Annotated in this window: 47 protein-coding genes (2 of these 47 cut by a window edge); 29 read left to right on the top strand and 18 right to left on the bottom strand. The window is 72.5% G+C overall.

Annotated elements, in window-relative coordinates; all coding sequences use genetic code 11:
* On the top strand, positions 1 to 84 hold the final stretch of the coding sequence (locus tag J3S20_RS05315) for an SDR family NAD(P)-dependent oxidoreductase (RefSeq protein ID WP_216835215.1). 690 nt of this gene lie to the left of the window's left edge; 84 of the gene's 774 nt are visible here — the last part of the coding sequence; the start codon falls outside the window, past its left edge; the stop codon is at positions 82 to 84.
* Here J3S20_RS05315 and J3S20_RS05310 read toward each other — a convergent pair.
* Both J3S20_RS05310 and J3S20_RS05305 read right to left on the bottom strand, forming a co-directional pair.
* Positions 78 to 989, bottom strand: coding sequence for a DUF6282 family protein (locus tag J3S20_RS05310; protein WP_216835214.1), 912 nt, complete (start codon positions 987 to 989; stop codon positions 78 to 80). The two genes, J3S20_RS05315 and J3S20_RS05310, sit on opposite strands and share 7 nt — an antisense overlap.
* A 15-nt stretch (positions 990 to 1,004) precedes the next feature.
* On the bottom strand, positions 1,005 to 1,772 hold the full coding sequence (locus J3S20_RS05305; RefSeq protein WP_216835213.1) for an HpcH/HpaI aldolase family protein: 768 nt from the start codon (positions 1,770 to 1,772) through the stop codon (positions 1,005 to 1,007).
* A gap of 121 nt (positions 1,773 to 1,893) precedes the next feature.
* On the opposite strand from J3S20_RS05305, the gene J3S20_RS05300 reads away from it, so the two are divergent.
* A complete protein-coding gene (locus J3S20_RS05300; RefSeq protein ID WP_216835212.1) occupies positions 1,894 to 2,685 on the top strand; it encodes an IclR family transcriptional regulator in 792 nt (263 codons plus the stop codon).
* Between the two features lie 69 nt (positions 2,686 to 2,754).
* Positions 2,755 to 3,657 carry a cupin domain-containing protein gene (locus J3S20_RS05295; RefSeq protein ID WP_216835211.1) on the top strand — a complete coding sequence of 301 codons (903 nt, stop codon included), beginning with the start codon at positions 2,755 to 2,757 and terminating at the stop codon, positions 3,655 to 3,657.
* Between the two features lie 11 nt (positions 3,658 to 3,668).
* Here the strand turns inward: J3S20_RS05295 and J3S20_RS05290 are convergent, their stop codons facing one another.
* From J3S20_RS05290 to J3S20_RS05275, 4 genes are read right to left on the bottom strand one after another with little or no spacing between them, the layout of a single operon-like run.
* A complete protein-coding gene (locus J3S20_RS05290) occupies positions 3,669 to 4,106 on the bottom strand; it encodes a nuclear transport factor 2 family protein (RefSeq protein ID WP_216835210.1) in 438 nt (145 codons plus the stop codon).
* Between the two features lie 28 nt (positions 4,107 to 4,134).
* A complete protein-coding gene (locus tag J3S20_RS05285; protein ID WP_216835209.1) occupies positions 4,135 to 5,118 on the bottom strand; it encodes a Bug family tripartite tricarboxylate transporter substrate binding protein in 984 nt (327 codons plus the stop codon).
* A gap of 29 nt (positions 5,119 to 5,147) precedes the next feature.
* Positions 5,148 to 5,939, bottom strand: a complete 792-nt coding sequence (locus J3S20_RS05280; RefSeq protein ID WP_216835208.1) for an amidohydrolase family protein — start codon at positions 5,937 to 5,939, stop codon at positions 5,148 to 5,150.
* Complete coding sequence (locus J3S20_RS05275; protein WP_216835207.1) at positions 5,936 to 6,940, bottom strand: Bug family tripartite tricarboxylate transporter substrate binding protein; 1,005 nt, start codon at positions 6,938 to 6,940, stop codon at positions 5,936 to 5,938. The genes J3S20_RS05280 and J3S20_RS05275 overlap by 4 nt, the downstream gene beginning before the upstream one ends.
* Before the next feature lie 170 nt (positions 6,941 to 7,110).
* Here J3S20_RS05275 and J3S20_RS05270 point away from each other — a divergent pair, with 170 nt between their 5' ends.
* The 7 genes from J3S20_RS05270 to J3S20_RS05240 all read left to right on the top strand — a co-directional run bounded on the left by J3S20_RS05270 (position 7,111) and on the right by J3S20_RS05240 (position 13,424).
* Complete coding sequence (locus J3S20_RS05270; RefSeq protein ID WP_216835206.1) at positions 7,111 to 8,142, top strand: NAD(P)H-quinone oxidoreductase; 1,032 nt, start codon at positions 7,111 to 7,113, stop codon at positions 8,140 to 8,142.
* A gap of 20 nt (positions 8,143 to 8,162) precedes the next feature.
* The gene (locus J3S20_RS05265; protein ID WP_216835205.1) at positions 8,163 to 8,930 is read left to right on the top strand and encodes a helix-turn-helix domain-containing protein; all 768 of its coding nucleotides are present in this window, start codon (positions 8,163 to 8,165) and stop codon (positions 8,928 to 8,930) included.
* 111 nt (positions 8,931 to 9,041) lie between these two features.
* Positions 9,042 to 9,878: an amidohydrolase family protein gene (locus tag J3S20_RS05260; RefSeq protein WP_246602267.1), complete on the top strand. Its 837-nt coding sequence runs from the start codon at positions 9,042 to 9,044 to the stop codon at positions 9,876 to 9,878.
* Between the two features lie 10 nt (positions 9,879 to 9,888).
* Complete coding sequence (locus tag J3S20_RS05255; RefSeq protein ID WP_216835204.1) at positions 9,889 to 10,710, top strand: amidohydrolase family protein; 822 nt, start codon at positions 9,889 to 9,891, stop codon at positions 10,708 to 10,710.
* On the top strand, positions 10,707 to 11,663 hold the full coding sequence (locus J3S20_RS05250; protein WP_216835203.1) for a Bug family tripartite tricarboxylate transporter substrate binding protein: 957 nt from the start codon (positions 10,707 to 10,709) through the stop codon (positions 11,661 to 11,663). Before J3S20_RS05255 ends, J3S20_RS05250 begins: the two co-directional genes overlap by 4 nt.
* Positions 11,664 to 11,684: 21 nt before the next feature.
* The gene (locus J3S20_RS05245; protein WP_216835202.1) at positions 11,685 to 12,458 is read left to right on the top strand and encodes an SDR family NAD(P)-dependent oxidoreductase; all 774 of its coding nucleotides are present in this window, start codon (positions 11,685 to 11,687) and stop codon (positions 12,456 to 12,458) included.
* Positions 12,459 to 12,470: 12 nt separating this feature from the next.
* Positions 12,471 to 13,424, top strand: coding sequence for a tripartite tricarboxylate transporter substrate binding protein (locus J3S20_RS05240; protein WP_216835201.1), 954 nt, complete (start codon positions 12,471 to 12,473; stop codon positions 13,422 to 13,424).
* Between the two features lie 6 nt (positions 13,425 to 13,430).
* Here J3S20_RS05240 and J3S20_RS05235 read toward each other — a convergent pair whose 3' ends face one another.
* Entirely contained in the window at positions 13,431 to 14,495 is a 1,065-nt protein-coding gene (locus tag J3S20_RS05235) for a mandelate racemase/muconate lactonizing enzyme family protein (protein WP_216835200.1), read from the bottom strand.
* A 178-nt stretch (positions 14,496 to 14,673) separates the two neighbouring features.
* On the opposite strand from J3S20_RS05235, the gene J3S20_RS05230 reads away from it, so the two are divergent.
* Entirely contained in the window at positions 14,674 to 15,660 is a 987-nt protein-coding gene (locus tag J3S20_RS05230) for a Bug family tripartite tricarboxylate transporter substrate binding protein (protein WP_216835199.1), read from the top strand.
* A complete protein-coding gene (locus J3S20_RS05225; protein ID WP_216835198.1) occupies positions 15,657 to 17,033 on the top strand; it encodes an MmgE/PrpD family protein in 1,377 nt (458 codons plus the stop codon). Before J3S20_RS05230 ends, J3S20_RS05225 begins: the two co-directional genes overlap by 4 nt.
* 1 nt (position 17,034) lies before the next feature.
* On the opposite strand, the gene J3S20_RS05220 is transcribed toward J3S20_RS05225, so the two are convergent.
* Complete coding sequence (locus J3S20_RS05220; protein WP_216835197.1) at positions 17,035 to 17,913, bottom strand: DNA-binding transcriptional regulator; 879 nt, start codon at positions 17,911 to 17,913, stop codon at positions 17,035 to 17,037.
* 127 nt (positions 17,914 to 18,040) lie between these two features.
* On the opposite strand from J3S20_RS05220, the gene J3S20_RS05215 reads away from it, so the two are divergent.
* The 4 genes from J3S20_RS05215 to J3S20_RS05200 all read left to right on the top strand — a co-directional run bounded on the left by J3S20_RS05215 (position 18,041) and on the right by J3S20_RS05200 (position 22,899).
* Positions 18,041 to 19,033, top strand: coding sequence for a Bug family tripartite tricarboxylate transporter substrate binding protein (locus J3S20_RS05215; RefSeq protein WP_216835196.1), 993 nt, complete (start codon positions 18,041 to 18,043; stop codon positions 19,031 to 19,033).
* Between the two features lie 14 nt (positions 19,034 to 19,047).
* Positions 19,048 to 20,028, top strand: coding sequence for a Bug family tripartite tricarboxylate transporter substrate binding protein (locus J3S20_RS05210; RefSeq protein ID WP_216835195.1), 981 nt, complete (start codon positions 19,048 to 19,050; stop codon positions 20,026 to 20,028).
* 11 nt (positions 20,029 to 20,039) lie between these two features.
* Positions 20,040 to 20,906, top strand: a complete 867-nt coding sequence (locus J3S20_RS05205) for an amidohydrolase family protein (protein ID WP_216835194.1) — start codon at positions 20,040 to 20,042, stop codon at positions 20,904 to 20,906.
* 136 nt (positions 20,907 to 21,042) lie between these two features.
* Positions 21,043 to 22,899 (top strand): hybrid sensor histidine kinase/response regulator, encoded by a 1,857-nt coding sequence (locus tag J3S20_RS05200; RefSeq protein WP_216835193.1) that lies wholly within the window; start codon positions 21,043 to 21,045, stop codon positions 22,897 to 22,899.
* Between the two features lie 31 nt (positions 22,900 to 22,930).
* Here J3S20_RS05200 and J3S20_RS05195 read toward each other — a convergent pair whose 3' ends face one another.
* Both J3S20_RS05195 and J3S20_RS05190 read right to left on the bottom strand, forming a co-directional pair.
* The gene (locus J3S20_RS05195; protein ID WP_343215160.1) at positions 22,931 to 24,166 is read right to left on the bottom strand and encodes an MFS transporter; all 1,236 of its coding nucleotides are present in this window, start codon (positions 24,164 to 24,166) and stop codon (positions 22,931 to 22,933) included.
* Positions 24,163 to 24,834 (bottom strand): nitroreductase, encoded by a 672-nt coding sequence (locus tag J3S20_RS05190; RefSeq protein WP_216835192.1) that lies wholly within the window; start codon positions 24,832 to 24,834, stop codon positions 24,163 to 24,165. Before J3S20_RS05190 ends, J3S20_RS05195 begins: the two co-directional genes overlap by 4 nt.
* Before the next feature lie 144 nt (positions 24,835 to 24,978).
* Between J3S20_RS05190 and J3S20_RS05185 the strand changes: the two genes are divergently transcribed.
* Entirely contained in the window at positions 24,979 to 30,129 is a 5,151-nt protein-coding gene (locus tag J3S20_RS05185; RefSeq protein ID WP_216835191.1) for a two-partner secretion domain-containing protein, read from the top strand.
* Positions 30,130 to 30,147: 18 nt separating this feature from the next.
* Here J3S20_RS05185 and J3S20_RS05180 read toward each other — a convergent pair whose 3' ends face one another.
* The 3 genes from J3S20_RS05180 to J3S20_RS05170 form a co-directional block, all read right to left on the bottom strand.
* Entirely contained in the window at positions 30,148 to 31,017 is an 870-nt protein-coding gene (locus tag J3S20_RS05180; RefSeq protein WP_216835190.1) for an EF-hand domain-containing protein, read from the bottom strand.
* Complete coding sequence (locus J3S20_RS05175; RefSeq protein ID WP_216835189.1) at positions 31,014 to 32,258, bottom strand: hypothetical protein; 1,245 nt, start codon at positions 32,256 to 32,258, stop codon at positions 31,014 to 31,016. Before J3S20_RS05175 ends, J3S20_RS05180 begins: the two co-directional genes overlap by 4 nt.
* A gap of 90 nt (positions 32,259 to 32,348) precedes the next feature.
* Positions 32,349 to 33,704 (bottom strand): APC family permease, encoded by a 1,356-nt coding sequence (locus J3S20_RS05170; RefSeq protein WP_216835188.1) that lies wholly within the window; start codon positions 33,702 to 33,704, stop codon positions 32,349 to 32,351.
* 157 nt (positions 33,705 to 33,861) lie between these two features.
* Here J3S20_RS05170 and J3S20_RS05165 point away from each other — a divergent pair, with 157 nt between their 5' ends.
* The 3 genes from J3S20_RS05165 to J3S20_RS05155 are packed head-to-tail and all read left to right on the top strand — an operon-like array spanning position 33,862 to position 36,858.
* Positions 33,862 to 34,845, top strand: coding sequence for a Bug family tripartite tricarboxylate transporter substrate binding protein (locus J3S20_RS05165; RefSeq protein ID WP_216835187.1), 984 nt, complete (start codon positions 33,862 to 33,864; stop codon positions 34,843 to 34,845).
* A gap of 1 nt (position 34,846) precedes the next feature.
* On the top strand, positions 34,847 to 35,362 hold the full coding sequence (locus J3S20_RS05160; protein WP_216835186.1) for a tripartite tricarboxylate transporter TctB family protein: 516 nt from the start codon (positions 34,847 to 34,849) through the stop codon (positions 35,360 to 35,362).
* The gene (locus tag J3S20_RS05155; RefSeq protein ID WP_216835185.1) at positions 35,362 to 36,858 is read left to right on the top strand and encodes a tripartite tricarboxylate transporter permease; all 1,497 of its coding nucleotides are present in this window, start codon (positions 35,362 to 35,364) and stop codon (positions 36,856 to 36,858) included. Before J3S20_RS05160 ends, J3S20_RS05155 begins: the two co-directional genes overlap by 1 nt.
* A gap of 246 nt (positions 36,859 to 37,104) precedes the next feature.
* Here the strand turns inward: J3S20_RS05155 and J3S20_RS05150 are convergent, their stop codons facing one another.
* Complete coding sequence (locus J3S20_RS05150; protein ID WP_216835184.1) at positions 37,105 to 39,558, bottom strand: membrane-bound PQQ-dependent dehydrogenase, glucose/quinate/shikimate family; 2,454 nt, start codon at positions 39,556 to 39,558, stop codon at positions 37,105 to 37,107.
* A gap of 54 nt (positions 39,559 to 39,612) precedes the next feature.
* On the bottom strand, positions 39,613 to 40,245 hold the full coding sequence (locus J3S20_RS05145) for a TetR/AcrR family transcriptional regulator (protein WP_216835183.1): 633 nt from the start codon (positions 40,243 to 40,245) through the stop codon (positions 39,613 to 39,615).
* Between the two features lie 87 nt (positions 40,246 to 40,332).
* On the opposite strand from J3S20_RS05145, the gene J3S20_RS05140 reads away from it, so the two are divergent.
* Genes J3S20_RS05140 through mdoH form a run of 3 tightly spaced genes read left to right on the top strand, consistent with a single transcriptional unit; the run spans position 40,333 to position 43,209 of the window.
* A complete protein-coding gene (locus J3S20_RS05140) occupies positions 40,333 to 40,743 on the top strand; it encodes an abscisic acid-deficient protein Aba4 family protein (protein WP_216835182.1) in 411 nt (136 codons plus the stop codon).
* Positions 40,740 to 41,513 (top strand): hypothetical protein, encoded by a 774-nt coding sequence (locus J3S20_RS05135; RefSeq protein ID WP_216835181.1) that lies wholly within the window; start codon positions 40,740 to 40,742, stop codon positions 41,511 to 41,513. Before J3S20_RS05140 ends, J3S20_RS05135 begins: the two co-directional genes overlap by 4 nt.
* Before the next feature lie 31 nt (positions 41,514 to 41,544).
* Positions 41,545 to 43,209 carry a glucans biosynthesis glucosyltransferase MdoH gene (mdoH, locus tag J3S20_RS05130; protein WP_216835180.1) on the top strand — a complete coding sequence of 555 codons (1,665 nt, stop codon included), beginning with the start codon at positions 41,545 to 41,547 and terminating at the stop codon, positions 43,207 to 43,209.
* Here mdoH and J3S20_RS05125 read toward each other — a convergent pair.
* From J3S20_RS05125 to J3S20_RS05115, 3 genes are all read right to left on the bottom strand, one after another.
* Positions 43,206 to 45,167, bottom strand: a complete 1,962-nt coding sequence (locus tag J3S20_RS05125; protein WP_216835179.1) for an alpha/beta hydrolase domain-containing protein — start codon at positions 45,165 to 45,167, stop codon at positions 43,206 to 43,208. The two genes, mdoH and J3S20_RS05125, sit on opposite strands and share 4 nt — an antisense overlap.
* A gap of 80 nt (positions 45,168 to 45,247) precedes the next feature.
* Complete coding sequence (locus J3S20_RS05120) at positions 45,248 to 47,392, bottom strand: YjbH domain-containing protein (RefSeq protein ID WP_343215159.1); 2,145 nt, start codon at positions 47,390 to 47,392, stop codon at positions 45,248 to 45,250.
* 176 nt (positions 47,393 to 47,568) lie between these two features.
* A complete protein-coding gene (locus tag J3S20_RS05115; protein WP_246602266.1) occupies positions 47,569 to 50,241 on the bottom strand; it encodes an SLBB domain-containing protein in 2,673 nt (890 codons plus the stop codon).
* 67 nt (positions 50,242 to 50,308) lie between these two features.
* On the opposite strand from J3S20_RS05115, the gene J3S20_RS05110 reads away from it, so the two are divergent.
* The 6 genes from J3S20_RS05110 to J3S20_RS05085 all read left to right on the top strand — a co-directional run.
* Complete coding sequence (locus J3S20_RS05110; RefSeq protein WP_246602265.1) at positions 50,309 to 52,147, top strand: heparinase II/III domain-containing protein; 1,839 nt, start codon at positions 50,309 to 50,311, stop codon at positions 52,145 to 52,147.
* 57 nt (positions 52,148 to 52,204) lie between these two features.
* Positions 52,205 to 53,074 (top strand): hypothetical protein, encoded by an 870-nt coding sequence (locus tag J3S20_RS05105; RefSeq protein WP_216835177.1) that lies wholly within the window; start codon positions 52,205 to 52,207, stop codon positions 53,072 to 53,074.
* A complete protein-coding gene (locus J3S20_RS05100) occupies positions 53,071 to 54,312 on the top strand; it encodes an O-antigen ligase family protein (protein ID WP_216835176.1) in 1,242 nt (413 codons plus the stop codon). Before J3S20_RS05105 ends, J3S20_RS05100 begins: the two co-directional genes overlap by 4 nt.
* Positions 54,305 to 54,919: a sugar transferase gene (locus J3S20_RS05095; protein WP_216835175.1), complete on the top strand. Its 615-nt coding sequence runs from the start codon at positions 54,305 to 54,307 to the stop codon at positions 54,917 to 54,919. Before J3S20_RS05100 ends, J3S20_RS05095 begins: the two co-directional genes overlap by 8 nt.
* A gap of 150 nt (positions 54,920 to 55,069) precedes the next feature.
* Positions 55,070 to 56,278, top strand: a complete 1,209-nt coding sequence (locus J3S20_RS05090; RefSeq protein ID WP_216835174.1) for a DegT/DnrJ/EryC1/StrS family aminotransferase — start codon at positions 55,070 to 55,072, stop codon at positions 56,276 to 56,278.
* Positions 56,265 to 56,559 carry the 5' end (the start) of a glycosyltransferase family 4 protein gene (locus J3S20_RS05085; protein WP_343215158.1) on the top strand. The gene runs 1,106 nt beyond the window's last position, so the window shows 295 of its 1,401 coding nt (coding positions 1-295); it begins with the start codon at positions 56,265 to 56,267; its stop codon lies beyond the right edge, outside the window. Before J3S20_RS05090 ends, J3S20_RS05085 begins: the two co-directional genes overlap by 14 nt.

Genomic DNA, 56,559 nt, shown 5'->3' with positions numbered 1-56,559 from the left:
GCGGCCCTGTTCCTGGCCAGCGAGGAGGCCAGCTACATCACCGGCCACAACCTGATGGTCGATGGCGGCTGGATGGCCTACTGAGCCGGCGTATTGGCGCCGAGCCCCGCCAGCTGCGCCGCATTGGTGCTGACCATCTTGCGCACATCCTCCTCGGAATAGCCGATGGACAGGCACAGGCCGATGATCTGCCGGAAGCCCTCCACCGGCAGCGGCGCATTGGTCTGGCCGAGGTCGGAGCCGAAGAAGGTGCGATCCACGCCGGCGGCCTCGATCATCGCCTTCAGGAAGGCCTCGTCATAGACCTTCATGCGGTTGGGGATGAACATGCAGATCGAATGCTCGATCCAGGCGCCCATGCCCACCAGCTCCTTCATGTCGGAGAGCGAGGCGCCGACCGTATAGCTCGGATGGTTCACCAGAAGCCGGTTGCAGCCGCGCTTCTTCGCCTCCTCGAACAGCGGCCAGACCTCGCTGATATGCAGATGGCCGCAGGACAGCACCACGTCGTGTTCCGCGATGATGTCCAGCACCTGCTTCACCGGATCTAGCAGATCGCCTCGCGCGTCCAGCACCGTCAGCGCCACCTGCTTCAGCATCTTGCCCTTGGTCGGCAGCAGCGACTTGCGGTGGCCTTCGCGGATATGGTTGGCGGCGGAGACGGTGGGCATCCAGACCACCTTGGCACCGCACTTCACCGCGGGCTCCACCGCGAAGGGGTTGATGCCGCCGACCGAGTTGTTCAGCACAATGCTGCCGATCGGCTCGGCCTTGGTGGCCCTGCCGCCTTCCTTCAGCACGTCGACGAAAGGGCCGGTGGGGTAGTAGTGGTCCTTGAACAGCACGGCGCGCATGCCCGCGGCGGCGGCCTGTTCCAGCGCCTGCTCATGGTTCAGCGCGCGCGCCATGACGGAAGGCCCGCTGTGGCAATGCAGGTCGATGGCGCCCTGCATCAGGCGGTCGATCTGGGCGGCATCGGCGTGTGACATGATTCGTTCCCTCTCTCAGGCCAGCGCGCGCATCTCGGCGAGCGCCCTGCTGGCGGCCGATTTCAAAAAGCCCTGGTCGGAGGCATAGACGAAGGCGGTGGCGCCGATTCCGGCCAGCCACTCCGCCTCCTTCATCCCACCCACGAAGACCATCACCGGCTTGCCGGCGCGCTTCGCGGCGGCGGCGATGCGTTCAACCGCATCGCGGATCGGCGGCGCGTCATTGGTGGCGGCGCCCATCGCCGCGGTCAGGTCGCCGCGGCCGATGAACAGCGCATCGATGCCGGGCGTCGCCGCGATGGCGTCGATCTCGTCCAGCGCCTCCGGATCCTCGATCTGCGCGACGATGGTGGTCGCGGCATCGGCGGCATCGATGTAGTCCCACATCCTGCCGCCGCCATAGCCGGCGGCGCGGACGCTGCCGGAATAGCCGCGCTTGCCGCCACGATAGCGGCAGGCGGCTGCGACCTGGGCGGCCAGCGCGGCGCTGGCGACATGCGGCACCAGCACGCCGGCGGCGCCGCAATCCAGCACCGAGAGCAGGTGGTGCGGCGCCGGGCTCGGCACGCGCACCAGGCCAGCGGCGCCGGTGGCGCGGGCGGCAAACAGCGCGGCATCGGTCGCGGCGCGGTCGAAGGGCGAATGCTCCTCATCCACCACCACGAAGTCGAAGCCGATGCTGCCGAGGATTTCCGTCGCATGCAGCGTCGGCGTCTTGATGAAGCTGCCGACCAGCCGGTCGCCGCGCGCCAGCCGCGTGCGGAAATTCTCTTCATTGGGCATGGCGGGATCCTGGAGAACCGGCGTTGACGGACAACTGACGTTCCGTTAGTCGAGACATCATCTTGATGATAGCAACTTGTGCCGACGCAGCGGGGGCTGTCAAGCGGCAGGGAGCACGCATATGCCGCGCATCGACGGGCCGAGCCGGGGCGAGGGGCTGCAGGCCGTGGCCATGGCCTTCCTGATCCTGGAGCATCTGGCCCGCCACCGCGGCGATGCCGGCGTCACGGAGCTCGCTCGCGCGCTGGAGACGACGAAGAGCCGCATCCACCGCCATCTGCGCACGCTGCTGGAGGCCGGCTATATCGTGCAGGTGCAGGACCGCTATCGCATCGGCCACCGGCTGGTGACGCTGGGCCGCGCGGTGGCGGAGAATTTTGACCTGGCCACCATGGCGCGGGAGGAGATGCGTGCGCTGCGCGACCGCGTCGGCCAGACCGTGGTGCTGAGCCGTGCGGAGCCGCTGGGCGCCGTGGTGCTGGCGACGCTGCCGGGCGACGACACCATCGAGATCTCGGCCAAGTCCGGCGCGCTGATGGCGCCGCATTGCACGGCGCAGGGCAAGCTCGCCCTGGCGCATGCCGAGCCCGCGCTGCGGGAGCGCGTGTTGCTCTCGCGCCTCGACCTGCGCACGCCGCACACCATCACCGATCCCGACCTTCTGCGAACGGAGTTGGAGCGGATTCGAGAAAGGGGCTGGGCCACGGCGGCGGAGGAAAGCCTCGTCGGCGTCAACGCGCTGGCCGCGCCGATCTTCGAGGGCGGCGGCGGCATGGTGGGCGCCATCGCGCTGCTCGGCTCCATCCAGTTCATCCGGCGGGACCCGGCGGCGGAGCAGATCCGCCAGGTGCAGCAGGCGGCGGCGCGCATTTCCACGCGCCTCGGCTGGGTGCTTGACAGCGCCAGGGGCTGACAACAAGACTGCTCCATCAAAAGAAACACTGTCTCGTTCAACAGAACAAGACGGGCTGGAGCAGACGCCATGGCCTATCACGCCTCCGACCCCCGCGCGGCCCTCGCCCCGGCCAGCGGCGCCAAGCCGACCGAGGGCCCCTACGCCCCCGCCGACTACGCGAAGTTCTACGAGACCCAGCCGCAGCTGCAGGCCGATGGCGCCCGCACCTGGCTGGTGCGCGGCCGAAATTTCGTCGTCGTCTATTCCGAAGTGGAGGACGGCGCGGTGCTTTCGCGCCAGGGCCAGCCGGACGAATACGTGCTGCTGCTGCCGGACCCCGGGCTGTCCGCCACCATCACCGCGGGCGGTGAGACGAAGACGGTGGAGGGCCATTCCCTGGCCTTCATCCCGCCCGGCGACAGCCGCATCACCCTGCAGGGCAAGGGCCGCATCACCCGCCTCTTCACGCCGCGCGCCGAGGATCTCGCCGCCCAGTGCAGCAATGCCGCGAACTACCTGCAGCCCGATCCGCGCATCCCGCCGATCCAGGATTGGCCGACGCCGCCGGATGGCTTCCGCATCCGCAGCTATACGCTGGACGTGCCGAAGACGCCCGGGCGCTTCGGCCGTATCTGGCGCTGCACCACCTTCATGGTGAACTACCTGGACCCCGCCGCCGGCCCGCGCGACATCCGCAAGCTCTCGCCGCACCACCACGACGATTTCGAGCAATGCTCGCTGGTGCTGAACGGCTCCTATACCCACCACATCCGCTGGCCCTGGACGCCGGACCAGACCCATTGGCGGGAGGATGAGCACGAGCTCTGCGGCGCGCCCTCCGTCACCGTCATCCCGCCGCCCAGCATCCACACCTCCCGCGCCGAGGAGGCCGGCCAGATGGTCGACATCTTCTGCCCGCCGCGCGTGGATTTCTCCAACAAGCCGGGCTGGGTGCTGAATGCCGACGACTACCCGATGCCGAAGGGCTGAAGGCCGCGGCATCAGCCGGAGGTCGGCCGGCTGCCCTTGAACAGCGGCCGCGTGGTGCGGGAGGCATAGCGCCAGCGGCCATCCGCGCCCCGCACGCATTCGTCGGTCACCGCGCCGATCAGGATCGGCGGCTCCGACATCAGCGGCGCCACGCCATCCTCGGCATAGAGGCACATGGTCCATTCCGCCGTGGCATGGTCCGCATCCCGCACGATGACGTGGAAGTTGTGGATCAGGTGTCGCGCCACGCGCTCTCCGCGCCCCTCGCGCTCGGCGTAGAAGCCGCGGATCGCCTCGCGGCCAACGCGCGCCTTGTGGCTGGTGGTATAGACGCCGTCCTCCGTGAAGTGCTCATGCGCTTCGCGGCCCCAGTTGGAATCCACGTCGCGCCAGAAGGCGATGTTGAGCATCTCCAGCTCCTGCCGGATGCGCAGCGCATCGTAGGTCATGCAGTCCGATCCTCGTTTTCGTGGTGCGCTATTCAACCGAGATATTCGCGGCAGCGATGATCGGCCGCCATTGTTCGACCTCCGCCGCCATGCGGCGCGTCAGGTCCATCGGCGTGCCGCCCAGCGGCGTCAGGCCGAGCGGCGGCAGCAGCGCCTTGGTCTGGTCGAGGCCGAGATAGGCATTGCTCGCCTGGTTCAGCCTGCCGATCGTCTCCTCCTGCATATTCGCGGGGCCGAGCAGCGAGATCCAGCCGGTGGCCTGGTAATCCGCCACGCCCTGCGCCTGCACCGGCGGCACGCCCGGCAGCTGCGGGATCGGCGCCAGGGAGGTGACGCCCAGCGCGCGCAGCGTGCCGGCCTCGATATGCGGCAGGTAGGTGGTGACCAGATCGATCCCCATATCCACCGCGCCCGCCAGCAGGTCGTTGGTCAGCGGCGCGGAGCCGCGATAGGGCACCAGGTTCAGCCGAATGCCGGCGCGATGCATCAGCAGCTCGATGGCGAGATGAGCGGCGGAGCCCAGTGGCGGCGTGCCGCAATTCACCTTGTCCGGATTCGCCTTCGCATAGGCCACCAGTTCCTGCACCGTGCGATAGGGCATCTGAGCGCGCGCCGCGATCACGATCGGCAGTTCCGCCAGCAGCGCGATCGGCGTCAGGTCGGTGCTGGGGTTGAAGGGCATCGACTTGAACAGCAGCGTGTTGTTGGTGATGGGGCCGTTGGTCGTGACCATCAGCGTCTGGCCATCCGCCGCGGCACGGGCGACGGAGGCCGCGCCGATATTGCCATTGGCGCCGGAGCGATTCTCCACCACGAAGGGTTGGCCGAAGCGTTCGGAGAAATGGCGCGAGACGGAGCGCGCCAGCACATCGGTCGACCCGCCGGCCGGCCAGGGAACCACCACCGTCACCGGCCGGCTCGGCCAGGCCTGGGCGGCGGCCGGGCGCGCGGCGGCGGCGAGCACGGCGCCGCCGGCGAGTGCGCCGAAATGCCGCCTTGTGATGCTGGTCATGGCGTTTCTCCTTCTTGTCATTGGTCGAACTACAGGCGCATCGGCGTCTCGCCGCCGATCAGCCGGCGCGTTGCCGCATCCGGCACCCAGTCGTGCAGATCCGCGATGGTCTGCGCATAGCTGACGCGATCCTCGAAGGCGGCGAAGGGCCAGTCGCTGGCCCACATCAGCCTCTCGCCACCGGACACGCGCAGCAGCGCCTGCGCATAGCTGCGCGCGGAGTCCTTTGATGGCATCCGGAAGCCACCGGACATCTTCACCCAGGTGCGGCCACGCTCCACCGCCGCCAGCAGCGCCTTGAAGCCGGGGCAGTTCACGCCGAGCGCCTCGTCCGGCTTGCCGAAATGGTCGATCACCAGCTTCACGCCGGCGCCTTCCACTGCCTGGATCACCTCGGGCAGCATCGGGCTGCTGACCAGCGTGTGCACGTGCCAGTCCAGGTCCCGCACGCGGCGCAGCAGCAGACGGTATTCGGGGCTGGTGAGGTCCGGCGGATTCGGCACGCGGCGGAAGAACAGGCGGATGCCGACCACGCCATCGGCCTTCATCCGCTCCAGCGTGTACATATCCGTCTCCGGCTGCACGAAGACCGTGCCGCGCAGCCGCTTGTGGCGGCGCAGCGACCGGATGACGTAGTCGTTGTACTGGCCATGCAGGCTGGCCGCCGCGATCACGCCGAAGCCGATGCCGTGCTGGTCCATCACCTCGATGAAGCGCTCGGCGGAAGCATCCTCAGGCGGGTGGTGCCAGGCCCAGGAGGTCAGCGGCATGTCCTTCAGATAGACGTGGAAATGCGTGTCGACCAAAGGTGTGTCGTTCATTCGCGCGGGATTCCTGCGGCTGCGACCATGGCTTGCCAGAGCGGCACCTCGGCGCGCATCCGCGCCGCCAGCACCTCCGGCCCATCCAGCAATGTCTCGGCGCCGAGCTCCGCCATGCGCTCCGCCAGCGGCGCGCCCTGGCGCAGCGGCGCCAGCTCGCGCATCACCGTCGCCACCGCCTCGGCCGGCAGGTCGCGCGGGCCGAAAAGGCCGAACCAGAGCTGCACGCCTTCGTAGTTGGGCACGGCCTCCGGCATCGCCGGCGTTTCCGGCAGCAGGGCGCTGCGCGTCGCCGCGCAATTCGCCAAAGCGCGCAGCCGTCCGCCGCGGATATGCGCCAGCACCTCGATGGGGCTGAGAAAGCCGCTATCGACCTCACCCGCCAGCAGCGCGGTGGCGGAGGGCGAGGAGCCGCGATAGGGCACGTGCAGCAGATCGAGCCCCGCGCGCAGCTTCAGCAGTTCCCCGGCCAGGTGCACGGTGGTGCCGATGCCGGCGGTGCCGAAGCTGATCCGCCCCGGCGCGGCCCGTGCCCGCGCCAGGTAGTCCGGCAGGTCCTTGATCGGCGAATCGCCGCGCACCACCAGCAGGATGGGCGAGGCGGTGGTCATGGTGATCGGCACCAGGTCCACCAGCGGATCGAAGCCCGGGTCGCGCTGCAGCGCCGGCAGGATGGCGACGGCGGAGGTGGTGTGCAGCAGCGTGTGCCGGTCATTCGCCTGCGCCACGGTGCGGATGCCGAGCGCGCCGCCGGCGCCGGAGCGATTCTCCACCACGAAGGGTTTGCCCAGCTTGCGCGCCAGATGCTCGGCGATGATGCGCGCGGGAATGTCGGTGGTGCCGCCGGGGGCGAAGGGCACCAGGATGCGCGCCGGCCGGCTCGGCCAGGCCTCCTGCGCGGCCAGCGGCGTGGCGAAGGCGGCGAGGCCCGCGCCCAGCAGCGCGCGGCGTCGGATCGCGACAGCGCATCGATCGGCTGCCGCTTGGGGGCCGGACAGCATGCATTTCCTCCACGGCGCGTCACGCCGCGCCTTGCGATGCAGCCTAGACGCTCCGCCCGGCCCATCCAGCGAATCGGCGGTGAATTCCGCATGCCGGAACAGGCCGCCACGGCCGGCCTGCTCGCCGCGCCGCCATGCTAGGGGCAGCCGATCCGGAGGGAGGCCAGGGCATGCGCGTGATTGAGATCAGGGGCCAGGGCGGGCCGGAGGTGCTGGCGCTGGCGGACCGCCCCGTGCCCGCCTGCGGCCCGGGAGAGGTGCTGGTGCGCGTCGCCGCCGCCGGCGTGAACCGGCCGGATGTGCAGCAGCGCAAGGGCCTCTACCCGCCGCCGCCCGGCGTCACGGATATCCCCGGCTTGGACGTCGCCGGCGTGGTGGAGGCGGTGGCGCCGGATGTCATTTGGCCGCGCGTCGGCGATGCCGTCTGCGCGCTCGTCTCCGGCGGTGGTTATTCCGAGTTCTGCCTGGTGCCGGCGCCGCAATGCATGCCGGTGCCGCGCGGCTTCAGCTTCGCGCAGGCGGCGACGCTGCCCGAAGTGTTCTTCACCGCCTGGAACAACGTGATCTGGCTCGGGCGACTGGCGGAGGGCGAAACGCTGCTGGTGCAGGGCGGCACCAGCGGCGTGGGCCTCGCCGCTATGCAAATCGGCGTGCAGCTGCGCGGCGCCACCGTGCTCGCCACCAGCAGCAGCGCCGACAAGCAGGCGCTGTGCCGGGAGATGGGCGCGAGCGGCGTGGTGGATTATCGCGCGGCGGATTGGGCGGAGCAGCTGCGCGCCCTGGCGCCCGCCGGCATTGACGTGATCCTGGACTCGCAGGGCGGCGACTACACCGCGCCGGAGATGAGCCTGCTGGCGCCCGATGGCCGCCTGGTGCTGATCGCCAGCCACCGCGCGCCCAAGGCGGAGATCAGCACGCGCGACATCTACATCCGCCGCCTCACCCTCACCGGCTCCACCCTGCGGTCACGCCCGCCCGCCTATAAGGGCCGCATCGCGCGCGAATTGGTGGACCAGGTCTGGCCGCTGCTGGAGGCAGGCCGCATCCGCACGCATATCTGCGGCATCCACCCGCTGGAGGAGGCGGGGCAGGCGCAATCCGTGCTGGACGCCAATGCGCAGATCGGCAAGCTGGTGCTGACCGTCTCCGATCTTGCGGAGACCGTGCCGGAACCAAACCTCCAGGCGGAGCCGAGCCGCTGAACGAACCGCCGGTCCAATCCGTGCTGCGCGCCCTGTCCATCCTGCGGGAGCTGAACAGGCAGCAGACCACGACCGTGGACCAGCTGCACCGCGTCACCGCGCTGCCGAAGCCGACGGTGATGCGGCTGCTCGGCACGCTGGCCGCCGCTGGGCTGGTGGCGAAGGGGGAGCGTGGCATCGGCTATCGCGTCACCTCGGATGTGCAGACGCTCAGCGCCGGCTTCCATGGCGGGCCATTGGTGGCGGAGGCCGGGCGGCCCTGGGCGGCGGACCTCACGCGCCGGCTGCGCTGGCCGGCGGCCATCGCGGTGCCGGATGGCGGGCGCATCCTGATCGCGGCCAGCACCGCGGCCAGCAGCACCGTCTCGCCCTTCCACGCGACCGTCGGCGTGCGCCACAGCCTGGTGACGCGCGCCCTCGGCCGCGCCTATCTCGCCTGCTGCCCGGAGGCGGAGCGCCGCATCCTGCTGCGCCTGCTCGCGGCCTCACCCAACCACGAGGACAATCCGCCGAAGCTGGACCGCGTGGTGCGCGCCATCGTCGCGACGGTGCGGCGCCAGGGCTACGCGCTGCGCGACCCGAAGGTGGAGCCGCGCTCCTCCAACACCGTCGCGGTGCCGATCCTGCAGGGCGCATCGGTGGCCGGCACCATCGGTCTCAGCTTCTTCCGCTCCGCCGTCAGCCACCGCATGCTGGTGGAGGAGCTGGTGCCGGCGCTTCAGCAGGCCAGCCGCGAGATCACCGCCGCCATGGACCGCCTGCAGGGCCAGGCGCCGGCGCCGCCCTGACCGTCCACAATTCCGCGATGCGGAAAGCGGGCAGAACCTCCTTCTGCCGTGCCGCGGCCGGGCATTAGCCTGCCGCGCAGAAGTCGGGGGAAAGCCATGCAGGCCGAGGGAATGGACGCTGTCCGGCGCGTGGCGCGATGCGAGGTGCCGCCGCTGGCCTGCGATTCGCATTGCCACGTCTTCGGCCCTGCCGACCGCTTCCCCTATGCGCCCAGCCGCCGCTACACGCCGGAGGATCGGCCGAAGGAGGTGCTGGCCGCGCTGCACCGTCGCCTCGGCCTCGGCCGCGCCGTCATCGTGCAGGCCAGCTGCCACGGCACGGACAATCGCGCCATGGTCGATGCGCTGCGCAGCGACCCCGCGCGCTATCGCGGCGTCGCAATGATCGACGATGCGACGACGGAGGCCGAGCTGCAGGAGATGCAGGCGGCCGGCGTGCGCGGCATCCGCTTCAACTTCATCAAGTCGCTGGGCGGCGCGCCGGATCTGGACCTGGTGCGCCGCGCGGCGGATCGCGTGCGGCCGCTCGGCTGGCACATGGTGATGCAGCTGCAGGGCGATGGCGTGACGGAGATGGCGCCGCTGATCCGCACGCTGCGCATGCCCGTGGTGATCGACCATATGGGCCGCGTCGATCCCGCCCTGGGCGTGGACGGCCCGGCCTTCCGCATGCTGCTCAAACTGCTGGAGGACGAGCGCATCTGGGTGAAGCTGAGCGGCGCGGAGCGGATGACTCTGTCCCCCTTCACGGCCGCGCTGCCCTTCGCGCGCGCCCTTCTGCGCGCCGCGCCGGATCGGGTGCTCTGGGGCACCGACTTCCCGCATCCGAACCTGACCACGCCGGTGGATGAGATGGAGCTGCTGAACCTGGTGCCGGACTTCGCGCCGACGCAGGCGGATCGCCAACGCCTGCTGGTGGACAACCCCGCCCGCCTCTACGGCTTCTGAAGGACGCGCCATGCCCGCCGTCGATTCCCACGCGCATGCCTTCGACCTCACCCGCCAGGGCTGGGGCGGCGATCGCGGCTTCGATATCCAGCCGAATGAGCTGGGCACCGCGCCGCAATTCCTGCAGATGCTGGCAAGCCACGGCTTCACCCATGGCGTGCTGATCAATCCGCTCGGCGGCTACGGCGCCGATAATACCTATATGCTCGAGGCCATCGCCGCCTCCGCCGGCAGGCTGAAGGGCGTGGCGCTGCTGCCGGATGCGACGCCGGAGGCGGAGATCTACCGCTTGGTGGAAGGCGGCATCGTCGGCATCCGCTTCAACCTGGATTTCCCCACCAGCCCGCCGCTGCACGCGCGGGCCCTGGCGCGGGCGCGCGAGGCCGGCTGGTTCGCGCAGATCCATTACCACCACGGCGAGTCCTTCCTCGCCGCGCTGCCGCTGCTGCGCGCGGCGCGCCTGCCCGTCGTCATCGATCATTCGGGGCGGCCGGAGCTGCCGGGCGGGCTGCAGCAGCCGGCCTTCCAGGCCCTGCTGGAATTCGGCCGCGGCAGCGCTGCGGTGATCAAGCTTTCGGGCATCTTCCGCTTCACCGAGGCGGGGTCGCCCTATGCCGATACGGATCCCTACATCGCCGCGCTGATCGAGGCCTTCGGCATCGACCGCTGCATCTGGGGCTCCGACTGGCCCTTCCTGCGCGCCAAGGCCCGCACCGATTTCGGCCCGCTGCTGGCGGCGCTGCATCGCGTCGTGCCGAATGCGGCGGCGCGGGAGAAGATCCTGTGGCGCAATCCGGCGCGGCTGTTCCGCATGCAGGAGGAAAGCAGATGAGAACCACACGGCGCAGCGCCCTGGCCGCGGCGGGGCTGATGCTGGGCGCGCGAGCGGCGCGCGCGCAGGCCTATCCCAACCGCACCATCCGCGTGATCGTCCCCTATGCGGCGGGCGGCGCGGACCAGTTCATCCGGCCGCTGCAGGCGGGGCTGAACCAGGCGCTCGGCCAGCCCGTGGTGATCGATTCCGTCACCGGCGGCGGCGGCTCCATCGGCGCCAATCGCGTGCGTCAGGCGCCGGCGGATGGCTATACCCTGCTCTTCGCCGGCACCGGGGCGCTGACGGCGGTGCCGCGGCTGCAGAAGCTGAACTATTCCATCGCCGATTTCGCGCCGATCGCGAATCTCATCGCCATCCCCTATGTGCTGGCGGCGCGCCAGGGCGCGCCCTTCACGGACTTCGCCGGCTTCCTGCGCGCGGCCCGTGCGAAGCCGGAGGGGCTGAGCTACGGCACGCCCGGCATCGGCAGCACGCCGCACCTGGTGGCGGAGGCGATGGCCAAAGCCGCCGGCGTGAAGCTGCTGCACGTGCCCTATTCCGGCGTGGCGACCGCGGTGGTGGCGCTGCTGGCCGGCGAAATCGACCTGGTGATGGGCGCGCCCGGCAATATCATGCCGCTGGTGGAGCGTGGCGTGGTGCCGCTGGCGCAGACCGGCACGCGGCGCATCGCCGTGCTGCGCGACCTGCCGACGCTGCGCGAGGCGGGGCTGGAGGTGGATCTGGTCACCCGCTTCGGCTTCTTCGCGCCGAAGGGCACCGATGCCGCGGTGATCGAGCGCTGGTCGCGGCTGCTGCTGGAGGGCGGCGCCGACCCCGCCTATGCGCAGGCGATGCAGCGCGCCTTCAACGAGGTGGAGCTGCTCGCCCCCGCGCAGTTCCAGGACTTCCTCGCCGCGGAGGATGCCGCGACGGCGCAGCTCCTGGCCGCGCTGAACCTGACGACCGGCTGAGACAGCAGAAGGACAAAGCGCATGAGCGACGTGAATCCAGGCGCCCTCGGCCCCTATGACCTGGCGGGCAAGGTCGTCGTCATCACCGGCGGCAGCAGCGGCATCGGCGCTGCCTCCGCCCGCCGGCTGGCCGCGCTCGGCGCCACCATCGCCATCGGCTACAACAGCGGGCGCGAGCGGGCGGAGGCGCTGGCGGCGGAGCTGCCGGGCAGCGGCCATCTGCCGCTGCATCTGCCCATGGCGGATACCGCCGCGATCCGCGCCGCGGCGGCGGAGGTCGAGACAAAACTCGGCCGCGCCGATGTGCTGGTGAATTCCGCCGGCACCACCCGCGCCGTGCCGCATGCGGATCTGGAGGCGCTGGACGACGAGACCTTCGACCGCATCCTGATCACCAATGTGCGCGGCCCCTATTCCACCATCCGCGCCTTCGCGCCGCTGCTGAAGCGCAGTGGCGATGCGGTGGTGGTGAATATCTCCTCCCTTGCCGCGGTGAACGGGCTCGGCAGCAGCATCGCCTATTGCGCCTCCAAAGCCGCGCTAGATGTGATGGGCGTTTCGCTGGCTCGCGTGCTGGGGCCGGAGATCCGTGTCATCGGCATCTCCCCCGCCGCCGTCGACACCGGCTTCGTGCCGGGCCGCAGCCGCGAGGCCGTGCTGAAGCAGGCGGCGCTGACGCCGCTGAAGATCGTCTGCCAGGCGGATGACGTGGCGCTCGCGGTGGTCTCCGCCGTCACGCATCTACGCCTCACCACCGGCACGTCGCTGCTGGTGGATGGCGGCCGGCATCTCTAGGAGGACAGGCTGATGCCCATCACGCGCCGCCACACGCTCACCGCCGCGGCCACCGCCCTGCTGGCCCGCCCCGCCGCGGCACAGGACTTCCCGAATCGGCCGATCCGCGTGATCGTGCCCTATGCCGCGGGCGGCACGGACCAGTATATCCGGCTGTTGCAGAACGATTTCGCGCAGCGGCTGGGCCAGCCGGTGGTGATCGAATCCGTGGTCGGCGGCGGCGGCGGCATCGGCGCCAACCGCGTCCGCACCAGCACGCCGGATGGCTATACGCTGCTGTTTGGCGGCACCGCCGCGCTCACCGTAGTGCCGCGCATCCAGAACCAGCCCTATACGACGGCGGATTTCGCGCCGGTCTGCCAGCTGGTGGCGCTGCCCATCATGGTCGCGGCGAAGCGCGGCTTTCGGCATCGCACGGCGCAGGAGATGCTGGCCGCGGCACGCGCACAGCCCGAGAGCATCTCCTTCGGCTCCCCCGGCATCGGCAGTTCCCCGCACCTGGCCGGCGAGGCGATGGCGCGCGCCGCCGGCGTGAAGCTGCTGCACGTGCCCTATGCCGGCATCGCGCCGGCGATGACGGCGCTGCTGGCCGGCGATATCGACCTGGTGGTGGGCGCGCCCGGCATCATCATGCCCACCGTCGAATCGCACGGCACCATTCCGCTGGCGCAGACCGGTGCCACGCGCAGCGCCGCGCTGCCGGATCTGGTGGCGCTGAAGGAGCTGGGGCTGGATGTGGACCTGGTGACGCGCTTCGGCTTCTTCGCGCCGAAGCAGACGCCGGAGCCGATCCTGGACCAGCTCGACCGCACCTTCCGCGCCGCCGCGGCCACGCCCGACTATGCCCAGGCGATGCGCCGCGCCTTCAACGAGGTGCAGTTGCAGGACCGCGCGCAATTCGGCCGCGCCCTGGCCGAGGAGGATCGCGCCATGGCGCGGCTGATAGAGCAGCTCGCCTTGCGCTGATCCCCATCAGGCATAGACGACGCCGCAGCCTGGCCCCGCGGGCACGGCGATCATGCCGTCCTCGATCGGCAGCGGCGTGAAGGGGTCGTCCAGGATGTGGTCGTGCTCCGACAGTTCGCAGGCGAAGGGCAGCTGCCGCAGGGACGCCGCAGCATGGGCGGCGGCGCCCTGCAGCAGCGCCGGGCCGAAGGCGGCGCCGACGCGCGCCGCGATCTGCCCCGCCTCCAGGATCCGCGCCGCGGTCACGAAGTTGCGCACCCCGCCGAGCTTGGTGAGTTTCAGGTTCACCACATCCGCCACGCGGCCTTCGACAACTCGGAGCACGTCGGCGATGGTCTCGACGCTTTCATCGGCCTCGATCGGCACCGGCAGCGTGCGCGTCACCAGCGCGAGGCCCGCCCAGTCCCCCGCCGGCACCGGCTGCTCCACCAGCGCGATGTCGTGCCGCTCCATGTGCCGCCAGGCCGTGAGAAAGCCCTTGGCGCTGTAGGACTGGTTCGGGTCCAGCGTCAGCGTGACGGCGGCGCCCACCGCCGCACGCACCTCCGCCACGCGCTGCGCATCCAGCGCAGCCTCCCCCGCCAGCTTCAGCTTCAGCGTGCGATAGCCCTTGGCCACCAGCGCGGCGGCGGAGGCCGCCATATCGGCCGGCGCCTTGATCGGCAGGATGCGCGATTGCGGGATGCGGTCGCGGAAGCGGCCGCCCATCAGCGCGGACAGCGGCAGCCCGGCGCGCCGCGCCAGCAGGTCGTGCAGCGCCATGTCGATGGCGGCCTTCACGGATCGGTTGCCGACCAGCGTGGCCTCCACCAGGTCCATGATGGCGCCGGCCTCCGCCGGGTCGCGGCCGATCAGCAGCGGACGCAGGAAATGCAGCGCCGCCTCCGCCCCCGCGCCATGCGTGGTGATGGCGGGTATCGCATGCGCGTAGCCGAGGCCCACCACACCGTCCGTATCGGTCAGCACCAGCACCCAGCCCTGCAGCTCCGGCACCGTGGCGCGGGCGAATTTCCAGCCGGCATCCGCCTGCCGCTGGGTGCAGGGACGCAGTTCGGCGGTGACGATGGGCATGCGGATCCTCCGTGAAACGCGCGCGCCTTCCTTGCCATGAAGGCCGGGAAGGCGCGCCGCGGAATGGGTGGCTTTCCGGCATGCGGAACGGCTTCGAGATCGCCGCGCGGCGCCGCCGGCGGCGCGGTAGGCTGCCGGCCAATGCCATGCCATGGCCGCCGCCAAGGGAGCCCCAGGAATGCCGAAGCTCGATCCACCGCCGCAGCCGTCCCGGCGGGCCCTGCTGGGCGCGCTGGCCCTGGCGCCGCTGCTGGCCGCAGGGCCCGCCTTCGCTTCCTTCCCGGACCGGCCGATCCGCCTGGTGGTCGCCTACGCCGCCGGCGGCACCGGCGATCTGGTCGGGCGCCTGGTGGGGGAACAGCTTTCGGCGCGGCTCGGCGTGCCGGTGGTGGTGGAGAACCAGGGTGGGGCCGGCGGCGCCATCGCGGCGCGGGCGGTGGCGCGCGCGGCACCGGACGGCACCACGCTGCTGCTCGCCGGCAATGCCATCTTCGCCATCCTGCCGCATATGACGCAGGTCGGCTTCGACCCGGTGCGGGACTTTTCGACGGTTGCCAATATCAGCGAATCGCAGCGCCTGCTGGCGGTGCGGCCGACCCTGCCGGTGAACACGCTGGCGGAGCTGGTGGAATACGGCAAACGCAACCCCGGCAAGCTGAACTACGGTTCCTCCGGCATCGGCTCCACGCTGCATGTGATGACGGAGATGTTCCGGCGTGAGGCGGGGTTCGAGGCGGTGCACATTCCCTTCCGCGGTTCCGCCCCCGCGGTGCAGGCGATGCTCGGCGGCGACATTGATTTCCTGATCGACACCGTCGTGATCCAGCATGTGCAGCAGGGAAGGCTGCGTGGCCTGGCCGCCGTCGGCGACCGCCGCCTGCCGCAGCTGCCGCAGATCCCCACTTTGGCCGAGCAGGGCTTTCCCAATGTCCGCACCTCCGGCTGGCAGGCGCTGATGGGTCCGGCGGGGATGCCACCCGAGATCGTCGCCACCCTCGCGCGGCATGTCGAGGCGATGCTGCAGGAACCCGCCTTCCTCGACCGGCTTGGCCGCATCGGCGTGGTGCCCAGTTTTCGCTCGCCGAGCCAGCTCGCCGAGGATCTGGCCGAGGATACACGGCAATTCGGCGCCATCATCCGCAGCGCCGGAATTTCGGCCGAATGAGCGACAGCCTGAACCACCGCGCCGCCGCCTGGGCTGCCGGCCTGACGCTGTCCCAGGTGCCGGCGGAGGTGGTGGAGTCGACAAAACTGCGCATCCTCGACCTGGTCGGCGGGATGCTGGCCGCCAAGCCGCTGCCCCTCGTCGCCGCCGCGCGCCGTGCCGCCCTGGCGCTGGAGAGCGGCACCGGCGCGCGCATCCTGGGCGAGGCGGCGCCCGTCGCGCCGATGACCGCGGCCTTCGTCAATGGCGTGATGACCGCAGTTCTGGAATTCGACGATACCCACATCGAGAGCTTCATCCATCCCACCGCGCCCTGCGTCGCCGTCGCCTTCCCGGAAAGCCAACGCCGCCACCTCTCCGGCGAGGCGCTGATCGAGGCCGTGCTGGTGGGCAGCGAGCTGACCTGCCGCCTCGGTCGCATCACGCCGGTGCGGCTGCACAATCTCGGATTCCATCCCACCGCCGTCTTCGGCGTCTTTGGCGGCGTCTATGCGCTGGCAAAACTGCGCGGGCTGGCGGCGCCGGTCATCGCGGATGCGATCGGTGCGGCGGGCAGCCTTTCGGCCGGGCTGAATGCCTCCTTCGAGGATGGCAGCTCCACCAAGATGATGCATGTGGGCTTCGCCGCCAGCGGCGCGCTGCGCGCCGTGGCGCTGGCCGAGGCCGGCATTTCGGGCCCTGCCCCGGTCTTCGACGGCCGCTTCGGCTGGTTCCGCAGCCATGTGCAGGGCCGCGACGATTTGCGCTTCGAGGCGCTTTGCGACGGCCTCGGCGAAAACTGGGAGGTGCTGAACATCGCATCAAAAGTGCATCCCTGCGCCTTCACCATGATGCCGCATATCGAGGCCGCCATCGCCCTGCGCCGCACGCACGGCGTGAAGCCCGAAGACATCGCGGAGGTGGTCTGCCAGATCGGCAAGCGGTCCTTCGCCACCATGTGCGAGCCGGTGGAAGACAAGCGCCGCCCCGCCACCACCTGGCACGGCCGCATCAGCCTGCAGCACACGGTGGCGGAGGCGCTGGTGCGCGGCCGCATGGACAAGGACGCCTACGAGGAATCCAGCCTGCGCGACCCCGTCATCAATGCGCTGGCCGACCGCGTGCTCTACGAGGACGATCCGGCGACGGAGCCCACGCGCTCCGGCGGCACCGTCACGCTGCGCATGCGGGACGGTCGCGTGCTGCGGCATCGCATCGACGACATGCGCGGCACCCGCAGCAACCCCATGTCGCGCGACGACATCGTGGCGAAGTTCCGAGCCAATACGAAGGACGTGCTGGAACCGGCGCGGGCCGAGGCGGCGGTGGAGCGCCTGCTGCGGCTGGAGGCGCTGGAGGATGTGGCGCCGGTCTTCGACGCGCTGGCCACCTGAACTACCCGGCCCGCGCCAGGCCCTGCTGCAGGCGTTCCATGGAGGCGGTGATCTGCCGGCTCGCCTCCTGCAGTGCCGGCACCAGTTCCCCGGTCAATGCGGCATGGCTGACGACAGAGCGGAAATAGCTGAGGCCAAGCGTGCCGGCGACGGACTCGCCCTGCATGATCGGCACCGCGACCGTATTGGAATTGCGCGGCTCCACCTTGGGGTCGCGCTGCGCATAGCCTTCCCGCCGCACCATCGCGATCATCCGCTGCACCACGCGTTCCAGGTTCGGCGGATTGTCCTCCGGATCCGGGCTGGCGGCGAGCAGGCTGAGCAGGATGCGCTGCTCATCCTCTGGGCAGAAGGCGAGGTAGGCGCGGCCGATCGCGCGCGTCACCATGCTGAAGCGCACGCCGACCGTCGCGTGGAAGGGCGAGACGGCGCTGTCCGCCATGGTGCTGACGGCGACCACAACGCGCCCCTGGTCCGGCACCGCGATGGCCGCCGGCCATTTCAGCCGCCGCGTCAGGTCCGCCGCCCAGGCGCGCCCCGCCTCCGCCACCAGCGGCCCGCCATGGAAGCCGGAGCTCAGCGCCGCGACCTGGGAGGTGATGCGATAGCCCAGCCCCCGCTCCCCCTTCACCACCAGGCCGGAGGTGATCAGCGTATTCAGCAGCCGCATGATGGTGGGCTTGGGAAGGCCGGTGGCGCGGTGCAGCTGGTCCACCGTGGTGTGGCGCTGCCGGTTCAGCTCCTTCAGCAGGGCGAGGGCGCGCAGCACGGAATTCACGGGCGGGCCGCTCATCTCCGGCGGATCGCCAGATGCGTCATCCTCGTCTTCCCCCATGCCGGCGCCGGGCCGGAGCGGTGCTGCAGCCGCCTCGGCGCGCATTCCGCCTCCTGGAATGGCGCCGGGTCAAGCCGGCCGGCTTTTCCGCCTGCCGGAATGGGCCCAGCTGCCGCTTGCCTCCCCGCCCCCGCCTGAACAGGGTCCGGCCGGACAAAGGGGGAAACGGCCCATGACGCCATCCGCAACCGCAAGCACCGGTCGCCGCCGGCTGCTCGGCACCGCCCTGCTCGGCGCCGGGTTGCTGCCCTCGGCAGGGGCCCGCGCCCAGTCCTATCCCAGCGGCCCCATCCGCATCGTCATCGGCTTCGGCCCCGGCGGCCTGGCGGATCTGACGGCGCGGCTGGTGGGGGAGCAGCTGTCCCAGCGCCTCGGCCAGCAGGTGGTGGTGGACAACCGCCCCGGCGCCGGCGGCGCCGTCGCCGCGCGCCTCGGCGCCACCGCCCCGCCGGATGGCCAGACGCTGATGATCCTCAGCACCGGCAATGCCATCAACAAGTCCCTGTTCAAGTCGCTGCCCTACGATCCGGTGGCGGATTTCACCGCCATCTCCGCTTTGGTCTCCTTCGACCTGCTGCTGCTGACGGGCGCCGAATCCGCGCTGCGCTCCGTGCCGGATGTGCTGGCGGCCGGGCGCGGCGGGCGCAGCCTGGCGATCGGCACCATCAGCCCGGGCAGCACGCAGAACCTGGCCGCCGAATGGCTGCGCGTCGCCGCCGGGCTGGATGCCACCGTCATCCCCTATCGCACCACGCCGGAGGTGCTGACCGCGGCGCAGCGCGGCGATGTGCAGCTGGCCTTCGAATCCTACGCCGCCGCACGCGGCGCGCTGGAAGGCGGGCAGGTGCGCGCCATCGCCAGCACCGGGGAACAGCGGTCCCAGCTGCTGCCCGAATTGCCGACGCTGCGCGAGGCCGGCCTCACGGACTATGCCGTCACCGGCTGGAACGGCCTGTTTGCTCCCGCCCGCACCCCGGCCTCCATCATCGCGCTGCTGAACGGCCATCTGCGGGAGATCCTGGCGATGCCGGCGATGCGCGCGCGGCTGCTGGCGCTGGGCGTGGAGCCCGCACCCAATACGCCGGCCGAGATGGCGTCGCTGCTGCAGCGCGACATCGCGACCTGGGCGCAGGTGATCGAGCGTGCCGCCATCGAGCGGCAGTGAAGGGGAACCCCGCCATGCCCATCGCCACCATCACCCGCCGCGGCCTGCTGGCCGCCGGCGGCAGCCTCGGCTTGCTTTCGTCGCGGGCGCGCGCGGCGGATTATCCGAACCAGCCGATCCGCCTGATCGTCCCCTTCCCGCCCGGCGGCACCGTGGACGTCACGGCGCGGCTGGTGATGGGCAAGGTGGCGGAGCTGCTGGGCAGCGCCGTCATCATCGACAGCGCGCCGGGCGCCGGCGGCAATGTCGGCACCCAGCGCGTGGCGCGTGCCACGCCGGATGGCTATACGCTGCTCTTCACCGCGCCGAACCACACCATCAATCCCAGCCTGACGCCGAACAGCGGCTTCGAGCCGGAGCGTGATTTCGCGCCCATCTCCCTGGTGGCGCAGATCGCCGAATTGCTGATCGCGCCGCGCTCGGCGCCCTTCGCGACCTTCGCGGAATTCGTGGCTTATGCGCGGGCCAATCCCGGCAAGCTGACCTACTCCTCCGCCGGCATCGGATCCCATCCGCATGTGACCATGGAGCTGATGCTGCGTCGGCTGGGGCTGGAGGTGCTGCACGTGCCCTATCGCGGCGCCGCGCCCGCCTTCACCGACCTCGTCGCCGGCCGCGTGCAGCTGAAGCTGGACAGCCTGGCCACCTCCGCCGCAAGCCTGGCGGAGGGTTCGATCCGCGCGCTGGCCATCGCCAGCCGCGAACGCTCGCCCAAGCTGCCGGATGTGCCGACCATCGCCGAGATGGGCCTGCCGGGCTTCGAGGGGATCCTGTGGATGGGTGTGGTGGCGCCGACCGGCACACCGCCGGAGGCCATCGCCACCCTGTCCCGCGCCCTGATGGCCGCCGCCCGCGACCCGGAGGTGATGGCGCGGCTCGACCGCGCCGGCGTCGAGCCCGTCGGCAATACGCCCGAGGACTTTCGGGCCCTGATCGCGCGGGAAATCCCGCTTTGGCGGCAGGTGATCCGCGACGCCAATATCCGCGCCGAATGAAAGGCCACCGCATGCCACCCATGACACCGCCGCCCGATCCGAATCCGAAGACGCCGCGGCTGGTCTGCCCGCCCGGATCGGTGGATGGCCAGGTGCACCTGTTCGGCCCGGCCGCGCAGTACACCTTCGATCCCGGCAGCAAATACATCTCGGAGGATGCGCTGCCGGAGACCTGCATCGCGATGCACAAGGCGCTGGGTATCGACCATGGCGTGATCGTCAGCGGCGGCGGCTACGGCATGGACACCACCCATCTCGAACACACCCTGGCGCGCTTCCCGGAGCATTTCCGCGGCGTGGCGCTGCTGAAGCCCGGCACGACCCAGGCCGAGATGGCGCGGCTGCATGCCCTCGGCGTGCGCGGCCTGCGCTTCGTCAGCCCGCATCACGGCGCGCATCTGCCGTATCTGTCGGAGGATGCGGCGGCAATGGCGGCGGAGCTCGGCTGGGTGGTGCAGTTCTACCCCTCCCCGCGCGACCTCGAGGATTTCGCGGACCGGCTGATGGCGCTGCCCGGCCCCGTGGTGCTGGACCATTTCGGCGCGGTGCCGGCCGCCGGCGGCACGGGGCAGCCCGCCTTCCGCACCCTGCTGCGGATGCTGGACAGCGGCCGGGTCTGGGTACGGCTTTCCGGCCCCATGCGCTGCACCAAGGAGGACTTCCCCTATGCCTCCGTCACCCCGCTGGCCCGCACCCTGGTCGCGCATGCGCCGGAGCGGCTGATCTGGGGATCGGACTGGCCGCATGTGAACATGCAGGGCCGCGTCATGCCGAATGACGGCGACCTGCTGGACCTGATGCTGGACTGGACGCCGGAGGAAGCGGTCCGCAACCGCATCCTGTCCGACAATGCAAGGCGGCTCTACGACTTTCCCTAGAGTCGAAGCCGCGCGATGCGGCCAAGGCGGCCGCCAGATGCGGTGCGGCAACCGCCGGTTGAGCGTGCGCAAAAGGTCGCGCTATACTTCAAGGCAACATGACGAGGCGCCCCCAAGCCTGCGGGGCGGAACCGGGTTGCCTGAGATTCATCTACCGACGGTCTTCGTCTTCTCCGCAGTCCTGAGCGGATTTCTCGGCCTGGCGATGCTCTGGCTGTGGACGCAGGATCGCGCCGAGCCGGCGCTGGCCTGCTGGGGCCTGGCGCGGCTGCTGGGTTCCGGCGGCACGGTGCTGATCGGCGCCCGTGGCGTGATGCCGGACTGGGTCTCGATCGACCTCGCGAATACGCTGATCTGCATCGGCTTCAGCCTGCACTGGACCGGCGCGCGGCAGTTCGAGGGCCGGCAAGCCCTGCCCTGGGTGATGCCAATCGGCGCCATTGCCTGGCTCGCCGCCAACCAGGTGCCCGCCTTCCATGCCAGCATCGACATGCGGGTGGCGCTGATGGGGCTGGTGATGCTGGTCTATAACGGCCTGGCGCTGCGCGAGCTGGTGCGCGGCCAGCGCGCGGCGCCGCTGCCATCCCGTCCGCTGTTCATCATGCTGCTGACGGGCGTCACCATCACCTACCTGGCGATCGCCGCCATCACGCTCGCCTTCGCGCCGCGGCCGGTCGGCAACCAGCTGCCGGCGGGCTTCATGTTCGGCGCGCTAGTCTTCCTGAACGTCGTCTTCCTGGCCGGCGGCACGGTGCTGCTGGTGGCGCTGAGCAAGGAAAAAGCGGCGGCCCGCGCCACCGCCGCCATGGCCGCGGCGCGCGATGCGGCAGACCATGCCAGCGCGCACAAGACCCGCTTCCTGTCGCGCATGAGCCATGAGCTGCGCACCTCGCTGAATGGCGTGATGGGCCTGGCCCAGGCGCTGGCGCATGACCCGACCATGGGGCCCACGCAGCGACTGCAGGCGGTGACGCTGGAACAGGCCGGGCGCCACCTGCTCGCCATCCTGAACGAGGTGCTGGACATCTCCCGCATCGAGGCCGGGCGCTTCGTCGCCCTGCCGCGACCGCTGCAGCTGGAGGGCTTCCTGCGCACCAGCCTGGCGATGATGCAGGACTCCGCCCAGGCCAAGGGCGTGACGCTGGAGCTGCAGCTCGATCCCGGCCTGCCGCGGACGGTGATGGGGGATGGGCTGCGGCTTCGCCAGATCCTGATGAACCTGCTGGCCAATGCCATCCGCTTCAGCCCGCAGGGCAGCCAGGTGACGCTGCGCGTGGCCGCGGCCGGGGATCAGGTGGAATTCGCCGTCACCGATGCCGGCAGCGGCGTCGCCCCCGCCATGCGGCCGCATCTCTTCGAGGAATTCGCCCAGGGCCATGCCGCCGAATCCCGCACCGGCAGCGGGCTCGGCCTGGCGATCAGCGCGGCCCTGGCGCGCGCTCTCGGCGGCAGCCTGGCGCATGCGGATGGGCCGCAGGGTCGCGGCAGCTGCTTCACCCTGACGCTGCCGCTGCCGGCGACAGCGGCAGAGGCCCCGGCGGCGGAGGGACCACCCATGGTCGCGCCCGCTGCCCCTGCTGCGGCGCTGCGCATCCTGGTGGTGGACGATGTCGCCGCGAACCGCTTCGTCGCCATGGCCCTGCTCGGCCCGTCCGGCCACCAGGTGATCGAGGCCGAGAGCGGGGAGGCCGCGCTCGCCATGCTGCAGACCGGCCTGCTGCCGGACCTGATCCTGATGGATGAGCAGATGCCCGGCCTGACCGGCAGCGCCACCACCGCCCGCATCCGCGCCTTGCCGGGCCCGGCGGCGCGGCTGCCGATCCTGGCCCTGACGGCGGATGCCCTGCCGGAACAGGTGCAGGCCATGCTGCAGTCCGGCTTCGACGGCCACCTCTCCAAGCCCGTGGAACGCCAGGCGCTGCTGGCCGCCGTCGCCCGCGCCGGTATGGCGCGCCAGGCCCGGGCGATGGAAGCGGCGGACCGCCCCGCCTGATCGCCCCGCCTGACCGTTGCCGCCTGACAGCTCAGCCCGGCGCGCGCCGCAGCCGCCGCGCCCGCCACAGCAGCGCGCCCACGATCGCGACATTCACCGCATTCCAGGCCATGCCGTTCAGGAAGGCCATGGCATAGCTGCCGGTCCAGTCGAAGACGAGGCCCGAAAGCCAGCCGCCCAGCGCCATGCCCAGCAGGGTGGCCATCAGCACGATGCCGACCCGCGTGCCCGCCTGCCGCGCCGGGAAATACTCGCGCACGATCACCGCATAGCTCGGCACGATGCCGCCCTGGAACAGGCCGAACAGCGCCGAGATCAGGTACAGCGACACCAGGCTGTCGAAGAACAGGTAGAAGGCCAGCGCCACCGCCTGCAGCACGGATCCCAGCAGCAGCGTGGCCAGGCCGCCGATGCGGTCCGCGATGAAGCCCGAGACGATGCGGGAGACGATGCCGCAGGCCAGCATCAGGGACAGCATCTCCGTCCCCCGCGCCACGCCGTAGCCGAGGTCGCCGCAGTAAGCCACGATATGGACCTGCGGCATGGCCATGGCGACGCAGCAGCCGATGCCGGCGAAGCAGAGCAGCGCGGTCAGGCTGTTGGGCGCCATCCCCAGCGGCCGGTCGGTCGCCAGCGGCGGCGCCCCCGCCACCACGGGCGCCACCCGCAGCACCGGCGCCCGGGCCCGCAGCAGCAGGGCCAGCGGCAGCATGGTGACCAGCAGTGCGATCCCCACCAGCAGATGCGCCATGCGCCAGCCCTGCGCCACGATCAGCGCCTGCAGGATGGGCGGCCAGACCGTGCCGGCCAGGTAGTTCCCCGAGGCCGCCAGCGCCACCGCGATGCCGCGCCGCCGCCGGAACCAGAGGGAGGCATCGGCCATCAGCGGCCCGAAGGCGGCGGACGACCCCAGCGCGCCGATCAGCACGCCCTGCGCCAGCGCAAAGGCCGTCAGGCTCGGCGCCATGGCGGCCAGCACATAGCCACCCGCCAGCATCACCGTGCCGAACAGCACCGGCACCATGATGCCGAAGCGGTCGGCCAGCCGTCCCATCAGGATGCCGCCCGTCGCGAAGCCGATCATGGTCAACGTGTAGGGCAGCGAGGCCTCGCCCCGCGTCGCGCCGAATTCCGCCTGCACATAGGGCAGCGCCACCACCACGGACCACATGCCGGCGCCGCCCAGCGTGGCCAGGCCGACGATGGCCGCCAGGCGGATCCAGCTCTGCCGGCTGTCGAGAACCGCGGCCGCGGGGTCCGGGCTCACGCCTCCGGACCGAAGGTGACGAAATCCGCCAGCGGCGCGCGCTCCGTCTCCAGCCGGTTGGTGGGCTCGTCCGGGTCGGCGAAGCCAAGGGACATGCCGCAGACCAGCGCCTGGTCATCCGCCAGGCCCAGCACGCGCCGCACCACGTCATGGTGGTCGCACCAGGCCGCCTGGGCGCAGCTGTCGAGGCCGAGGCCGCGCGCGGCCAGCATGATGGATTGCAGGAACATGCCGTAGTCCAGCCAGGACCCCTGGTTCAGGTCGCGGTCGATGGTGAAGAACAGCCCGACCGGCGCGCCGAAGAAATCGAAGTTGCGCGCCCGCTGGGCATGCCCCGCCGCCGCATCGCCGCGCGCCACCCCGGCCAGCTGATACAGACCCCAGCCCACCTTGCGGCGGCGCGCCAGATAGGGCTCCCGCCAATGGGTCGGATAGTATTCGTAGTCCCGCTTCACGGTGGCGCCGGCGTCATGCGCGGCGCGCACCTCGGCACTCAGCCGCGCCTTTTCCGCCCCTTGCGTCACCCGGACCTTCCAGGGCTGGATATTGGAGCCGGAGGGGGCGCGGGCGGCGGCGGCCAGGATCCGCTCCAGGCTTGCGCGCGGCACCGGATCCGGCCGGAAGCCGCGCAGGCTGCGCCGCGTGGCCAGCGCCTCGAATACATCCATTGTTGACCAACGCCCTCCGTCTGCGCGCCATCCTGTCCTGCCGGGCGGTTGCAGGCAATTCGCCGCGGGTGGGTAAGCCCGCGTGCATGGTGGGTGGAAAATTCGCTTCATGGTTGGGTGAGGATTGACGCAGGATGCGGCCGCATGCGCCGCAGACCCACTTTTCTTGCCCCCGGCCTTCTCGCGGCCGCATCCGGCCTCGCCGCCGCGCCCGCCGCCGGCCAGGCGCCGGATGCGCGGCCCTCGGGCGGCGCGGTGGTGGCCGGCCAGGCCAGCATCAGCCAGACCGCCAGCCGCACCCAGGTGAACCAGGCCAGCGACCGCGCGGTGATCGAATGGCAGCGCTTCGATGTGGGCCGGAACCACCAGGTGGATATCCGCCAGCCGGCCGCCACCTCCTGGTCGCTGAACCGGGTGACGGGGGGCGACCCCTCGGCCATCGCCGGGCGCGTCACCTCCAATGGCGGGGTGGCGCTGGTCAATCCGGCGGGGGTGGTCTTTCACCAGGGGGCGCAGGTGGATGTGGGGGCGCTGATCGCCACCACCTCCGACATCACCAACCAGAACTTCGTGGCCGGCCGCATGGTCTTCGACGGGGCGCCGCGGCCCGGCGCGCGGGTGGAGAACCGCGGCCAGGTCACCGTGGCGCAGCAGGGGCTGGCCGCGCTGGTCGGGCCGCAGGTGGCAAATTCCGGCACCATCCGCGCCCGGCTCGGCCGCGTGGCGCTGGCGGCGGGGGAGGCTTTCGCGCTCGACCTCGCTGGCGATGGGCTGCTGGCGTTGGATGTGACGCGCCAGGTCGCCACCGCGCCCTCCGGCGCCACCGCCCTGGTCACCCAGTCCGGCACGATCGAGGCCGAGGGCGGCAGCGTGCTGCTCAGCGCCCGCGCCGCCTCCGGCGTGCTGGAAAACCTGGTCCAGGCCGGCGGCAGCACCAGCGCGGCGCAGGTGGCGCTGCGTGCGGAAGGCGGCGGCGTGCGGATCGACGGCGCGCTGGCCGCCCGCAGCATCGAGGCGACGGCCAGCGGCACCGTCCAGGCCAGCGGCACCGCCCGCATCACGGCCAGCCCCGGCGGGCAGGTGACGCTGGGCGCCGGCGCGGAAAGCCGCATCGGCCAGCCGCGCCGCCTTTCCGCCCGCACCACGGTGGCGCGGGGCGCCGAAATCTCGGCCCCGGGCGGCACCGTCATCGTCCATGCGGCGGAGCGCACGGAGATGCGCGGCGCCATCACGGCGGAAGGCGGCGCCATCGAGGTTTCGTCCCGCGGCGCGCTGGCGCTGGACGGGGTGATGCAGGCCGGTGCGAACGGCACCGTGCTGGTGGACCCCGTCACGCTCCGCGTGGTCACCACGCTCAGCGGCGCCACCGAACCGGCGGAAATCACCGCCGCCAGCATCGGCGCCACCACCGGTGCGCTGACCCTGCAGGCCGAACAGGCCATCCGGGTGGAGGCCGCGATCCAGAAACCCACAGGCCGGCTGACGCTGGAAACCACCAGCCCCACCGCCCAGGGCATCGAGATCCGCCGCGACATCAGCGTGACCGGCGACCTGGTGCTGCGCTCGGCCGGGGACATCACCCAGTCGGCCAGCGGCGCGGCGCTCGATCTCGGCACGCTGGAGGCGCAGAGCAGCGCTGGCGCGGTGCGGCTGAATGCCGCGGCCAATACCATCCGCGCCATCGCCGGCGGCAGCGCCGCCACCCGCTTCGACGTCACCAGCCGCCTGGCCATGTCCATCGACGGTCCGGTGACCGCGGCCGATATCGCGCTGGAGACGCCGCAGACCCTCAGCCTCTTCGCGCCCCTCACGGCGACCAATGGGCTGGACCTCTTCGCCCTGCGCGGCGTCAGCCAGCAGGCCAGCGGCGCCGGGGTGACGGCCGGGCTGCTGCGGCTGGATTCGGCCCTCGGCCCGGTGGCCCTGGCCGGGGAGGGCAATGGCATCGCCCGCCTCGGCGACGCCTTCGTGCCCCAGGGCCTGGCGCTGACCACCACGGGGCCGCTGGAGGTGGCCGGCGGAGTCAATGCCGGGCTGGTGACGCTGGAGGTGCGCCAGGGCGACCTCACCCAGGCCGCCAATTCGCGCCTGGTGGCAGAGACGCTGCAATTGCGTGTGCCGGACGGCCAGGTGCGGCTCGATGCCGCGCTGAACGGCATTGCCCAGCTCTATGGCGAGGCCGGCGACCGGCTGCTGGTCGCCACCGCCGGGGACCTGCTGCTGTCCGCGCCGCTGAGCGCGCCGGAGATCGCGCTGCGCCTGGGCGGCGGGCTGACGCAGGATCAGGGCGCGCGGCTGTCCACCATCCGGCTGGACCTGGATGCGCTGGGCGCCGTGACGCTGGCGGATCCGAGCAATGCCATCGCCACGCTCGGCACGCTGCGCAGCGATGGCGCGATCAGCCTCGCCACCTCCGGCGCGCTGGACCTGCTGGGCAGCGTCACCGCGCCCAGCGTGACGCTTGCGGCCGGCGGCGCGCTGCGGGCGGGGGCGGGCTCCGCCCTGGTGACGGATCGCGCCCGGCTGACCGGCGGCAGCGTGGGGGTGAATGGCGGCGGCCATGCCTTTGGCGTCCTGGCCGGCGGCGGCGCGACGGGGGATTTCCGCCTGGAGCTGGACGGCGACCTGCGGCTGGATGGGGCGTTGACGGTGGGCGGCGCCCTGGCGCTGGAAGCCGCCGCGCTGTCACTGGAAGCCCCCGTCACCGCCGGCAGCGCCCGCCTGCGCGCCCGGCTGGGCGATGTCACCCAGGATGTCGTGGGCGCGATCCGCGCCGGACGGCTGGTGGCGGAAGCGCCGGCCGGGCAGGTGCTGCTGGCCGCGGCGGCGAATGACGTCGCGCAGATCGGCGGCACGGCGCTCGGCGATTTCGCCTTCCGCGGCAGCGGCGATGCGGCGCCGGACCCGCTGGCCGGCTTGGCCGGCGCCCGGCTGCTGCTGGAATTCGGCGGCAGTTTCCGGCAGAGCCCCACCGCCGCCGCCGGCCTTTCCACGCCGCGCCTCCTCATCCAGGCGGGCGGTTCGGTGGAGCTGCGCGGCCCAGCCAATGCGGTGGCGGAGCTCGGCGCCAGCAGCGCGCCCGGCGGGCTGGCGCTGCACAGCAGCCAGGCGCTGAACCTCGCCGCGCCGCTGAGCACGGGCGGGGAGCTGGACCTGGCCGGCACCGCCCTCACCCAATCTGCCGGCGCCAGCCTCTCCGCCAGCCGGCTGCTGGCCCGGGCCAGCGCCGGCGACGTGCTGCTGGAGGATGCGGCGAACAGCCTGCCGCGCCTCGGCCCCGGCAGCGCCACCGGCCAGTTCCGCGTCGCCACCAGCGGCACCATGACGCTGGAAGGCGCGCTGAGCGCGGGCGATACCGTCTCCCTCCTCGCCGCGGACAGCCTGGACCAGGCCACGAGCGGCGCCGGCATCGCCGCGCCCCGGCTGCTGGCGCGATCCGTCTTCGGCAATGTCACGCTGCTGGGGTCCGGCAACAGTTTCGGCGCGCTCGGCGCCAGCGGGGCGGCGGGAGATTTCGCCCTGGCGCAGCAGGGGCCGCTGGCGCTGGGGCTGGAGGGGCCGATCGCCGCGCCCACCCTGTTCTTCCGGACCGAGAACGGCCTGACGGACGTGGCTGGCGGCGCCCTGCGCGGGGCGACGCTGCGGCTGGAGACCGCCGGGCCGGTGCGGCTGGATGCCGCCGGACGGCATGCCGTCGATTCCGTGGGCGGCCGCGCCGGCAGCCTGGCGCTCGCGGTGGACGGGTCGTTGCAGGTGACGGAAGCGTTGGCCGCGCCCGGCGCGCTGACGCTCTCCGCCGCCCAGCTCGGCCTGCTGGCCCCGGTCGCCGCCGGCACGGCGCAGCTGGAGGCGACCGCGGGCGACATCACCCAGACGCTGCGCGGCGCCGGGCTTTCCGCCACCATCCTGACGGCCCGCGCCATGGCCGGGCAGGTGCTGCTGGATGGGCAGGGCAACCGCGTGGCGGCGCTGGGCGCGGGCGGCGCCTCCGGCGGCTTCGCCATCGCCCAGGAAGGCAGCGCGCCGCTGCTGCTGACGGGCGGGATCGCCGCCGGCACCATCTATCTGCGCGCCGAGACCGGCATCCAGGACGGCCCGGGGGCGCGGCTTTCCACCGGGCTGCTGCGCCTGGACACGCCGGGCGCGGCGCAGTTCGGCCAGGTGCATGACGTGGCGCTGCTCGGCGGCCAGCTGGGCGCGCTGACGCTGTCCAGCAGCGACGCCCTGGCGGTGGAGGAGGCGCTGGATCTCATCGGGGCGCTGAACCTCTCCGCCGCCTCGCTGCGCTTCGCCGCACCCGTCTCCGCCGGAGGCGCGACGCTGCAGGCCCTGTCCGGCGACATTTTCCAGGAGGCCAGCGGCGCGGGGCTCCGCATCGGCAGCGGCGGGCTGCGGCTTTCGGCCACCGGAAACATCGCGCTGGAAGGGGCGGGCAATGCCGTGCCGCTGCTGCGGGGCGCCAGCGCGCAGGGTTCGCTCGGCCTGCTGTCGACGGGGGCGATGACCGTCTCCGGCACCGCCAGCGGCGCCGATGTGGTGCTGCGCTCGGCCGGGCCGATGCGGCTGGATGGCGCGGTGCTGCAGGCCGATCGCGCCGTGCTGCTGGCCAGCCCCCAGGGTTTCGGCGCCGGCGCCGCCAGCCGGCTGGTGGCGCGCGACGCGGCGGCGCTGCCGGTACTGCTGATGGACAGCCGCACCGGCGGCCTCACCGCCATTCCCGTCGGCCTGGCGGCGGACCGGCCGGGCCTGGCCCCGGCGCAGCAGCCGACGCAGCTGGCCAGCTTCGGCCCGGCGCAGGCGGCACCCGCGGGGCCGGCGGTCTTCGCGCTGGAGGCCGGGGCGGCGCCGGTCTTCCTGCTGCTGGACCGTGCGGCCGTGCTGGGCACACTGGAGGCCGGGCGGCTCGGCGTGCTGGGCCAGGGCGGGTCCGCCTTCCTGCTGGGCACGCTGGGCGGCGTAGGCGGAGAGGCGGCGGCCCGGCTGGTGGCGGTGCCGGCGGCCTCCCCCGGCTACCAGTTCAACAACTGCGTCATGGCGGCCAGCACCTGCAGCGGCCTGCCGCCGCCGGTGACGCCGCCGGTGGATCCACCGGTCATCGCCCCCCCGGTGGTGCCGCCCGTGGTGGACCCGCCCGTCCTGCCCCCGGTGGTGGTGGTGCCGGACCCCGGCCCGCTGCTGCGGGTGGCGCTGCCGGCCAATGATACGGCGCCGCGGCTGGCCGAATGGGACCTTCGCCGCGGCGTGCCGACCGTGCTGGTGCCAGGCCTGCGGCGGCCCGAGGATGAGGAGGAGTAGGAGGAGTAGCCCCGGCGCTCAGCGCCAGTTCGCCAGCCCCTCCATCAGCCCGCGCAGCATGCCCGCACCCTCCGCCACGCCATCCAGGCGCAGCGGCCGGCCGGCGGCGGTGCCCGGCGCGGTGGCGAAGCCGACGCGGTCCTGCGTCAGCTCCCCGGCCGAGATCCGGCCATCGCCGTCATAATCCAGGCTTTCCATCAGCAGCCGGGCGGAGAGGATGCCGGCCAGGCTGCCGGCGCCGAGGCTGATCGCCACCGCATCCTGCGTCGCCCCGCCCTCCACCGCCGCCAGCCAGGCGGCGCCGCGCAGCAGCCGGGCGAGCTCGGCCACCGTCAGCACGCCGTCGCCGCTGACATCCGCCTGGGCCACGATGGCCGCGGCGCAGGCGCCCGGCGTGCCGCTGCCGCAGCCGGCCTCCAGGTGTTCCAGCGCGGCCAGGAAGGCAGCGCCTTCGCCATGCAGCGCGGCCAGCGCCACCGGCGGTGCGGGGCAGCGGCGCCAGCTGGCCAGCTCGGTCTCCCCCGGCAGGCGGTCGTCGCGCAGCTTGGCCTCGGGCTCCGCCGTCTCCAGCCCCGCGGCCCCGGCTTCGCCGCCGGGGCGCAGCATCAGCCGCGGCGCCTCCGCCCCGCCGCCGGTGCCGATGGTCCAGCCGGCGGCGCTGCGCAGCTGGCGGAAGCGGAACAGGCGGGAGGGTGCCTCCGCCTCCACCCGCGCGGCGGCGCGCGCGGTGACCAGCAGCATCGCCTCCGGATCGGTGCATTCGCCGGCGAACCAGGCGCCGCGCAGCGCCTCCGGCACGCCCGCCCCCGTCTCGGATTGCGCCTGGGCCGCGAAGGGCAGCGCGAGGAACAGCAGGGCAGCGCCCAGCCAGCTGCGGGCCTGCATCATCGGATCTCGATCTCCTCGCCCTGGCAGAGGTCGAGGCCCGGCCGGCTCACCTCCCGCCCATCGCGGAACACCACCACCAGATCCGCCGCGCAGGCATCGGCATCGGGCGCCTCCAGCTCCAGCGTCTCCCCCACCCCCAGCACATCGGCGCCCAGCCGGTCCGGCCCGCGCGGTTCGCCGGGCGGCGCGGCATAGATCTCGACGATTGGCAGCGGGCCGGCATTGCGCAGGCGCAGCGGGCCGGGCTCGGCTTCCGTGGCCGCGCCGGGTGGGCCGGCACTGACGCGGGGCGCCTCGGCCGCCGGCTCCACCCCCAGCACCCAGCCGGGCGTCAGCACGATGCGGGGCATGTCGCAGATATTCACCTCGCGCCGCTCCTCGGCGCCGCCATTGGGGAAGACGATGCGGATATCCGCCTCGCATTCGCCTTCCAGCTCCACCATCGCCTCCTCCCCCACCGGCAGCAGGGTGGTGGTGCCCAGGCGTTCCGGGCCCCAGTCGCTGTCGGTGCTGGCGGAGACATAGACCTCCTGCACCGTGGCCAGGTGACGGTTCACCAGCACCAGGCTGTGGCGCGGCAAGGGCGGAACGCCGCTGCGGTCGAAGACCACGCCGCGCTCCGCGCAGAGGTCGAGCTGGGACTTCACCTCCTCCCGGTCATCGGCATAGACGGCGCGCAGGTCGAAGCGGCAGGCGCGGGTGCGCATGCGCAGGCGGAAGCCGCCGCCCGGCTCCACCACCTGGCTGCCCAGCCGGTCCGGCCCCCATTCGGCGCCGCCATCGCTGCTGGCATAGAGCTCGCGCAGCACCACCTCGCTGCGATTGGCCACCGCCACTTCCAGCGTCGGCATGGCGGGGTCGCCGAAGACCAGGCGCGGGTTGCGGCAGATATCGACGCCGTTGCGCGTCTCCTCCCGCCCATCCTGCCAGACCGCCACGATGTCGAAGCTGCAGCCGGACTGCCGGCCGAGCCGCGCGCGGAAGGTGGTGCCGGGCGCCACCATCTCGTCGCCCAGCCGGTCCGGGCCACGATCGGCAGAACCGCGCGGAAAGACGTAGAGGAAGTTGAGCGTCAGGTCGGTCTCGTTCTGCACCGTCACCTGGCGGTTGGCCGGCTGCGATTGCTGCGCGTCCGCCACGGCGGCCCCCAGCGTGCAGAACACCAGGGCCAGCAGAATGCGGCGCGCCTGCCGCAGCGCGGAGAGGGCCAGCTTCGGCCGGAAGGCCGGAACAGCGCGCATGGAAGACCGATTCCCTTGTGGAAGCATCACCATGCGGAGCGTGGCCGCGTCCTGCAAGGGCGCAGCCGCTTCACGCGGTTTCGCGGCGCACTATGCTGCGGGCAGTGTCTCCTCCGTCACTTTCGGGCGCAGCACGGCATAGCCCAGCAGGATCGCCGCCAGCAGCGCGCCGGCCAGCGCCGGGGCCCGCCAGTCGCCGGTGCCCAGGCGGTTGAGCAGCAGCGCGGCGCAGACCAGGGCGCCGGCCGCCGGCACCGGCCAGGGCACCTCGAAGCCGCCCTTCCGCTCGCCCGGCCGGCGCTGCAGCACCAGCAGCGCCACATTCACCACGGTGAAGACCGCCAGCAGCAGCAGCACGGTGGCCGCCGCCAGCTGGCTGATATCGCCGGCCAGCACCAGCGCCACCAGCACCGGCAGCAGCGCCAGCGTTGCCACATGCGGCGTGCGCCGACCGGCATGGACGCTGGCCAGCGGCTTCGGCAGCAGCCCCTGCCGGGCCATGCCGAACACCAGGCGGGACGCGGTGACATAGTTCAGCAGCGCGGTATTCGCGACGGCGAAGACGGTGATGGCGACGTAGAACCAGCCCGGCAGCCAGGGCGCGGCGCGGGCCATCACCTCCGCCAGCGGCCCCGGCGCCGCCGACAGCTCCTGCCAGGGCACGACGGAAACGGCGGTGATCGCCACCGCGATATACAGCACGGTGGCGGCCAGCATGGCGCCGATGATGCCGAAGGGCAGGGTGCGGCGCGGGTCGCGCGCCTCCTCCGCCACATTGATCGTGTCCTCGAATCCGATGAAGGCGAAGAAGGTCAGGATCGCGCCGGTCATCAGGAAGGACAGGCCGATGCCCTCATTCCCCGGCGTCTCCAGCAGGTCGGCGCTGCCCCAATAGGGAATGCCCACGATGATCACCAGCACCAGCCCGATGGCCTCGACCGTGGTGCAGAGGATGTTCACCCACATGCTTTCCTGGATGCCGCGCAGCACGATGCCGCAGATGATCAGCAGGAAGCCCAGCGCCAGGACGAGGGTGGGCACGCCCTCCAGCCCCGCCAGCCGCAGCAGGTTCTCCGCCACCACGCGGGACTGGGTGGCGACGGAGGAGAGGCCGGAGGCCATGACCGCCAGCCCCACCACCCAGGTCAGCAGCGGCCGGGCGAAGGCGCGCTGGGCGATGGTCGCGGCGCCCCCCGCATGCGGATAGCGGCTGCCGAGCGAGGCATAGGACAGGCCGGTCAGCAGCGCCGCCACCATCGCCACCAGGAAGCCGAGCCACACGGCCGAGCCCAGCTCCCCGGCCGCGCGCCCCACCAGGCCGTAGATGCCGGCGCCCAGCATGCCGCCCAGCGTATAGGCGAAGAGCTGGAAGGGCCCGATGCTGCGCGCCAGCGTCGGTCCCTCCGCGGCGGGGGCCTGGCTGGCCGGGACGGTCGAAGCACTCATCAAGGCGGCTCCTTGCGCGAAATCAGCGGCGGCAGCAGCAGGACGCGTGACGAATAGGCAAGGTTCCTCGGCCGCGGCCACCGCCCCGGTCGCCGGACTTCCGGCGCGGCGGGCGGCTGATTAAGGTGGCCTTCGGAATGCGCCCATTGGAGGAAACATGACAAGCCGCCGTACCCTGATCGCCGCCACCGCCGGCCTGGCTGCATCGGGCCTTGGGGCCGGCCTGCTCGGCCGCCCCGCCTTGGCGCAGCAGCGCTTCGAGAGCCTGTTCGTCTTCGTCCCCGCCGGCCCCGGCGGCGGCTGGGACGGGCTGGGCCGGGCGCTGGAACAGGCCTCCCGCGCCGCGAACCTGGTCGGCAGCTTCCAGTTCGAGAATGTCGGCGGCGCCGGCGGCATGGTGGGCCTGCCCCGCTTCATCAGCCAGCGCCGCGGCCGCCCGAACGCCCTGATGGTGGGCGGCGCCGTGATGGTCGGCGCCGGCATCACCAACCGCACCCCGGTCAGCATCCGCGACGTGGTGCCGGTGGCGCGCATGACGACGGAGCCCGGCATCATCGTGGTGCCCGCCAGCAGCGAGTTCCAGAAGCTGTCCGACTTCACCGATGCGCTGAAGGCGAATCCCGGCGGCACCTCGGTGGCCGGCGGCAGCGCCGGCGGCATCGACCACATCATCCTCGGCCTGATGCTGAAGTCGCTGGGCCGCAACGCGCGGGAAGCCAGCTACGTGGCGTTTGCCGGCGGCGGTCCGGCCCAGGCGGCGATCCTGGGCGCGCAGGTGAAGGCCGGCATTTCCGGCGTCTCCGAATTCGCCGAGCAGGTGAAGGCCGGCCGCATGCGGGCGTTGGCCACCACCGGCGAGACGCGCAGCCTGGACGGCGTGCCGACGCTGAAGGAAAGCGGCATCGACATCGTCATGGGCAATTGGCGCGGCCTGTTCGGCGCCCCCGGCATCAATGCCGCGCAGACCCGCGCGCTGGTCGACTACGTCACCGCCGTGCATGCCAGCCCGGCCTGGCGCGAGATCCTGACCACCCGCGGCTGGGACGACGCCTTTCTGACCGGCGACGCCTTCGCCCAGTTCCTGACCCGCGACCACGCCGAGACCGAGCAGGTTCTGCGCGACATCGGCCTGGCGAGCTGACATGAACGCCAGCACGGCCCGCCGCGGCCTCCATTCGGGCCCCGATCTTGCCGCGGCGCTGTTCGTGCTGGGCGTCGGTCTGCTCTCCCTCTGGCAGACCGTCATCATCCCGACCTCGCCCATCTACGCGCAGGTCGGGCCGAAGGTGGTGCCCTACCTGGTCTCCGCCTGCCTCGTCGGCCTCGGCATCGGGCTGACCACCGTCGCGATCCGCGGCGGCTGGTCGCAGGATATCGAGGAGCTGCAGGACGCGGCGCCGCTGAACCCGCGCGCGCTCGGCCTGCTGCTGGCGGGCCTGCTGGCCAACCTGGTGCTGATCGAGCCGCTGGGCTTCACCATCGCCGCCACCGCGCAATTCGTGCTGGTCGCCGCCGCCTTCGGGTCGCGCGCCTTCCTGCGCAACCTGGTCATCGCCTTCATCGTCGCGCTGTCCGCCTACGGGCTTTTCGTGAAAGGGCTCGGCGTGAACATCGGCGCGGGCGTGGTGGAAACGCTGGTCTTCGGAGACCCCGGCTGATGGGTGCGATCGAGGGCCTGACACTCGGCTTCAGCCATGCGCTGTCGCTGTCCAACCTCGGCTGGGCGCTGCTCGGCTGCTTCCTCGGCACCGCCATCGGCGTGCTGCCCGGCATCGGCCCGGCGCTGACCATCGCGCTGCTGCTGCCGATCACCTTCAGCGTCTCCGCCACCGGCGCCTTCATCCTGTTCTGCGGCATCTTCTACGGCGCGATGTATGGCGGCTCCACCACCTCCATCCTGCTGAACACGCCGGGTGAGTCGGGCTCCATCATCACCGCGCTCGAAGGGGCGAAGATGGCGCGGAACGGGCGCGCCGGCCCGGCGCTGGCCACCTCCGCCATCGGCAGCTTCGTGGCCGGCACGGTGGGCACCATCGGCATCGCCTTCCTCGGGCCCATCGTCGTCGAGCTCGCGCTGAAGCTCGGTCCGGCCGAGTACTTCATGCTGATGGTGCTCTGCTTCGTCACCGTCTCCGCCGTGCTCGGCGGCTCCGCGCTGCGCGGCCTCACCAGCCTCGGCTTCGGCCTACTGCTCGGCCTCGTCGGCGTCGACCTGCAGACCGGCCAGCCGCGCCTGACCTTCGGCGTGCCCGAACTGCTGGACGGGGTGAACGTCGTCCTCGTCGCCGTCGCCCTCTTTGCCGTGGGCGAGACCCTCTACCTCGCCTGGCGCTACGTCGAAGGCCCCGTCGAAGTGCGCCACGTCGGCAGCATCATGATGAGCAAGTCCGACTGGAAACGCTCCTTCTGGCCCTGGATCCGCGGCGCCGGCCTGGGCTTTCCCTTCGGCGTCATGCCCGCCGGCGGCACCGAAATGCCGACCATGCTGAGCTACTTCATGGAACGGAAGCTGGTGCGCCCGGAACATGAAAAGGAATTCGGCACCACCGGCGCCATCGAAGGCGTGGCCGGCCCGGAAGCCGCCAACAACGCCGCCGCCGCCGGCGTGCTGGTGCCGATGCTCACCCTCGGCCTGCCGACCAGCGCCACCGCCGCCATCATGCTCTCCGCCTTCCAATCCTACGGCATCCAGCCCGGCCCCCTGCTCTTCACCACCCAGGCCGACCTGGTCTGGACCCTGATCGCCAGCCTGTTCATCGCCAACGTCATGCTGGTGGTGCTGAACCTGCCCCTCGTCGGCCTCTGGGCGCGCATCCTGAAAATCCCACAACCCCAGCTCTACGCCGGCATCCTCGTCTTCGCGACGATCGGCACCTACGGCATCAGCAACTCCGTCATCGACCTCGTGCTGCTCTACGGCATCGGCATCATCGCCATGTTCATGCGCCGCTTCGACTTCCCGGTGGCGCCCGTGGTCATCGGCATGATCCTGGGCCCGATGGCCGAACAAGCCATGCGCCAGGCGCTCACCATCAGCCAAGGCGACTGGACCGTCTTCGTCACCCGCCCCATCAGCCTGGTCATCCTGCTCATCGCCATCGCCGCCCTCGCCGGCCCCCGCCTCTACGCCGCCTGGCTGCGCCGGATGGCGTGAGGGTGCCGCGGGTGGTTTGCAAGGAGGGCTCCGCCCTCCCTGCACCCTCCCGCCAAGGGGCAGTGGCCCCTTGGAACCCTTGAATCATGAGCAGGAATGGAGAGGGGGCCGGAGCGACCGCATGATCTGCGGTACCGCTGGCCCCCTCTCCATTCCTGCTCAAAGGTCCTGAGGTCCAGGAGGCCTCTGCCTCCTGGCAGGGGGTGCAGGGGGACAGCGTCCCCCTGCAATCACCCGCGCACCCTCTCACCGCCCCGGCAGCGCATAGGCGATGACGTAGTCGCCTGCGGTGGTGCCGAGGGAGCCGTGGCCGCCGGCGATGACGAGCAGGTATTGGCGGTTGTCGGTGCCGGTGTAGGTCATGGGGGTGGCCTGGCCGCCGGCTGGCAGGCGGGATTCCCAGATCTGTGCGCCGGTCGTCACGTCGTAGCCGCGCACGAAGTTGTCCAGCGTGCCGGAGGCGAAGGCAACGCCGCCGCGGGTCATGATCGGGCCGCCGAGATCGGGCACGCCCATGCGGAAGGGCAGCGGCAGGGGCGTCAGGTCGCGCACGGTGCCGTTGCGGTGCTTCCAGGCGATCCGGCCATCCGTCAGGTCCGCCCCCGCGACATAGCCCCAGGGCGGCTGCTGGCAGGGCAGGCCGATGGGTGACAGGAAGGGCTTGAGTTCCACGGCATAGGGTGTGCCGAAATTCTCATTCAGTGCGGGCAGTGCGCCCGGCGGCGGGCTGCCGCCCTGGACGTAGAGCTCCGTGGCGTTCTCGCGCGGGATGAGGCGGGAGACGAAGGCGAGGTAGGCTGGCGTGGTGAAGGCGATCTGTCGTTCCGGGTCCACGGCGATGCCGCCCCAGTTGAAGACGCCGAAATTGCCGGGGTAGACGATGGAGCCCTGCAGCGAGGGCGGCGTGTAGCGGCCCTCGTAGCGCAGGCGACGCAGCTGGATGCGGCAGGCCAGTTGGTCGACCAGCGTGGCCCCCCACATGTCCCGCCCGCGCAGCATCGGCGGGTCGAAGGACAGGGTGGAGACGGGCTGGGTGGGGGCGGTGGTGTCGCCCGGCGCGGCGCCCTGCGGGGCGGGCACCTCGCGCACCGGCAGCAGGGGCGCGCCGGTGCGACGGTCGAGGACGTAGAGCTCGCCCTGCTTGGTCGGCTGCACCAGGGCCGGCACCGTCTGGCCACCGATGGTCAGGTCGACCAGCGTCGGCTGGGAGGGGACGTCGTAGTCCCAGAGGTCGTGGTGCACGGTCTGGAAGACCCAGCGCAGGCTGCCATCCGTCAGGTCCAGTGCCACGACGGAGGAGGAGAAGCGCTCCACCGCCGGGCTGCGGTTGCCGCCGAACTGGTCCGGTGGCTGGTTGCCGAGCGGGACGTAGACGAGGCCGAGCGTCGCATCGACGCTGAGGATCGACCAGGCATTGGGCGAATTGGCGGTGTAGGTCGCCTCCGGCGGGATCGGCGCGGTCGTGTCCGGCGCGCCGGAATCCCAGTTCCAGACCAGGGCGCCGCTGCGCGCGTCGTAGCCGCGGATGACGCCGGACTGCTCGGTGGTGGAGACGTTGTCGAGCACGGTGCCGCCGATGACGAGCACGCCATTGGCCACCACGGGCGGGGAGGTGGAGTAGTACCCGCCCGGCCGCGGGTTGGGCATGTTGGCCCAGAGATTGATCTGCCCCGTGCCATCGCCGAAGTTGCGGCAGACGGCGCCGGTGGCGGGGTCCAGCGCGATGACGCGGCCATCGGCCGTCGGCATGAACAGGCGGGCGCCGCAATCGACGCTCGGCGTGCCGCCGCCGGTGGCGATGGGCAGGTTCGGCACGGCGGCGCGGGCGTCGGCCTGGCGCGCGGGGTCCAGCGGCCGGGGCGGCGTGGCGGGGGCCGCGGCCTCGGCGGCCGAAAGCCAGGACAGGCCGCGGCAGGTCAGGTGCTGCAGCGCCAGGTCGTTCAGGATGGTGGGGCGGTAGCGCCAGATCTCGGCGCCTGTGGTGGCATCCAGCGCGATCACCGCCTGGTGCGGGGTGCAGAGGAACAGGCGGTTGTCGATCTTCAGGGGGGTGACCTCGAAGGTCGTTTCCTGCGGTTCCCCCGGCTGGCCGCGCGTATCGCCGGTGCGATACTGCCAGGCGACCTCCAGCCGGGCGATGTTCTGCGGCGTGATCTGGTCGAGCGGCGAGAAGCGCTGGCCCAGGCCGCTGCGGCCATAGGCGTGCCACTCGCCAGGCGGCACCCCATCGGGGGCCGCGGCGATGCGGCGGTCCGGCAGGTTGCCCTCGATCGCATGCGGGTCGCGCAGCATGGCGATGCCGGCGGTGACGCCGGTGGCCAGCACCACCAGGCCCAGCGCCAGGCCGCTGCCGGCCCGCGCGCGGGTGCCGAGCGGGCGGGTGACCCAGGGCGTCAGCAGGACCAGGCCCAGCACCACCAGCATGCCGCCGCGCGGCGCCAGCGCCCACCAGTCCAGCCCGACCTCCCAGATCGCCCAGCCGAGCGTTCCGAGCAGGAGCAGCGCGAAGACCACCAGCGCCTCGGCCCGGCCACGCCAGAGCAGGGCGCCGCTGGCCAGCAGGGCGAGGCCCGCCAGCAGGTAGAACCAGGACCCGCCGAGCAGCGCCAGCCAGGCGCCGCCGCCCGCCAGGGCCAGGCCGGTCAGCAGCAGGATCGCCGAGACCAGGCGCGGCAGGAGCAGCGAGGGGGATTGTGGCATGAAAGTGGCCTCCGGACCTGTCCCGGTGCCAACGCTTCAATCCGCGCAGGTTTCCTAAGCGCAGGGATCCGTTGCGCAGGCCGCGAGCAGCAGCGCCAGCAGATCCTCCGCCACCTCAGCCTCGCGCGGCGGCGGATACCAGAGGTCGCTTCGCGGGGCCTCCGCCCGCAGGGTGCAGAAGCCATGCACCCCGGCCCAGGCCAGCGCCAGCCGCGCCCGCATGGCGCGGTCATCCGCCCCGGGCACCAAGGCGCGCATCGCCGTATCCAGCGGGTCCCGCGCCCGGCTGGAGGCTTCCGCCCAGGCCGGATCCGCCGTGTCGATCAGGTCGGTGCGGAACATCAGGCGGAAATGCGCCGGATTGTCGCGGACGAAGGCCATGTAGCCGCGGCCGGTGGCGGCCAGATGCTCCGCCGGGTGGGCTTCCGCCGGCAGCGCCGCCACGGCGGCCTCCATGGCTTCGCGCAGCCGCTGCGACTGTTCCGTGGCGAAGGCCGTCATCAGCCCACGCTTGTCGCCGAAATGTGGCGTGGCGGCGGAATGGGAAACGCCGGCGCGGCGGGCGCATTCGCGCAGCGTCACTGCCTCCGGCCCCGATTCCTGGACGATCTCGGCCACCGCATCCAGCAGGGCGCGGCGCAGGTCGCCATGGTGGTGGCGGCCGCGGGCTTTGGGGGTGACGGACATGCGGCGAACTCTGCGCCGGGCGATTCAACTTGACAATGGTCAGATCCAAGTCAGAGACTGACCAACGTCAAGTTGCGGGAGCCGGACGTGCCCCTCGAAACCCTCTTCTCCGCCGCCGGCAGCTTGGCCATGGCCGGCTGGCTGGCCCTGCTGCTGGCGCCGGGGCGGCGCTGGGCGAACTGGCTGCTCGCCGGGCTCGCTTTGCCCGCCCTGCTGGCCGCGCTTTATGTCCTGCTGCTGGCCAGCCATTGGGGCGGGGCGGAAGGCGGCTTCGGATCGCTGGCGGAGGTCGCGGCGCTGTTCCGCAACCCGGGCCTGCTGCTGGCCGGCTGGGTGCATTACCTGGCCTTCGACCTGTTCCTCGGCGCCTGGATCTGCCGCCGCGGCACGGCGGAGGGGATGAACCCCTGGGTGATCCGCCTCTGCCTGCCGCCCACCTTCCTGGCCGGGCCGGCGGGGCTGCTGCTGTTCCTCGGCCTGCGCCTGGTGCGGCGATGAGGGCGCTGGTCGCGGAGCTGCACCGCCGCCATAGGCTGCTGGCCTGGGCCGGCTGGGTGGCGCTGGGGTTCCTGGCCTTCAGCCTGGCCGCCATGGCGCTGGACGGGCGGCAGATCCATGGCGTCTCCGTCTGGACCAAGCCGGCCAAATTCGCCGCCTCCTTCATCCCCTGGTTCTGGACGCTCGCCTGGGCCTGGGGCGTGCTGGCGCCGGCGGCGCGGCGCGGCGTGCTGGCGGGGCTGGTGCTATGGGTGACGCTGGGGGCGGCGGGTTTCGAGCAGGTCTGGATCACCTGGCGCGCGGCGGCCGGCCTGCCCAGCCATTTTGCCGAGGATCCCCTCGGCCAGTTGATGTTCAGCCTGATGGGGCTGGGCGCGGCGCTGCTGGTGGCCATGGCCGCGCTGCTCGGCCTGCTGGTGCTGTGGCGCGGGGATGCGGGCCAGCCGCGGGCCTGGCGGCTGGCGGTGGGGCTCGGGCTGCTGGTGGCGGGGGTGCTGGGCGGCGTCACCGGCTTCGCCATGGGCGGCGCCGGCAGCCCGCTGGTCGGCGGCAGCGGCACGCCGGGCCTGCCGCCCTTCTTCTGGGCGCGCGATGGCGGCGACCTGCGGGTGGCGCATTTCCTCGCGATCCACGCCATGCAGGCCCTGCCCGGCTTCTGGCTGCTGACCCGCGCCGGAGCCTGGCCGGTGACGGCCGCCAGCCTCGCCTGGGCGGGGCTTTCGGTGGCGGCGCTGCGGCTGGCGCAGGCGGGGCTGCCGCTCTCGCCGTAACGGCGCCATCATCGGGCGACAGGACTGGGGGATGACTGCCGAATCGCCCCTGCTCCGCCGAAGCCTCTTTGCCCTGCTGGTCGCAGCGATCGCGGCGCTGCTGCTGGTCCTCACGCTGCGCGCGCTGTGGCCCGGGGGCATCGGCGCGCTGGAATGGGCGATCTTTGGCTGTCTCGCGCTGACCACCCCCTGGGCGGCGCTGTCCGCGGCGAATGCGCTGGTGGGGCTGGTGATCCTGCTGCGCGCGCCGGACCCGCCCGCCGCCGTGCTGCCGGCGCTGGCCCGCGCGCGCCCCGGCCCGCCCGACTCCGTCACCGCACTTTTCGTCTGCCTGCGCAACGAGGACATGTCAGCGGTCCTGCCGCCGCTGTCCCGGCTGCTGCGCGAGCTGGAGGCGGAAGGGGCCGGCGACCGCTTTCGCCTCTGGCTGCTCTCCGACACCCAGGACCCGCAGGCCGTCGCGGCCGAGGAAGCGGCCGTGCAAAGCTTCCTCGCCGCGCATCCCACCGCCCGCTACCGCCGCCGCGCTGACAATGCCGGCTACAAGGCCGGCAATGTGATGGAGGCGCTGGACCACCAGCTGACGGACGAGGCCTTCTTCCTCACCCTCGACGCCGACAGCGTGATGAGCGCCAGCGCCGTGCTGCGTTTGGTTTCCGTCATGGAGGCCGATCCGAAACTCGGCATCGTGCAGCAGCTGATCGTCGGCCGGCCCGCCACCGCGGCCTTCCCGCGCCTGTTCCAGTTCGGCATGCGCGCCGGCATGCGCGCCTGGGCCACGGGGCAGGCCTGGTGGCAAATGGATGCCGGCCCCTATTGGGGCCACAACGCCATCCTGCGCGTCGCCCCCTTCCGCGACCATGCGAAGCTGGAGGCGCTGCCGGATGGCAGCCGCATCCTCAGCCACGACATGGTGGAATCGGTGCGGCTGCAATCCGCCGGCTGGGCCGTGCGCTGCCTGCCGGCGGAAGACGGCAGCCAGGAGGCCAATCCCCCCGCCTTGCCGGAATTCCTGCGCCGCGACGAACGCTGGGGTGCCGGCAACATGCAGTACCTGTGGCTGTTCCGCCTGCCGGGGATGACCTGGCTCGGGCGGCTGCAGTTGTTGCAGGCGATCCTGCTGTTCCTGGGCGCGCCGCTCTACGCCCTGGCGCTGCTGCTGGCCGCCGCAAACGGCCTGACGGGCGGTGGTGCCGCGACGCCGATGGGCGCACTGGCGCTGGCCGTCTTCGCGCATTGGCTCTGCTACTTCGCGCCGAAGCTGGCGGGTTATGCGCAGGTGCTGCTGCAAGGCCGCGTTGCGCAGACCTATGGCGGGCGCGCGGCCTTCGCGCGCGGGGCGCTGGCGGAGCTGGTCTTCATGCAGTTGTTCGAGCCGCTGTCAAACCTGAACAAGGCGCTCTTCCTGGCCCGGCTGCCCTTCGGCGCGCGCCCCGGCTGGCTGCCGCAGAACCGCACCGATCGCGGCGTCTCCTGGCGCGACGCCACCCGCCTGCTCTGGCCGCACAGCACCATCGGCCTGCTGCTGACGGCGGCCTTCGCTTTGGTCTCCGCGCCGGCCCTGCTACTGGCCCTGCCCTTCACGGCCGGGATGATCCTGGCCGTGCCGCTGTGCGTGGCCACCGCCGATCCCGGCCTCTCCGCCTGGCTGCGCCGGCACCGCATCGCCGCGGTGCCGGAGGAGCTGGCGACTTAAGGCGCCAGCCGCGCCAGCTGCCCAGCCTGCGCCGCCGCCACCGCGGCTTCCGCATCCGCCGGCAGCAGCAGCCGCGCCGCCACCAGCCGTGCGCTCGCCTGGCGCACCGCCGTCACGTAGGATTCCGGCGTCGGATACAGCTCCTCGATCGAGGGCCGCGGATCGCCCGCCGCCTGGCCCGCGGCGCGCGTTTCGGCGAGCGGCACCACGCCGCCGACCTGGGTGCAGATCTCCTGTGGCCCATCCGCCCCCGCCTGCGCATTCCAGCCGACATAGGTGGCGCGCGGCGCCTCGATGAGCGGCAGGCGGATGCCGGCCACCGCATTGCCGTCCAGCCCCGCGCGCGGCAGGAAGAGCGGATAGGATCCGCGCACGCTCGGCAGCGGCGCCGTCTGCTCGATGAATTCCGCCCGCACATACTGCCCGCGATAGGGCAGGCCCGGGATCGCCGGATAGACCATCTCGGGCCGCGTCAGCGTGCCGGCGGCAAGTGTCGGGAAGCGGGTCGCCGGCGGCTCCACACCCTCACGCACCCAGGCTTCCATGGCGACGATCAGCGCCCGCAGCGCCGTGCCCTGGCTCACCGGGTTCAGCGGCATCGCGCAGGCTGCGCTGCGCCGCGCCACGGCGTTCCACGGATTGCCATGCGGGGCGCCTGCGACCATGTAGGCGCGCACATTGGCCGGCAGGTCGTGATGGTTGCCGGCGGTGTCCGTCACCAGCAGGCTGGCCTGCGATCCCCAGAATTCGAATTCCGAATCCATCTGCATGATGGCGGGGCAGGTATTCGTCAGGCTGCAGCGCAGCAGGATGCCGTCGCGCCGGCCGCTGACCGCATCCTCCATCACGGCATAGGTGAAGGGAAAGCCGAGCACCGGGAACAGCCGGTCATATTGCGGCCCGGGATTGCGGCCCGGCTGCCCGAAGCGCGCATTGGTGAAACTGCGGCGCGCGCCGGGGATCACCGGCATCATGCCCTCGAAGACCAGCCGCCCGGCCTCGTCCTGGTTCATGCCGAAATAGAGAAAATCCCGCAGCACGCGGCCGGATTGCGAAATGCCGAGGCCGATGGCGCGATCCACCGTGGGCCGCCCCTGTACCGCCAGCGGATTCTCGGGGCCCGTCACGCGGCGCAGGAAGGCGGTGACGTCGCGGATCGCCGCGAGCCCGATGCCCGTCACCTTCGGATCCCGCGCCGTATAGCTCAGCTCATACAGCGCGCCGGCATCCATCCCTGCGGGCCGCGTGATCTCGATCGTGCTGTCATCGATGAAGCTGAAGCCAAGCCCGGCCGGCGTCTGCCGCTCCATGTCGGTCCGCGCCCGCACCGTCAGCCGCGCGCTCGCGCGATCTGCCACCGGATAGCTCAGCGTCACCCGCTGGGGGCTGGTAGCATTTGAAAATGTCCATTCCTCGCGGGAGGGGCCGGTGAGGCCCGGCACGGTCGGCAGCGCGATGCGCAGCAGATCCGCCCCCTGCGGGCTGTCATGCTGCCAGCCTGCCCAGACGAGCGTAAAACCCTGGTCGAGCAAGAAGCCGTTGCCCGCATCGCCCGGCTGCGCCAGGCGGATGCCGGCCGTGCCATCCGTGTCCTGCGTCCAGCCGGGCAGCAGCTTGCGGCCGCGGTTCAGCACCTCGAACAGCAGCGTGCCATTGGGCCGCGCGGGGCGCAGGATCACCACATCCGTCGTCGCCTCCACGCGGCCCTGCGCATTGCGCGGCGCGCGGTCCAGGTCGACGATCACCGCATTGCGCGGGTCGGCCGGATCCAGCGCCAGCGTCGCCCGCGCCGTGATCTTTTCCGCCTGCCCACGCGCGCCGAATTCGCGCCCGCCCAAGGCCGGCGCGTCACGCGAGAGAATCTCGAAGCGCGTCACCTCGGCCGCCGCCGGCAGCGCGACGCCCATCATCAATGCCAGCGCGCCCCAGCGCGCCAGGCTTGCCTGCACCTTGCCCATCCCGTCCCTCCGGCCGCGCTTGCTGCGCCTTGCGACCGGCATGCTTCGCCCGGTTGCGCCGCTTGGCAATGGGTCTGCGCTCAGCGCAGGAACTCGAAGAAGCCATCCTGCAGCGCGCGCTGCCGCCCCTCCCGCGTCACCTCCCAGAGCGGGTTGTCGACCGACAACCGCGCGCCGCCATCGCGCGTCACGCCGCGCACCACCACCGGCGCCACCGTGCGCGTCTCGGTCCCCAGCAGGTCGAGCGGAATGCGGATGAAGATGCCGCGGTCAAAACTGCCCTCACCGAAGCGGCTGAAGGGCACGTCGGTGATGGTCGCGAAGCCACCGATCTCGATGCCGCTGGCGAAGCGGCGCGACAGTTCCACCGTCGCCCCCCAATCCCCCGCCAGATACCGCCCCGCCCGCACCACGCCCTGCAGATTGTACCAGGGCAGGTCGGCATAGGCCGAGACATGGCCCGTGGTGACGTGATAGCCGAGCACGCCGAAGCGCTGGTCATAGTCCCGCTGCGCCACCTGCGCGATATCGACACCCAGCGCGTAAGGCCGGTCATGCGGCCGCCACAGCACCTCCGCCGAGACCCCCGCAAACATCGGCTCCAGATAGCCCGCCGTGGCCCGCGCAAAGACGTCCGGCGCCAGGCTCCAGATCCGCTCGCCGTAGAGCGCCGGGATCGCCGTCTCCCCCTCCCGCGCATAGCGCCCCGCCTCGCTGCGCACGCGCGGCAGCAGGCTGTCGGAAGGCGGCGCATCCGCGAGATTGCCCGCCAGGCTGCGCGACAGGCTGCCAGCCATGGCGAAGCCCCGCCCCACCTCCCACCGCGCGCCCACCACCGCCGCCGCCTGCCAGCGCAGCGTGCGGGACGGATCGCCCAGCAACACCGAAAGCCGCGGCTCCGCCCCCCAGGCGAGGCCGCTGCCGCCATCGATCAGCCCGAAGTCATCGGCGCCCGCAGCCCCCAGCGCGCTGGCGAAGAACACCTCCTCCGCACTGCCATCGCCACGGCTCGCCGCCTCCATCGCCCGCCGCGGCAGGACCAGCCGCGCCACCTCCACCCCGGCCTGGCGCCAGGACAGGACCAGCCGCTCCACCTCGCGCGGCAGATGCGGCTGCACCGCGCGCAACACTCGCCCCGCCGCCCCCGCCAGGCGCCGCTGCCGGCCGCCAGCGACGGCAATCCGCACCTCGGCGCCCCGGATCTCCACCGCCACCGGGCGAAAGCCCGCCTCGCGCAACGCCGCCCGCACCGCCGCCTCGGGCTCCACAACCGCCACCGGCCGCGCCCCCAAGGCGGGCAACCGCTCCCGCTCCGGCACCCGGCCCGGGTCCAGCCGCGCCGAGATCCGGAACAGCAGATCCGTGCCATGCACCCAGTCCAGCCCGGCATCCAACCAGCCGTTCGACCAGTGCAGCCCGTAGTTCAGCCGGCTCCGCGCCTCCCCCCGCAACCCGGTGGTCCGCGCCGGCCAGCCGCCCCGCTCATCCCGCAAGGCATCCCCGGACCACTCCACCTTCCCCCGCAACCCCTCCACAGTCCCGAGCGGCGTCCACAAGGGCGGCAGCGAATATTCCAGCCCGCCGAACAAGGCCGCCTGATCGCCGCGAAAAAAGGGAAAGGTATTCACCGACCCGCCCTGCCCCACCTCCCGCGGCCGCTCCTCGAAACGGGGCGAAATCACCGCCAGCGGATTGCCGAAATCATCCCCCGTCCCCATCCGACCCCAGCCAACCCCCAGCGTCGCATCCCAATTCCCCCACCGCTTCGACGCCACCAGATACTCGGCCGAATACAACCCAGTCCCGATGAAATCCTGCAGCCCCACCGCCACCGCCGGCAGCCAATCACTCTCCTCCACCAGCCGGATCTTCACATCGAAGGACCGGTCCGTCGTCATCCCGGCCCCCGTCGTCCCATCCAACCGCTCCGCCAGGCGAAACGTCGTCTCCAACCACGGCAAAGCCTGCCAATTCAGGAAATGAAACCGCCGCTGGTGCCGCACCGACGACCCCGCCTCCACCACCCCATCGGGCCGAAACCGCGCATTCCGCACCTCGACCAGCCCCACCCCGCCAAAGCTGGACCCGGTCCCCGGCACCTCCTGCGCGCCGGCGGCGACGGGCAGGAACAGCGTGAGGAGGAGGAGGAGGGCGGCGCAGGTGGTCTGCGAGGGGGCTTTGCCCCCCTGCACCCCCCACCAGGAGGCAGTGGCCTCCTGGACCACGGGACCTTGTGCAGGAAGGGCGAGGGGCCTGCGGGACCGCCGAACATGCGGTTGCTCCGGCCCCTCGCCCTTCCCGCACATGACTCGAAGGGTTCCAAGGGGCCACTGCCCCTTGGCAGGGGGTGCAGGGGGACAGCGTCCCCCTGCAAGGCCGCCCGCGCCAACCACCCTCCCCCTCAACGCAGCTCCCGCGCGATCACGGCGAGGGCGGCGGAGGAGATGGTGACTTGGCTCAGCACTTGGGTGAGGTCGCGGATGAAGCCCCAGGTTTCGTAGGGGGAGGGGTCTTGGGGGATGACGATCAGGCTGCCGGGGGGGATGGGAGTATTGCCGGCTTGCCAGGCGGAGAGGCCGGCGGGGGTGGCCTGGCCGTTGGGCAGGACGACGAAGGCGCGGGCGGTGTCGGCGAAGCGTTGGGGGCCGCCGGCGGCGCGGGTGTAGTCGCTGGCGCGCCAGCCGGACTGGAATTGCAGGCTGCCGGGGTTGAGGACGGCGCCGACGACGGTGACTTCGTTGGGGCGTTTCGGGATGACGATGAGGTCGCCCGGTTCCAGAAGGACGTCGCGTTCCGGGTGGGCGGCGAGTTGCACGGGGTCGGCTTCCACCACCATGCGTCCCGCGGCCTGGGCCTGGCGGAGGGAGGCGGCGAGTTCGCGGCCGGCGGTGATGGCGCTGCCGACGTCGACGCCCTGGGCGCGCCCGCCGGCAACCGCCTGGCCGGCGGCGACTTGCACCAGGGAGGTTTCCAGGTCGCGTGCGGTGCGGGCGAAGCCTTCCTGCTGGCGGCGGCGGACGCTGTCGCGGGTGAAGACGGCGCCGTAGGGGTAGGCTTGCGGGGTGAGGCCGCCGGCGCGGGCGAGGAGTTCGGAGAGGCGTTCGCCGCGCCGGATGTCGTAGGTCCCCGGCCGCACCGCTTCGCCGGCCAGCACCACGGGCCCGGATTCGCGGTCCGAGAAGCCGCGCGGGATGCGGATGACGTCGCGGGGCGAAAGGCGCACGGCCCGGAAGTTGCCGGAGCGGAGATCGAGCAGCAGGCGGGACAGCGGGTGGGCGCCGGACTGGTCGGTGGGTTCGCGCGCGAGTTCGATGGCGGAGAGGTCGGCGCCGTCGGTGGCGCCGCCGGCGGCCGCCAGCAGCAGGTCGAGCCCGGTGTCGTCGAGCAGCGGGAAGAGCCCCGGTTGGCGCACTTCGCCGCTGAGCAGCACGGAGGTGTCGAGCAGGAAGCCCAGAAGCTGCGGGTACTCGCGGAAGACGGGCGGGCAGCCGGGTGTGCCGATCTCGGGGAAGCCGGCGCCGCGGGCATGGGCGAAGCGGGCCGGGGCGCTGCGGGTGGCGATGGCGAGCTGGGTCAGGGCCGGGCAGGCGTCCTCGGCCGGCGCCTCGCCGCGCAGCGCGCGCTGCACGGGCGGGCTGGCGAGCCAGGCGATGTCGGACTGGCCGAGCACGATCACCTCGTCGCCCTCGGCCAGGGGAAGGTCGATTTCGCCGCGCAGGCTGCGGGACAGGTCGAAGGGGAGGAAGCGGCGGCCGCGCGTCGCCGGGTCCAGCCGCAGCACCACGGCCATGCGCGGGTAGGGGTCGGCTCGCACCAGGCGGGCATCGTTCAGCAGGGCGCGCAGGGAGGTGCCGTTGCGGCCGGCGGCGCGGGTGACGGGGGCGGTGACGTGGCCAGCCAGGCGCAGCTGGTTCGCCACCACATCGGCGCCGGGCTGCACCAGCACGCTGTCGCCGCGCCGCACCGTCTCGCGCGGGCTGATCTCCGCGAAGCTGCGCCGGCCGCCGGCATCGGTGCCCTGCACCAGGAAGCGGTTGCCGGCCGGCCGCAGCGGGTCGCCGGCCAGGCGCAGCACGGTGGCCAGCGGCGCGCTGGTGGCGCGGGCGGGCAGTTCGTAGATGCCGGGCCGCGTGACCTCGCCGGCCACGGCCACCACGCTGCCGAGCGGCGGCACGATGATGCGCTCGCCCTCGCGCAGCGTCAGGTCGGCCTCGCCGCCCTCCCCGGTGATGACGGCGTAGAGGTCGATGCTGCGGCGGCCCGCGGGGCCTTCGACGCGGATGGCGCGCAGGCTGCCGGTGCGGCGCGGCCCGCCCGCCTGCATCAGCGCATCGAGCACGGAGGACAGCGCGGTGACGGTCTGCATCCCGGGCCGCTGCACTTCCCCGGCCACGAAGACCGAGATCTGCCGCACCTGGCCGATGGAGACGTAGGTTTCGGTGCCCGGCAGGTCGCGCGCCGCGCGCGCCTCGAGGTCCGCGCGCAACTCGGACAGGGTGCGGCCGGCGGCGGGGATGGGCGGCAGGTCCGGGGTCAGGATGGTGCCGTCGCGCTGCACGCGCAGGTTCAGCGTGGCGCGGGTGCGGCCGCGCAGCGCCAGCACCAGCTCGTCGTCGCGGCCGATCACATAGTCGCCGGGCAGCGCGCCGATCGCGGGCGGCGTGCGGGCGCCGCCAGCGAAGCTGTCATAGCCGAACTGGCGCAGCGGCAGGCCGAGCCTCTCGGCGAAGAAGGCCTCGATCTGGGACAGGTTTTCCGCAAGGGCGGACGGGGCACTGGCGGCCACGGGTGGCGGGGCGGGAGCGCTGGGGGCGGGCAGCGGCCCGACCTGGGGCCCAGCTTGGGGCCCAGCTTGGGTCGGGGTGCGGCCCGCGGCGGCGTCGCGCATCCGCTGCAGGATGTCCTGCTGCGCCGCCGGCGGCAGGGTCGGCACCGGCAGGCCGTTCGGCAGCAGGGAGGGCAGGGAGGGTGGCGCCAGGGTCGCGCCTTCCGAGCCGGGGCCTGAGAAGGGCGTCTGCGCGAGGACGGGCGCGCCGACCGCCAGCAGGGCGAGCAGAAACCAGGCGACGCGCAAGGAACCCAACCGTAGGATGAATTTCATCTTCATTGTTTAGCTCGAATGGAGCATAGCCACCTGGTTCATGTCTGACCAAGCCCCATTCATCGGTGAAGGCGCGACGGGCCTCGCGACCGCGGAAATGCGCCACCGGCGACGCCTGGATGCCGCCTGGCTGGCCCTCGCCGCCGATGCCGCCTGGCGGCTGGGCCCGCGCCCCGTGGCGCTGATGCTCTGGCACCGCGCCCGGCTGGCGCTGCGACTGCCGCAGCGGGAACTGGCGCGGCCGCTGGCGCCGCAGGGGCGCTTCCTGCCGAATGTCGCACCCGCCCCGCCGCCGCTGGATGCGGCGGAGGCCGCCCGGCTGCTACAGGCCGCGGCCGCCCTGCCACGCCAGCCGGACTGGCATGGCGGCTATGATCCCGCGGCGCCTGCCCTCGGCCTCAAGCTCTTCGACCGTGGCGATATCCGCCCGGTCTGGGAGGCCAGCCGATTCGCGGACCTGCTGCTGCTGGCCCAGGCCGCGCGGCTGGACCCGCAGGCCGGTCCGGGCGCCGGGCATCTGGCCCGGGCAGAGCGGCTGCTGGCCGAATGGTGCGCCGCGAACCCCGCCTTCCGCGGCCCCGCCTGGGCCTGCGGGCAGGAGGCGGCGCTGCGGGCGCTGTCCCTCGCCCTGGCCCTGGCGCTGCTGGAGGCGGATCGCGACCCGCCGCCGGCCGCCCGCGCGCTGCTGGCCCTCTGCGCCCGGCGAATCGCGGCGACCCGCGCCTATGCCGCGGCGCAGGACAACAACCACGCCATCTCCGAACCCGCCGGCGCCTTCGCCTGTGCCCTGCTGTTGGGCGATGCGCCCGGCGCGGCAAGGGCGGCGCGGGCGCTGGCGGCGGCCGTCGCGCGGCTGGTGGCACCCGATGGCGGCTTCGCCCAGGTCTCGGCCGGCTATGCGCGGCTGGCGCTGGATGTGCTCTCCATCGCCGAATGGCTGCGCCGCCGGCATGGCGCGGCCCCCTTCCCCGCACCGCTCGCCGCCCGCGCCGCGGCGCTCGCCACCTGGCTGCACCGGGTGACGGCGGCGGAGGATGGCAGCGGCCCGGGCCTCGGCGTGGAGGATGGCTCCGCCTTCGCCGATCTCGGCCTGCATGGGCCGGCGGATGCGCGCGGCAGCGTGGAGCGCGCGGCGCGGCTTTTTGCGGGGGCCGGGGGCGACCTGCCGCAGGATCCGGGCTGCGCCTGGCTGGGCCTGGCCCGCCCGGAGGCGCGGCTGGCGCGGCCTGCGCGCTGGCGGGCGGCCGGCAGCCAGGGCTGGGCCGAGGCCGGCGCCACCGCCCTGCTGCGCTGCGGCCCGCTGCGCTTCCGGCCCGCCCAGGCGGACCTGCTGCACCTGACCCTGCGGGATGGCGCGCGCTGCGTGCTGCGGGATGCCGGCACCGGGGCCTACAACCCCCCCGCCGGCTGGTGGTGGGCGGCGCTGGCCAGCGGCGCGGCCCATAACGCGGTGCTCTTCGACGAGGCCGAGCCGATGCCCCGCCTCGGCCGCTTCCTCTTCGCCCGCTGGCCGCGGCTGCGGGACCTGCCGGAGGGCGCGGCCCGCCGGGATGCCGCCGGCCATTGCCATGCCCGCAGCCTGGCGGTGCAGGGCCGGGTCTGGACCGTCACGGACCGCCTCGCCGGACGCTTCCGCCAGGCCAGTCTGCGCTGGCGCCTGCCGCCGGGCGACTGGCGGCTGGTGGAGGGCGGACAGGGCGCCACCGATGGCCGGCTGCACCTGGCCATTGCCAGCGATGCGGCGCCGGGCGCGCTGCAGCTGGCCCTCGAACCCGGCTGGGAAAGCCCGGCCTACGGGCGGATCGCCCGCTGCACCCTGCTGCGCATCCGCGCCGAGGCACCGGTGACGCGGCTGGTGACGGAAATTCGCCTCTCCTAACAAAGACGGATTGCAATCCCTCCAGTTCATCAACATCCTGTGTGCGGAGGCGCCGGAATGCCGCTCGAGTTCCTGGTCGGTCGGCTATGGAGGCTACGCTGGCGCGTCGTGCTGCTGGCCGTCCTGCTGCTTTCCGCCGGCGCTGCCATCGTGCTCGCCTGGCCCCGCAGCCATGTGGCGGAGGCGCTGGTCGCCCCGTCCGAGACAACGGGCATCGCCACCTCCTCCCTGCTCTCGCCCTCCCCGGCCTTTTCCGGTCTGCTGGATCCGCGGCCGACCGGCAATTTCGCCATCTACCTGGGCGCGCTGCGCTCGGCAGAGGCCGCGATGCTGCTGGCGGAGTCGACGCCGCTGCTGGCCGACCTGGCGGCGCGGCGGGCGGAAGGGCCGGCGGGGGCGCTCCGCCGGCTGCTCGGCCTGCGCATGGAAACCGACCTGGACGACGCCCGCGCCTGGCTGGAGCGCAACCTGGCGGTGACCCAGACGCTGGGCGCCGTCACCTGGACCCTGCAACTCGCCCATCCCGATCGCGAACGGGCGCTGGACGCGCTGCGCCGGCTGCATGCCTTCGCCGAGGCCAAGGTGCGCGCCGATCTCGCCGACATGGCGCGGCGCCGAATCGCGGCGCTGGAGGCGCGGCTGGCGCGGGAATCGGACCTCTATATCCGGCAATCCCTCTACGAGATGCTGGCCCAGCAGCAGCGCGTCGGCCTGGTGGTGGCGGCGGATGAGGCGGTGGCGGCGCGGCTGGTCTCCGCGCCGATCGTCGACCAGCGCCCCTCCCTGCCCAACCGGCCGCTGCTGCTGGCGCTGCTGCTGGTAGTGGCACCGATGGCGGCGCTGGGGCTGGTGGCGGCGGGCATCCTGCTGGCCGGCCCGGGACCGGTGGCGGTGCATCCGGCCTATCGGCTGGAGGCCGCCGAATGACCGCCGCGCCGGCCGTGCCGCCGACCTTCGGCTCCTTCCTGCTGGCCAGCCTGGCCGGGGGTCTCGCGGCGGTGCTGCAGCTGGCCGGCGCGCTGAAGACCGCCCCGGCCCTGGCCGGCGCCCTGCCCTTCGACCTGACGCTCGCCAGCCTGGTCGGCCTGCTGCCGCTGCTCGCGCTGCTGCTGGCCACCCGGCGCTGGGTGGTTGCGCCGGAACTGGCGCTGCCGCTGGCCGCCGCCGCGCTGCTCTGGCTCTGGCTGGTGGTGGCCGGCGCATGGTCCCCCTCCCGCCTCGTGCTGGCGCAGAAACTGCCGGAGCTGGCGCTGGCCGGGCCCTTCATGCTGGCCGCCGGGCTGCTGGTGGGGGCGGAGCCGGCGGCACGGCGGGCGCTGTGCCGCTTCACGCTGGGCATCGGAATGCTGCTGGCCGTGGTGATCGGCCTGGGCGCGCTGCGCGGCTGGCAGGCGGTGGCGCAGGACCTGGACCAGGCCAGGGTGCACCACCAGCTGGCCGGCCTGGCGCTGGCCACCGCCGCCGCCCTGGCCGCGCTGGCGGCGGTGGAGGCGCGGCATTGGCTGCTGCGCCTCGGCTGGATGCTGGCCGTGCTGGGCCTGGCCGCCGCGGCGCTGCTGCCGGGCGGACGCACCGCCCTGGCGGCGCTGATCGCGGGCGTCGCCCTGACGCCGGCGCTGCGGCTGGGCTGGCGCGGCGGCCTCGGCTGGCTGCTGGCGGTGCTGCTGGCCCTGGCCGCCTTCCTCACCTGGCTGCTGCTGCACCCGGACTGGGCGGAAGGGCTGCGCACCCTGGAACGGCTGACGGCGGAACCCGCGGGGCTGGAGGCGCGGCAGACCCTGTGGCAGGCGGCGCTGCACTGGGCGGGGCAATCCGCGCCCTGGGGCCTTGGCACCGGCGGCTTCACCATCGCCGCCGGGCACGGCGAATGGCGCGGCCTCTATCCCCACAATCATGCGCTGGAGGCGCTGGCCGAGGGCGGGCTGCCCGGGCTGCTGCTGTGGCTTGGCGCCTTCGGCGGCGCCGCCCTCGCCATGGCGCGGCTGGCGCCCGGGCTGCCGCCGGCGCGGCTGGCGCGGATCGCGGCGCTGGTGCTGCCGGTGGCGCTGACCGTGATGGTCTCCACCGACCTCGGCAATCGCATGGCCTGGTTCGCGCTGGGCCTGGCGCTCAGCCTCGGCCTGGGGGCGCGGGCGCCGCAGGCGCGGGGCAACAACCATGTATGACCGCTTCGGCAAGCGGCTGCTGGATGCGGTGCTGGCGGCGCTGCTGCTCGGGATGCTGGCGCCGGTCTTCGCCGCCGTGGCGCTGGCCGTCTGGTGGCGACTCGGCCGCCCGATCCTGTTCGTGCAGCCCCGCGCCGGCCGCCACGGCCGGCCCTTCACGCTGATAAAATTCCGGTCGATGGCAGAGGGCCGGGCGCCGGATGCGGAACGCCTCTCGGGCTTCGGCCGCGCGCTGCGCGCCAGCGGGTTGGATGAGCTGCCGCAGCTGGTCCATGTGCTGCGCGGGGAAATGAGCCTGGTCGGCCCGCGGCCGCTGCCGCTGTCCTATCTGGCGCATTACTCGGCCCGGCAGGCGCAGGGGCTGCGGGTGCGGCCCGGGCTGCTGGGGCCGGGGGTGGCGGCCGGGCGCAATGAAGTGGCCTGGCCGCAGCGGCTCGAGCTCAGCGCGGACTATGCCAGCCGGCCCGCCCGGCTGGGCCGGGACCTGGCGCTGGCCTTCCGCAGCCTGCTGGTGCTGCTGCGCGGCCAGGGCGTTTCCGCGCCCGGCCACGCCACCATGCCGGCCTTCGCCCCCTCGGATCATCCGCGACGTGGCGACAAGGGCTGACCGCCCACCCCTTCCCACCGCCGGACCCTTCCCGAAATCGTCATGCAACCGGTTGCGGCCCGCCGAAAACGCGCAGGGAATGCTTGCTTTTGGGCAAAGTCATCAACCAGTATAAGAATCATTAAGCCAACATTCAATTTGCTGGTTCATATGGGACATCTGAGGCCCACCCCCGTCGCCGCCGCTCTGCTGCCCTTCCCGGGTCGCCAGCCACCGGGATGCCAGCCGCCGGCCCGCCTTGCGCTCTCCCCGCCGCACCTGGCGGGTGGGGAGATCGAGGCGCTGCGCGCCACCCTGCATGCCGGCTGGCTGGCCCCCGCAGGCCCCACCCCCGCGGCCTTCGAGGCTGCGATCGGCACCGCCACCGGCTTCGCCGCCACGTTGGCCACCACCTCCGGCACCGCGGCGCTGCATCTGGGCTATCGCGTGCTGGGCGTGCAGCCGGGCGACGAGGTCTGGGCCCCCGGCATGACCTTCGTCGCCACCGTGGCGCCCGCCGTGCAGATGGGCGCGGTGCCCCGCTTCCTGGACGTGACCCCGGCCGGCTGGACCATGGACCCCGGCTTGCTGGCCGAGGAACTGGCGCTGGCCGCCCGGCGCGGCCGGTTGCCGCGGGTGGTGGTGCCGGTCGATCTCTATGGCCAGTGCTGCGACCTGCCGGCCATCGTCGCCGCCTGCGACCGCTGGGGCGTGCCGGTGCTGTGCGACAGCGCCGCCGCCATGGGTGCCCTGCAGCGCGGCGGCCGGCATGCCGGGCGCGGCGCGACGCTGGCCGTCTTCTCCTTCAACGGCAACAAGATCGTCACCGCCGCGGGCGGCGGCGCGCTGGCCAGCGACGATCCGGCGCTGATCGCCCGCGCCCGCCACCTGGCCGGCCAGGCGAAGGAGGCCTGGCCGCATTACGAGCATGAGACCACCGGCTATACCTATGGGATCTCCTCCGTCCTCGCCGCCGTCGGCCTGGCGCAGCTGCCGGTGCTGGAGGCGCGGGTGCAGCGCCGCCGCGCCATCTTCGCCAACTACGTGGAGTCGCTGGGCGAGCTGCCGGGCCTCGGCTTCATCCCGGAGCCCGCCTGGGGCCGCGCCAATCGCTGGCTGACGGTGCTGCAGGTGGACCCCGCCCGCTTCGGCGCGGACCGGGAGGAACTGCGCCGGGCGCTGGAGGCCGCGGGCGTGGAAAGCCGCCCGGCCTGGAAGCCGCTGCACCTGCAGCCGGCCTTCCGCGGCGCGCCCCAGGCCGGTGGCGCGGTGGCCGCCGCGCTGTTCGAGCGCGGGCTCTGCCTGCCCTCCGGCAGCGGGATGAGCGAGGATGATCAGGTCCGCGTCATCGACGCGGTGATCCGCTGTGCGCAGCGCTGACAACGGCTGCACGACCGGCACCGGCCAGGCCGGGCCGCCGGAAGGCCGGGCCGAGGGCCTGCGCATCCTCTACCTGCACCAGCACTTCTCCACCCCCGCCGGCAGCACCGCCACGCGCGCCTTCCACCACGCCGGGGCGCTGGCCGCGGCCGGGCACCGGGTGACGCTGGCCTGCGGCCGCTACGATGGGGCCGTCACGGGCCTGTCGGGCCCCTTCCGCCAGGGCCGCCGCCAGGGGCGGGTCGGGAATTTCGAGGTGGTGGAGTATGACATCCGCTGCG

The sequence above is a fragment of the Falsiroseomonas tokyonensis genome (genome assembly GCF_019024325.1).
Classification (GTDB): domain Bacteria; phylum Pseudomonadota; class Alphaproteobacteria; order Acetobacterales; family Acetobacteraceae; genus Falsiroseomonas; species Falsiroseomonas tokyonensis.
The sequence above is the reverse complement of the archived record's forward strand: the minus strand, read 5'-3'. Positions and strand labels throughout refer to the sequence as shown.

Bases quoted from the DNA above. Each gene is read 5' to 3' on its own strand.
- J3S20_RS05135 (WP_216835181.1), top strand. From the start codon at position 40,740: ATGAGGGCGCTGGTCGCGGAGCTGCACCGCCGCCATAGGCTGCTGGCC.
- J3S20_RS05145 (WP_216835183.1), bottom strand. From the start codon at position 40,245: ATGTCCGTCACCCCCAAAGCCCGCGGCCGCCACCACCATGGCGACCTG.
- J3S20_RS05180 (WP_216835190.1), bottom strand. From the start codon at position 31,017: ATGATGCAGGCCCGCAGCTGGCTGGGCGCTGCCCTGCTGTTCCTCGCG.
- J3S20_RS05170 (WP_216835188.1), bottom strand. From the start codon at position 33,704: ATGAGTGCTTCGACCGTCCCGGCCAGCCAGGCCCCCGCCGCGGAGGGA.
- J3S20_RS05275 (WP_216835207.1), bottom strand. From the start codon at position 6,940: ATGCTGTCCGGCCCCCAAGCGGCAGCCGATCGATGCGCTGTCGCGATC.
- J3S20_RS05095 (WP_216835175.1), top strand. From the start codon at position 54,305: ATGTATGACCGCTTCGGCAAGCGGCTGCTGGATGCGGTGCTGGCGGCG.
- J3S20_RS05290 (WP_216835210.1), bottom strand. From the start codon at position 4,106: ATGACCTACGATGCGCTGCGCATCCGGCAGGAGCTGGAGATGCTCAAC.
- J3S20_RS05125 (WP_216835179.1), bottom strand. From the start codon at position 45,167: ATGGGCAAGGTGCAGGCAAGCCTGGCGCGCTGGGGCGCGCTGGCATTG.
- J3S20_RS05210 (WP_216835195.1), top strand. From the start codon at position 19,048: ATGCCCATCGCCACCATCACCCGCCGCGGCCTGCTGGCCGCCGGCGGC.
- J3S20_RS05230 (WP_216835199.1), top strand. From the start codon at position 14,674: ATGCCGAAGCTCGATCCACCGCCGCAGCCGTCCCGGCGGGCCCTGCTG.
- J3S20_RS05310 (WP_216835214.1), bottom strand. From the start codon at position 989: ATGTCACACGCCGATGCCGCCCAGATCGACCGCCTGATGCAGGGCGCC.
- J3S20_RS05220 (WP_216835197.1), bottom strand. From the start codon at position 17,913: ATGCGCGCCGAGGCGGCTGCAGCACCGCTCCGGCCCGGCGCCGGCATG.
- J3S20_RS05215 (WP_216835196.1), top strand. From the start codon at position 18,041: ATGACGCCATCCGCAACCGCAAGCACCGGTCGCCGCCGGCTGCTCGGC.
- J3S20_RS05240 (WP_216835201.1), top strand. From the start codon at position 12,471: ATGCCCATCACGCGCCGCCACACGCTCACCGCCGCGGCCACCGCCCTG.
- J3S20_RS05110 (WP_246602265.1), top strand. From the start codon at position 50,309: ATGTCTGACCAAGCCCCATTCATCGGTGAAGGCGCGACGGGCCTCGCG.
- J3S20_RS05165 (WP_216835187.1), top strand. From the start codon at position 33,862: ATGACAAGCCGCCGTACCCTGATCGCCGCCACCGCCGGCCTGGCTGCA.
- J3S20_RS05255 (WP_216835204.1), top strand. From the start codon at position 9,889: ATGCCCGCCGTCGATTCCCACGCGCATGCCTTCGACCTCACCCGCCAG.
- J3S20_RS05300 (WP_216835212.1), top strand. From the start codon at position 1,894: ATGCCGCGCATCGACGGGCCGAGCCGGGGCGAGGGGCTGCAGGCCGTG.
- J3S20_RS05285 (WP_216835209.1), bottom strand. From the start codon at position 5,118: ATGACCAGCATCACAAGGCGGCATTTCGGCGCACTCGCCGGCGGCGCC.
- J3S20_RS05105 (WP_216835177.1), top strand. From the start codon at position 52,205: ATGCCGCTCGAGTTCCTGGTCGGTCGGCTATGGAGGCTACGCTGGCGC.
- J3S20_RS05250 (WP_216835203.1), top strand. From the start codon at position 10,707: ATGAGAACCACACGGCGCAGCGCCCTGGCCGCGGCGGGGCTGATGCTG.
- J3S20_RS05245 (WP_216835202.1), top strand. From the start codon at position 11,685: ATGAGCGACGTGAATCCAGGCGCCCTCGGCCCCTATGACCTGGCGGGC.
- J3S20_RS05205 (WP_216835194.1), top strand. From the start codon at position 20,040: ATGCCACCCATGACACCGCCGCCCGATCCGAATCCGAAGACGCCGCGG.
- mdoH (WP_216835180.1), top strand. From the start codon at position 41,545: ATGACTGCCGAATCGCCCCTGCTCCGCCGAAGCCTCTTTGCCCTGCTG.
- J3S20_RS05155 (WP_216835185.1), top strand. From the start codon at position 35,362: ATGGGTGCGATCGAGGGCCTGACACTCGGCTTCAGCCATGCGCTGTCG.
- J3S20_RS05295 (WP_216835211.1), top strand. From the start codon at position 2,755: ATGGCCTATCACGCCTCCGACCCCCGCGCGGCCCTCGCCCCGGCCAGC.
- J3S20_RS05270 (WP_216835206.1), top strand. From the start codon at position 7,111: ATGCGCGTGATTGAGATCAGGGGCCAGGGCGGGCCGGAGGTGCTGGCG.
- J3S20_RS05260 (WP_246602267.1), top strand. From the start codon at position 9,042: ATGGACGCTGTCCGGCGCGTGGCGCGATGCGAGGTGCCGCCGCTGGCC.
- J3S20_RS05160 (WP_216835186.1), top strand. From the start codon at position 34,847: ATGAACGCCAGCACGGCCCGCCGCGGCCTCCATTCGGGCCCCGATCTT.
- J3S20_RS05235 (WP_216835200.1), bottom strand. From the start codon at position 14,495: ATGCCCATCGTCACCGCCGAACTGCGTCCCTGCACCCAGCGGCAGGCG.
- J3S20_RS05225 (WP_216835198.1), top strand. From the start codon at position 15,657: ATGAGCGACAGCCTGAACCACCGCGCCGCCGCCTGGGCTGCCGGCCTG.
- J3S20_RS05280 (WP_216835208.1), bottom strand. From the start codon at position 5,939: ATGAACGACACACCTTTGGTCGACACGCATTTCCACGTCTATCTGAAG.
- J3S20_RS05175 (WP_216835189.1), bottom strand. From the start codon at position 32,258: ATGCGCGCTGTTCCGGCCTTCCGGCCGAAGCTGGCCCTCTCCGCGCTG.
- J3S20_RS05090 (WP_216835174.1), top strand. From the start codon at position 55,070: ATGGGACATCTGAGGCCCACCCCCGTCGCCGCCGCTCTGCTGCCCTTC.
- J3S20_RS05305 (WP_216835213.1), bottom strand. From the start codon at position 1,772: ATGCCCAATGAAGAGAATTTCCGCACGCGGCTGGCGCGCGGCGACCGG.
- J3S20_RS05150 (WP_216835184.1), bottom strand. From the start codon at position 39,558: ATGCCACAATCCCCCTCGCTGCTCCTGCCGCGCCTGGTCTCGGCGATC.
- J3S20_RS05100 (WP_216835176.1), top strand. From the start codon at position 53,071: ATGACCGCCGCGCCGGCCGTGCCGCCGACCTTCGGCTCCTTCCTGCTG.
- J3S20_RS05190 (WP_216835192.1), bottom strand. From the start codon at position 24,834: ATGGATGTATTCGAGGCGCTGGCCACGCGGCGCAGCCTGCGCGGCTTC.
- J3S20_RS05185 (WP_216835191.1), top strand. From the start codon at position 24,979: ATGCGCCGCAGACCCACTTTTCTTGCCCCCGGCCTTCTCGCGGCCGCA.